Genomic DNA, 45,519 nt, shown 5'->3' with positions numbered 1-45,519 from the left:
CCACCCGCGCGTACCGGCGTGGCATGACTGGATAGGACTCGTGATGCACCCCTCCGCCCGTTCATTGCTGCTGGCCGGCATCACCACCGCCACGCTCGTCACGACCTCGTTGCCCGCCGCCCACGCGACCCCGACCGCTGTCGGCGCGGGGCCGGCCGCCGTCAACCGCGCCGGCCTCGTGGCGGCGCCGCGGATCCCGCCCCAGCAGAGCGTTCCCGAACTCGACGCGCCCGGCGTGGCCCGTACGGTCGTCTTCCCACCGGACAACCGCTCGCGTCCGGGCACCGGCAGGTTCACCGTCACCGCGCCGGACTACACGCGCATCACCGCACTGGGCATGCGGTGCGTGGACAACGGGCGTTGCTCCGTCGCCATCGCCACCGACGGCTCCACCGCCACCGCCACCCTGCCGCCCGGCCGATGGACCTTCAGCAGCCCGGTCGAGGTGACCCTCCAGGCCGGCCCCGACGCCCCGCTGCCCCGCGCCCAGTACAGCGGCACCTTCGCCGCCGGCTCGGAGACCCAGCCCCTGACGGTGATCATCACCGAGGGCGACCAGGGTGCCATCGACCTCACCCGCAAGGACGCCCCCGACAACAGCGGCGCCCTCGTCCTCAGCACCACGCCCGGCAAAGCCGCCGACAACGCGGGCATCCGCGCCGGCGACGTCATCACCTCCTTCAACAACACCCCCGTCTCCACGGCGGAGGATCTGCTCCATGCCCGGATCGGCAAGGTCCGCAAGGGTGCAACCGTCCCCGTCACCTACCGCCGGCCCGACGGCAGCAGCCGAACCGTCCAGGTCACCCTCGACTGAAGCGGCTCCGCCGCCACGCCGGACAAGTCAGGAGTCGAGCGGGAAGGGTGCCGTCCCGCGGCCGAGCCGCCGGGCGGCCCGGTCCTGCTCGATCATCGTGGCCGCACCCGACGCGAGGCGGGCAGTGTGCAACTCCTGGTTGGCCTGCTGCTCGGGCGTGCCGAAGTAGCCGGCCGGGTGCTCGAAATGGAGACAGGTCAGGGAGTGGTCGAGCTGCCAGGCACGGACGGTGGACGCGGTGGCGGAGACCTTGACCAGCAGGTCGTCGTCCTCGGCGCCCCAGCCCATGTAGGCACGGCAGTAGCCACCGACCTCGTGGAACAGCTCACGCTCCAGCAGCAGGCTGCCCCAGTGGAACGGAGTGCGCCACTGGTGGCGTCCACTCAGCGTGGGGTCGATGGCGGCGGCGGGCGGCCAGATGTTGGGGGTCAGGACGCCCAGGGAGCTGATGGCGGGCGACAGCGAGCCGACGCGCTCGTCCTCGTACGCATGGAGGGAACCGTCCGGGGCGGCCTGTGCGAAGCAGAACGGCCCTTCTCCGACGGGGACATGGTCCACCGGGGCGACCTGCCCCAGCGCCGGCGGGCCGCCGAGGAGACGGTGCATCCACGGCTGGCCGAGCACCCGGCCGTCGGCGAGCGCGAAGGCACGACTGAGGTAGTCACGGCCCAGGGGGACCAGGTCGGCGTCGGAGAGATAGAGGTATCGCGATGTCGCCTGCTCGGCGGCCGCGTTGCGCAGCAGGCCAGGCGCCCGTGCGGCCGGGTCGGCCCGGACGACACGCACCCGCGGGTCGAGGTCGGGGAGCGAAGGGACGTCTCCGGCCGTGGCGATCACCACTTCGCAGGGCACATCCTGAGCCAGCCAGGCAGCGGTCACCGCGGGGAGAAAGGCCCGGCCGTGGTGGTTGCCGTAGAGCGGGATGAGAACGCTGACCTCTTCAGGCATATCGGGCTCCCCTCAGTCCGCTCCGGGTGAATTCCAGCAGCAGTGCCTCGTGGTCGGGTGCCAGCCGGGCGCGCTCCGGCGGCGGCAGGCTCGATACGCCGAGCGTGGCCAGTGCGGCCGCCCGGACCTCCGGTGCGGCAGGGATGGTGGGGTGGGCCACCAGCCGGGACTGGCGTCCCAGGAGCAGGCAGTAGATCCAGAATTCCGAGGCGAAGTGTGGTCCGAACGACCGCTCCACGGCCGCTGCCAGATTCCTCGGCCGGTGGGCGCGGACCAGCCGCCGTATCCGGTCGGCGTCGAGCCCCAGGTAGGGCAGGGCGTCCTGCCATGCCGTGTGCCCCCTGGTCCCGAGGATTCCGTCGGGTCCCGCCACCCGGGCATGCGCCCAGCCCCGACGCATGTAGGGAAGGCCGACTGTGCGCTCGAGCACCCAACCGTGCTCGAGTGCGGTGACGGCGGCGGCGCCGGCGTCTACGCAGGGAGAGCGCCGCAGGCCCTGGCTGTCGTTCCCGCACAGGCTGTCCGCTCCGGTGTGTTCGACCAGATTGGGCACGGCCACGAGGCTCATGCGGCCGATGCCCCGCAGATAGTCCGACAGCACCTCGTCGTCCCTCGGGTCGGTGCTGGAGCCGGCGTACGAGCGGAACGTCTCCGCCATGCCGGCCGGTAGGCAGATGGCCTGGGTGGGGGTGAACTCCTCCGGTACGCAACGGACCCAGCTCGCTCCCGACAGTGCGGCAAGGCGCACGGCGGCGCCGTTGCGGGAGTTCCAGTGCGCGTAGAAGGCCAGCGGCTCGGCTGGATGGCGCCGCACCGCCCGGCGGACCAGGTCGAGAAGGTTCTCCGGGCCGTCCACATCGTCCTGGAGTACCAACTGGTGGCTCGCCCCGGGCGTCACAGCGCCCCAGGCGACCAGCGCGGTGCGCATCGCCGAGGGCGAGGAGTCCGGGTCGGGATCCACGACCACTGAATCGAGGCCCAGCTTTTCCGCGAGTCCACGGGCCTGACCAAGCCGACGAGGGTGGGTCATCACCACTGAGCTGAGGCGGATACCGGTCAACTCACGACACCTTTACTTCTCGACATAGCGACGTGGCAATGGTCACTCATCATTTCGGCACCGGGCAGGGCGCGTTCAGAGAAAACGGGCGCATCGCCGTTCGTCGAATGCATCTGATGCGCCCCCTTACCGGCTTGTCGAGAGGGTACGGATGTGTCAGCGTCTCCAGTCGTGGCGCTGCAGGCCAGAGGGGAGGCATATGACCCACGTGAGTGTGATCATTCCGCTCTACGGGGACCATCGGGCACGTCGCGTACTGAGGGCGGTAACGGAGAGCTGGCTGGCCCAAGATATAGCGTGCGAAGTGCTGGTGGTGACAGCCGGAGATATTCCGGTCGTCGTCGCCGACGCTGTCGATGATCAGCGACGGGTGCGGGTGATCAGGGCAGACCCCACCGCCCTGGCTCCCGGGCTGCTGCGCAACGTCGGAGCCGAGTTGGCTCGCGCACCGCTGCTGTATCTGTCCGACGCGGACATCGCCCCGCTCGGGCGGGACTTTCTCACCCGAGCAATCGGACTGGCAGGACAAGGGGTCCTGGCCCAGCCCTGGATGCATCGGCTCACCAACGGCCCGCTGCACACGGCAGCGGTGGAATGCCGGCCTGCCGAGGAGGACTTCCGCTGCTTCGTGGCAGCCACACCGGACGGCGTGCTGCACGGCCGGCCCGACGAGGAGATCCTGTGGAAGGTGCCGTCCGACGGCGCCGTCCGAGGAAAGACTCCGCGGGCCCGGTTGACCCGTGGACTCGGGCCCGGCTGCGACTTTCCCCCCACGAAGTCCCCCGAGGGATCCCGGAGTCCGCAGGTGTGGTGGGCCCCTTACCACTGGGGTTCCATGCTGCTGACACGGGATCTCTTCCACGCGGTCGGCGGCTACTGCCCGCAGTATCAGAGCTGGGGCGCCGAGGACGACGACCTGCTGGTGAAGGTCGCCGCCCGGGCCCCGCTCGTCCGGGGCTGGCAGGCGGATCCCTCGTGGCGCTGTCTGCACTTCGAGCACCCCGCCCCGTACCAAGGCGGCCCCGAGCATCGAGCGAACACCGCGCGCTACAACGTCCGGCGCGCCGCCGGGCCGGAGAGCATGATCGCGCAGGACCTCGGCCTCATTCCGGGCGGAACGCACACGTTGGCTCTCGAGCACAGGCAGGACGAGCACCCATGACGATTGACCGTCTCGACCTCGTGACCAAGCTGTACCAGCCGTCGGTCTGGCCGACGGTGAAGGCGGTGGCGGACGGAGACCGTTCGGCCGGCCCGCTCGTGGTCGATCTCGACCCCACCACCTTCTGCGACCTGGCCTGCCCCGAGTGCATCAGCGGAAAACTGCTCAATCAAGGCCGTTTCACAGCCGAGCGGTTGGAGCGGCTGGCGGAGGAACTGATCAGCATGAAGGTCCGAGCCGCCATTCTGATCGGTGGCGGCGAGCCACTGGCCCACCGGGGTACCCGGACCGTGCTGCGCCTCCTCGGCAAGGCCGGAATCGCCGTCGGCGTCGTGACCAACGGCACGATGATCAGGCAGAACATCGAGGAACTCGCCTGCTACGCCTCATGGGTGCGGGTATCCGTCGACGCGGGGAGCAGCGGGACCTACGGCCTGTTCCGACCCGACCGTAAAGGAGCCAGCGTCTTCGACAGGGTGATCGCGAACATGCGTCTCCTCGCGGAGGCCGGAACCGGGGCCCTGGGCTACTCCTTTCTGGTGATGACCCGGCCCTCGGCGCCGAGCGGCGGGACCGGCCAGGTGAGCAACCATCACGAGGTGCTGAGAGCTGCCGAGTTGGCCCATGACATCGGGTGCGACTACTTCGAGGTCAAGGCGATGTTCGATGAGGCGCACCACGTGGTGGGTATGGCGCCGGAGATCCTGGAATCGGTGAACTCCCAGATGAGCAGGGCAAAACGTCTGGAGAGCCGGTCGTTCAAACTGATCGACTCCTCGACCCTGCGGTCCCTGCGTCAGCACAGCGGTCCGGTGCAGCCGAAGGAGTACCAGCACTGCGGCGTCGCGGAACTCCGCACCCTGGTCACCCCGTCGGGCGTCTACGTCTGCCCCTACCACCGGGGCAATCCGCGGGCCCGGCTCGGGGACGCGGTGACGCAGGAACTGCCCGAGCTGTGGCGCGAATCCGACCGCCGGATCGTGAACCCGTCCGCCGACTGCCGCTTCCACTGCGCGAGGCACGACTCCAACGTCGAGCTGCAACGTATCGCCGCCGGCCTGGGCAGGCCGGTGATGAGCGAAGACCAGGACCCCTTCATCTGAGCCGTCGTCGGCAAGGCTCCGTCCGGATCACTCCGGCCACCCTTCTTCCTTGCGCGGAACCGCACGCGTCCGCAGCACCCGAACCCCCGGGTGTCCCGCGCTGTAGACACGTCGTAGGCGGCGCACCAGATGGTCGGCGTCAGGCTCGGGGCAGATGCCGACCAGCGAGCCGCCCCCGCCCGCCCCGCTGATCTTCAACCGCAAGCCGCTCACGTTCAGTGCGAGCCGGCGGACATCCTCCAGCAGCGGGGTGGACATGCCCTGGCTATCCCGCATCGCGCCGTGTGCCTGCCTCATGGCCGCTTGCAGGGCGGACAGGTCACCGTCGCGGATGGCCTGCCATGCGGCACCCGAGGCATGGTCGGCCGAGGCGAGATAGTCGGACAACCGCGGGTCCCCGGCGGCGACCTGGGCTCGCACCGTGCGGATGTGGTCGGTGGTGGACTTGGCCGTTGCCGAGTCCACCACGACAACCGCCCAGTCCTCGGGGAAGTCCAGCCGCTCGCGGGCCACGGGGAGCCCGGTCGGCATCCCGTCGACCAGGAGCGCGCCGCCCAGGATGACCGAGAGCTGGTCCATCCCGCCGCCGTGACAGATCTCGAACTCGAACTCGTACGTCCACTGGGCGAGTGTGCGTACGGGAACATGGTCCACCACTCGGTCCGAACCATGACCGAGGTACTCCAAGCAGGCCCGGAAGAGTCCGACGATCAGTGCCGTGGATGAGGACAGACCGCTGGCGGCCGGTGCCCGGCTGGTCACCACCGCTGCCGGCGGCGGCCCCATGCCGGCGAGCCGCGCCCGCAGAAACTCCCACACCTTCCCGGCCAGCACACTGATGTCGGTGCCGCGCGGTGCGACCGACGGACCAGGGCCGACCCGCACCGTGGTCGTCAGGTCGAGCGCGAGGCAGACCGCCCGGCCGCCGAGCCAGTCGAGATCCTCACCGGAAAGACAGGCCCGGGTGGGGGTCATCGCGGTGGCGGTCCCCGGCGGCGGTCCGTCGGGCCCCGCGGCGCATTCCTCGGACACCGGTCGATGAGCTGACGTTCCCTCGATCGTCATCACTTCTATCCATCCATCGGCACCTTCGGGGAATGCGGATTCCATTCTTGCAGCCATAACTTCCCCCGGGAAGACGCCAATTCAGCCACTCGTGGGCCACTCACAAGAAGGCCATGACGTGCGTCACGTTGACTGGAATTCTCCTGTTTCACCTCGGATACGGGGCGCAGGGCGTTGTGGCGCGGTTCGAAGTTCGACTTGCGCGCCGCTTGGGCGCTTCCGCGCGCCCCTTGCGACTATTTCGAGAACACCCCTATCGTCGGGCGGACCTCGTCAACTGCGAGCCGGGAGTATGAAGATGAGCGGCGATTCCCAGGTTTTTGCGCGTCACCGGTTGAGTGGTGTGGTGATGACCCATCCGAGCCGCTTGGAATCCGCTCGGCAGATCGTGGCCTCGGCGCCGCCCGGCGCGTTGTCGGTGGTCCTGGACCCGGAACCGGATGGGCCCGCGTCCGCACTGCGGACCGCGCTGGCGGCCTGGTCGGCCGTCCCGGACGACGCCACACACCAGCTGGTGGTGCAGGACGACATGCAACTGTCGGACACGCTCTTCGAACGCGCTCACCGGGCCGTGGCGACCATGCCCGACGCCGCCCTGGCCCTGTTCACCTTCTGGGACTCGCGCAACGGCGGCGGCGTTCGCCTGGGTGCTCTGTCCGGGGCGCGGTGGGTGGGCGCCGTCAACGAGTACACCCCGACGACGGCGCTCATCCTTCCCAGGGCGGTCGCCGCCGGCTTCGTGGAGTACGCGCAGCACCGGCTCTCCACCTGGCCTGACGACATCTTGATGTTCCGGTACCTGCGCGCCACGAAGGTACGCTCCTTCGTCGCCGTGCCGAATCTGGCCGAGCACGGTGATCTTCCCAGTCTGGCCGGAAACTCCTTCCGGGGTCCCCGCAAGTCGGCCTGCTTTCTGGCACACGACCCGAACGCCTCCACTGCCGATGAGAGCCCTGATGCCTGGGCATCAGGGGGACCGCCGATCGTGCCGTTCTTCAAGCAGGGACTGGCCCAGTGCGCGGTTCGAGTGCCGGACTCCGTACCGCCGCGCTGGCTGCACCTGACCTGCGAGCAGTACCTGACGGGGCTCGGCGTCTCCCTCGGCAGGCTCCGGTCGCGTATGGCGGAAAGCGGTCGTGGCCTGGACCCGGACGCGGCCTGGGGTACCTGGCTGACCGCGTATGTCTCGGGCCTGGTCCATCGACGTGCGGCCCACCGCGACGGCTCCGGACGTCCGGCCGATCCGGTGGTCCGCGACCTGGCGCTCGCCACCGTGGGGCCCGGCGGGATCAGCCAGCGCATGGGCCGGCAGTCGATCGATGAACTGCGGGTGAAACTGGCTGAGTTGGCGCACGACGGGGAGGCGGCGGGCATCGCGGACGCCGACGCCGACCGGCCACGCGGCTTGACGTCGAGGCGCGGCCGGATCGCTGTGGCCGGCGGCGGCACCCCGCTGGGCGAGTACATCGTCCGGGGGCTGCGCGACAGAGGCCACCGGGTCGTCTCGTACACGTCCGGCTCGAGCACGATGTCCGACTCCGTTACCGCGGTGGTGGACCTGACACGGCTCCCCTACGACCGTGACCAGCCGGAAGTCGGCTGCTCGACGGCAGAGACGGCGGGAACGGCGGGAACGGCGGGGACGGCGGAGACGTCAGAGGCACCGGGGACGCCGGAGGCACTGGGGACGTCGGAGAGCTCGGGGCGGCGACGGGTCGACCCGTCGGCGCAGGCGCAGTTACGGGTCCGCTTCGCGCCGTTCAAGGCCGACGATCCGCTGTCCGGCCATCAGGCGGTCCTGCATCCCGGCGAGTTGTACGGACCCGGCGTGTCGCGGCACTCGTTGATCGGGCGCATGGTGTCCGCGGCGCTGATCGGCCGGCCGATCGTGCTGGATGCCGACCCCCGGACGCGAGTTCGGCCGGTCCAGGTCACCGAGTTGGTCGAGCGGCTGTCGGAGATGCTCGACCGTTCCCAGGAGCGCCGCCTGACGACGTCGTTCTCCGGGGCGGGGATGACGCTGTGGCAGATCGCGGAGGCAGTGGCGCGGGCCGTCCGGCCGGTGCGGATCGAGGGGCCGCCCACCGGGCCGCAGACGTCACCTCCGGCCGCTGACACCGAGCCTTCGGCGGCCGCGGCAGCCGAACTGGCCCAGGGGCTGCACGCCTTCGCCCAGTGGCTGGCCTATGAGGCGGCCGACTGATCCACATCGGCCACCTCGCCCGCCCGGCCGCTCCATGAACTCCCGCCGCTCTCCGGCACCTCATGCACGATCCACACGCCCGGCTCCCAGTACCGGCCCCGGCCTTCGGGTCCGGTCCCGTGGTCGACCAGGAGCGGTGCCAGCCCGCCGGGAAAGACGTAGCTCCCGTCGTCCGGAAACCGCATGCCGGTCCACGACTCCCATTCCGGAACCGTGCCGGTGATGCGGGACGAACATGCGACGGCGCTTACCACCACGCCACCGAAACCGACATGCGTTCTGATCCATGGGTCGAAGGGCTGCCCGTCGTCCCGCCGCCACCGCGCGTACCGGTCGATCGGTGTCAGCGGGTACCGGTCCTTCCAGGTGGGGCGGATCGGCACGATCAGCTTGCCGACGCCGATCGAGGCGGCCAGTGAGATCATTTCCCGCAGCAGGATCCGGGAGAGCCCTTTTCCCTGGTGTCGCAGCGGAATTTCGATGCCAAGGGCACACAGCGCGTTCGGAGTCACACCTGCTTCGGCCCCGGCGAAAGCCGTCACGACGGCTTCGTCGAATCCCTGCCGCAGACCTCCGGCCGACACGTCCCATGCTCCCGGTACGGTTCGTGCAGAGGCAATGACCTCCTCCTTCTCCTGGTCGTAGAGGACCATCTGAAAACGAGCGAATTCAGCGAAGTAGCGGGGCCAGTAGAGCGGAGCGATGTCGCCGTGCAGGTTGTATTCCGGCCAGACTCCGGCCAGTTCCTCCGGCAGCCTCTTCCAGAGGTCCGGCCGGTCCGCATAGCTCAGAGTGATCATCGGGCCCCCTCCGGTTCCCGTTCCAGTTCCCAGACGATGGCCCAGGGGATTCCCTCCCACGCCGCCAGCGCTGCCTCGCTCACCTTCTCCTCGTAACCACCAGGCGTGAACATGCCGTTGAAGACAGGTTCCGTGCAGCCGCGCACCGCCAACCCGGCCCGGGCGAAGGCTTTCAGATAGTCGCTCACCAGGTGGACGTGGTTCCGGACGAAGGCGAGCCGTCGTCGGCCGCGCGCGAACATCGCCTGGCCGTGCAGGAGAACCAGCATCGGATGCAGGTCCGAGATGATCACGCGGCCGCCCACCCGGACCACCCGCGACAACTCGCCCACTCCCGCCGACAGTTCGGCGAGGTGGGTGAGCGCGAGCCCGCAGACGACGATGTCCGCTCGACCGTCGTCCACCGGCAGCCGCTCCAGTCGCCCCACCCGGAAATCGACCCCCGGCGACTTGCTCCTGGCCACCTCCAGCATTTCGACCGACTGGTCGACTCCGATGACCTGGTAGCCGTGTGCGGCGAGAGCAGCCGCGTGCCTCCCCGTTCCGCAGGCGGCGTCGACCGCGACGGCGCCCGCCGGGTCGTCCTGGAAGAAGCCGTGCACCACCGGCTCCTCCACCTGGATGATCGAATTCGGGAGGGAGTCGTAGGATTCCGCCCATGCTCCGTATCCGGTCGCGGCGTCGACTTCTTCGATGAACGATTGACCTGCCGGCGGTTTGCCCCCTGGTGGCAGGGCGAGCCGCCGCATCTCTTCCACCCTGCGACTCATGAACGAGGCATCCCGGTCGAATGGGCTGCGCAGGATCGCCAATCCCTCGATACCCAGCATCAACTCATGAAAACGGATATGGCGCGCGGTCATGGTACTCCTTCGGATCGGTCTCTTCCGTTGCCTCCCGCCGCACGGCACCGTTAAGGTGCGACGGGCAGCGGGCGGGTCTTCTTCCTTCGGCGTGGATTGCGAGGACAGGTCGTGATCGAGGGTTATCTCAATCGAGAGACCGTGACCACCGGTGGATCGGTTCGGATCCATGTATCGACGGATTCTCCGCTCTTCCGGATCGATTTCTATCGATCAGGTGAAACCATCGATCTGGTGACCACCTCCGAGTGGCGGACCGGAACGCAGGCGCCACCGCCGCCGCACCCCGATGGGCACGGGAACCTCGCCAGCCCGTCCGACGACTGGAACTGGCCGGCGTATGACTTCCCGGTTCCGGACGACTGGCGCCCGGGCATCTACCTCGCCCGGTTCGTCGAGGGCACCGCCCAGGGTCAGGCCGTCGGCCGGCCGACGGTCGCCCGGCAACGGTTGCGTGGCGCGGCAGGCACGGACCGGGAGTTCTTCATCGTCAGGCCGCGTGTGCCCGGCTCGGTCTCCCCCGTCCTGTACAAGAAGTCCACCTTCACCCGGCACGCCTACAACCTCGCCGGCCATCCGTCCCGGGAGGGGGTCGGGAGCCTGTACGAGAATCCGGTCTACCAAAGGACGCCCCTTCCCGCAGGACACAAGATCAGCATGCACCGCCCGGGAGGCGTCGACGACCTCGGCTACTGGGACGCCCCCTTCGTCGGATGGCTGGAGCATGGCGGGTACGAGGTCGAGTACTGCAGTGACCTCGACCTGCACCGAGATCCCCGACTGCTCGACAACTACCGGCTGTTGCTCAGCGTCGGACACGACGAATACTGGTCGCAGGCCATGCGCGACCACACCGAGGACTTCGTCCGGGCCGGCGGCAACGTGGCTTTCCTGAGCGGGAACACCTGCTGGTGGCGTGTTCATGTGACCGATGACGAAACGGCGTTCGTCTCCGACACCGACCATGTAGTGGACGGGGTCCATCCGCATCTGCCCGCCACCGACAACTGGTGGGCTCCCCCGCCGAGCGGCGTCGGTCGACCGGAGAACACCCTGACCGGCGTCAGCTTCCGCAACGGCGGGGAATGGCCGGGAGAGTGGCCCGGCGACCGACCGTGCCCGGGCTTCACCGTCCAGCATTCCGATCACTGGGTGTTCGAAGGCACCGGCATGTCCGACGGTGAGGTGTTCGCCGAAGGCGTTCCGCTGGTCGGGTACGAATGCGACGGTGCGGCCTTCTGCTACGACCGGCATGGCGTGGCCCGGGCAACGGGAGAGGACGGCACACCGGACTCCTTCCTGATCCTGGGCATCGCGCTCCTCCAACCGGTCAACGACCGCCTTCCCGGCATTCCACCGGGGCGCTGGTCCTCCGCATCGCGCGAACCGTCAATCACCAGCCCCCGGGCCGCCACCATGGGGATCCGCACCGAGGTGGGCACCGTGTTCACCGCTGCGACCACCGACTGGCCGAATGTGGTGGGACGGGGGCTCGATGCGACGGCCGACCGGATCACCCGCAACCTCCTGGACCGACTCGGGTTCGACGGTCTTCGGCCCGCCGACGCTGCCGGCGGCGACCAGCCCGGGCAGCTCCCGTAGATCCGAGATCCGCCGCACCGACCCGGACGGCGGATCGGCTGTCCCTCGCACCGCTGGCTCCGTACGTCGAAGATGAACCGCCGCCATGCCTGCCGCCAACGCGCCGTCCACGTCGGTGTGCCAGCTGTCGCCGACGAAGAGCGCCTGTGCCGGCCGCAGCCCGCAGCCGGCCAGCACGGTCCGATAGATCCGCGGGTGGGGTTTGCGCGCCCCTGCCCATGCGGAGCTGACCACGACGTCGAAGGCGCGGGCGAGGCCGACTTCGGCCAGGGCGGGCACCAGGTCCCAGCCCCAGTTCGAGCACACGGCCAGCATCAGGCGCCGGCGCCGCAACTCGGCGAGGACCTCGGTCACTTCCTCGTACGGGTGCAAGACCGCCCGTTCGTCGACGCGGTCCAGGTCGGCCACCAGCGCGTCGATCTTGTCGTCCGGAACTCCGCAGCCGCTGGCTCTGGTCCGTAGCCGGTCCAGCTCCCAGCGCCGGTAGGCGTCCCGGCTGCCCGAATGATCCGCGTGCTCCTCGCCGTCGGCCGGCCCGACGGCCCACTGGGAGCCCCAGGCCGCGTGGTGGGCGGCCAGGCCGTGCCGCGCGAAGACCGCGGCATGGGTCTCGGGGTGGACGGCCGTGTATGCCAGTGTGCCGAAGAAGTCGAAGATCACCGCGTCGACGGCCACGGGCATACCTCAGAACCGGCCGTACCGGCGCGGGAAGTAGTCCTCCAGCACCCCGTCGCGCTCGATGTCGACCGTGGCGCAGTGCAGCCCGCCCCCGAACGGCGCGACCGCACGGAACGGCACCGGGACCACCTCGAACCCGAATCCGGCGAGCTGGTCGGCGAGCCTGACCTCCTCCGCCTCCACGCAGATCGTGCTGGTGTCGAGATTGAACATGTTGACGGCAAGCCACGGAGTGCAGAAGGAAAGCCTCTGCTGGTGCTTCCAACTGATCGGCGGTACGGCCGGGATGACCTGCCAGTCGTTGATCTCGAAGTACTTGACCAGCTCCGGATCGGCCGGCCGCTCGCCGTTGTGCAGGACCAGGCCCGGCCGCAGCGGGACCCAGGTCGAATCGATGTGCAGGGGGTGGGTGTTGGTGAACGTCACCTCGTGCACCCGGTGGTCGGGGAAGTGCCGCCGCAGCCAGTCGTAGCCGCTTCGGTTGGTCACCAACGAGAGCTGTACGAAGAGGTCCTTGCCGAAGCGCGCGATGTCGGCGGCGTCGAACAGCGGCTCGGCCTCGGTCAGCACCAGGTCGTTCTGCCGTACCCGCTCCAGCATCTCCTCCTGCGGTACGCGGTTGTAGGCGTTCCAGAAGCCGGGCTGGTAGGAGCGGTCGGTCAGCCGCGGTTTCGGTGCGGCTTCCCAGCGCATGGCCGGGTCCGCGTCGAAGAGTGCCTGGAGGACCGGCCGGTAGCAGAGGTACTCGAACCACCGGCTGCGGTAGCTCATCGTCGCTTCCAGGATCTCCTGGCCGACGGTGATCAGTACGTCCCGCGGCGGCATGCAGCCGAACATCGAGTCCTGCTGCCACTCCGGGGTGGACACGGCCCGGCTGAAGTCGAGGGGCTCCGGACGGTCGACCCGGACGCCCCGGCTCTCCAGCAGCCGCGCGAAGTTGTCGAGTTGTTCGTTGGCCTCGGCGGTCATCTCCTCGGGAATCGGACCGTAGCTGCCCAGCGGGAAGCCGTCCTCGGGAAAGTCGCGCTGAATGGCCGGTTCAGGGGCCTGCACCATCGTCCCGTCGGCCCGGCCGACGATGGTGTGGCGGAGCGGGTCCCAGCCATTCCACGAATTGACTCGCAGTGTCAACTGTCACGCCTTTCATCCGGCAATCGGGCAATCATCGCCGGGAGACGCTCGGGAACGACAGCGTCCGTAGGGGGCGCGAAGTGGCGTTCGCGGGGCGTGCAAAGTGCGCGGCGCACCGTGTTGCACTCAGGGGCGCGGGCGGCGCAGCGGGTCCGGACCGGTTGACGCCCCACGGTGGCGACGACCCTCCCACTCCGTCCGGCAGCCGGGTCCGGGTGTCCTGCGTGCGGCCGGGCCCCTACTGGAAGTAGCGCGCGTATTCCGTCGCTGCGAAATGCTCCCGCAGTTGCGGGTAGTTGCTGATGGTGGCGGCCAGGGGGCGATTCTCCTGGCGCAGCAGCGGACTGCCCGAGGTCTCCATCGGCGGCACGCCGAGAAACGAGTGGACCGCTTCCAGAACGACCTGGGGGTTCTGCGTCAACTCCTCGTACCAGATCCACAGATACTGCTCGACGGGGAACGTACTCCGTACCCGCTGGTAGAAGTCCTCGGCGGCCTGGAACCGTCGCAGGCACCCTTCGGGAGTGAGGTGGACGACCGGCGGGGGTGGTGCTGGATCCCCGCTGTCCGCGGGCACCGACCAGCGGCCAGTGGCCTTGGCCTGTTGAAGGGAACGATAGGCCGCCAGTTGATTCCGGCGTTCCAGGACCAGCACTTTCATGCCTGGCAGTTGCGACAGGCTCTGCATGGTCCTTTCTCGAAGCGGTTCCTGCAACTGTCTCGAAAGGATCTTGCATCCGACCGCGAGGATGTCCTGTTTCGGCCCTCTGCGGTGGCGGCGGCTGTAGGCCAGGTCGATCAATGCGGCGTCGGTCAGCCGCGTTCGGTCGCCGTGCGGCCACATCGTGTCCTGCGGATTGAGCACCTCCCCGTTGGAGGCGATGCGCGGATGCTCGTCGAGCAGTTCGACCAAGTACCAGGACCCGGACCGGGCCATGGACAGAATCACGAACGGAACCGGGTCGGCGTCATGCGCTTGAGCAGGGTTGTCTGTATTCATCGCACACCTCAACACTGATCGCTTGCGGATCGGCGGAAAGCGGGAAGGAACTGCGTACGCCACGTCGACACGTGCGGACATCGTGTCCATGCTGCCCCCACGAGCGACGGCGCTCCACCACCGGACTTGATGAGGTGATGTCGGTGCCGTTCGCCTGACGGCGGCGGCCTGGCTACGGTAGATCACCGGCAGGCGGTGGAGTTCGCGCTCGAACCCGCCGAGGTCGCCTACGAGGAGTCGGCCATCGACCCGTCGGGCCGGATGACGCCGAAGAGGGACCCCGCCGCACGTGCGAAGACATGCGGATCCTGTGGGCCGAGCAGGAGTTCTTGCAAGATGAAGCCGGGGAGCATGGAGAAGAGCGGACGAGCAGCTTCTTCGGCGTCGAGTTCGGCAGGGAGTGTACCGGCGCGTTGGTGATGGCGCACCAATTCGGCCAGACCGTCGTTGAGTTTCCGGTAGCGGTCGGCCAGGAGCGCGTGGATGTCCGGGTTGCGCAGGGACTCGGCCCAGACCTGGACCGCCAATGCCGGGAGATTCACTCCCTCGATGTTCGTTTTGGCGATGTTCCTGTTCAGGATCTCCTCGATCGCTTGCGGAAGCGACGGAGGCGTATCGCTCGTCAGTATGTTGTCCAGGGCGTCGATCAATCCTTGCAACACCTCTGCGGCGGCGGCGGCCACCAGCTCGTCTTTGCTCCGGAACCACCGGTACATGACGCTCGGTGAGACGTCTGCCTCCGCGATGATGTCATCCATGGTCGCCGCGTGGAATCCGTCGCGGGCGAAACACCGCCACGCCCCTTTGAGGATCTTCGAGCGCCGGCGTTGGATGTATTCGTCACTCACTCTGGGCATGCGTCCAGGATGGGGGCGGGGTCGGCGTCGCCCGGGGACGGATCTGAGCGGGCACCCCGGCTCCCCGACACCGGATGGCACATTTCGCGACAATCCGGGGCACAACTCTTGCCGATGCGGTGCCATGGACACCCCGGCACTGACCAAACATTACCGTACGTTACCGTTAATGCTCACCACCTTGTGGCAGCTCGTCGCCCAAGGAATGTCCAGCATCGAGGAGAGAAACGTTCATGCGCGCCCGGAGTATCGGTGCAGCCGCCGCGACAGCAATGGCGTTGGTGGTCGCACGCGACCTCATCCAGAAGAAGCACGCACTGCTCCGGAACTTCCCGGTGGTCGGGCACGCCCGGTACCTGCTGGAGAGGATCGGGCCGGAGCTGCGCCAGTATGTGGTGACCTCCAACGAGGAGGAGCGCCCGTTCAGTCGTGACCAGCGCACCTGGATCTACGCGTCGGCGAAGGAGGAGAACAACTACTTCGGGTTCGGGACCGACGTCGACATCGAGCACGTCCAGGGGCACGCCTACCTGAAGCAGCGCACGTTCGCCGACACGCTGCCCGACACGGGGAACCCGCAGGCTCCACTGCCTTCGGCCAAGGTACTGGGCGGGCCGCGCGGGCGGGCCAAGGCGTTCCGACCGGCGAGCGTGGTGAACGTCTCGGCGATGAGCTTCGGATCGCTGTCCGGTGCGGCGATCACGGCGCTCAACAAGGGTGCGGCGCTGGCGGGCGCCATGCAGAACACGGGCGAGGGCGGTCTTTCGCCGTACCACCGCAATGGCGGCGACCTCGTCCTTCAGATCGGTACGGCCTACTTCGGCTGCCGCGACGCGGACGGCAGCTTCAACCTCGACAAGCTCAAGGAAGTGGTCGCCGGCGCCCCGGTCAAGGCGATAGAGATCAAGCTCTCCCAGGGCGCCAAGCCGGGGTTGGGCGGGATGTTGCCGGGCGCGAAGGTGACCCCGGAGATCGCCGAGATCCGCGGTATCCCGACCGGCCAGGACTGCATGTCCCCCTCCCGGCACACCGCGTTCAAAGACGTCGACTCGATGCTCGACTTCGTCGAACTGCTCGCCGCCGAGACCGGTCTGCCGGTCGGGGTCAAGAGCGCCGTGGGAGAGATGGACTTCTGGCAGCAACTGGCCATGCTGATGGCGCGTGGTGACCGTGGTGTCGACTTCGTGACCATCGACGGCGGCGAGGGCGGCACCGGGGCGGCTCCGCTGATCTTCACCGACTCGGTGTCGCTGCCGTTCCGGATGGGCTTCTCCCGGGTCTACGGCACCTTCGCCGAGGCGGGGTTGACCGACAGCCTGACCTTCATCGGCTCCGGCAAGCTCGGGCTGCCCGAGAATGCCGCGGTCGCCTTCGCCCTGGGCGCCGACATGATCAACGTGGCCCGCGAGGCGATGCTGTCGATCGGCTGCATCCAGTCGCAGAAGTGCCACACCGACAAGTGCCCCACCGGCATCGCCACCCAGAACCCGTGGCTGGCCCACGGCATCGACCCGACCTCGAAGGCTGCCCGGGCCGCTGTGTACCTGCGCACCCTGCGCAAGGAGCTGATCAAGGTCTCTGCGGCTGTCGGCGTCGCCCACCCGGCACTGATCACAGCCACCGACGTCGAGATCATGAACGGCGACTACGAGGCCCGTACCCTGGCGAGCGTCTACGGCTACAAGGACGGCTGGGGCGAACTCGGCCCGCACCTCGCCGACGAGATCACCTCCCTGCTCGCCACCAAGCCGACCTCCGTCCAGAAGCCGGCGGTCTGACCCCGGCGGCGCGACGAGCAGCCCGCCCTGCTTGCAGGGCGGGCTCTCACATCACGCAGTGATCTGCGGGCAACCCAAGGCATCGGCCAGTGCATCGAAACCGCTGACGAGCACGTCGCATGCGATGGGTGCGGGGTTCTCCGCGACGTGACGCCTCAGCGAGCGCCCAGCGAGGGGACGAGGACGGTCCCCCACCAACCCGTGGGCGAGAAGCCCTCGATCACCGGCTGCCTGCCGGGTCAGAAGCCAGCGCCCGTCGTCCTCGCGACGGAACTCGTCCCGCCAGCGTCCCCAGTGATCCGGCTGGGCCAGATGCGTGTACACCGTGAAGAAGCTGTCGGACTTCGCCGCAGTGGGGCCGGTGAAGTCGATCTGCGTAGAGGTGATGTGGTGCCTGACGAAGGTGGGCTCTTCGTGGCCGTCGACGATGTGGTGGATCTGGCCGGGAGAGAACACCCTGCCGTCATGAAGAATGAACTCGCCATCAGGGACGAAGAGTTCACCCATCGCGGCCCAATCCGCCTCCTCCACCGCCAGGTTCGCGTAGCGGTGCAGAACTTCGGTGATCTCAGAGCGTGCCACGCTCCGTTCGATCGCGGCACTGCCGTACTCCTTGACGAACGGCGGCGCCGTCGCGGACTCACTGCCCGTCACACCGGCGCCCGCCCCGCCGAAGAATCCGACGATCGCGTCCCGGCCGCGGAAGACGCCCATGTGGCCGTGGTCCAACACGGCGTCGGCCGTGAACAGGTCGGCTGCATCCTCTTCCCATTCGTTGCTGTTGATCAGCTCGTGGTACCGGTTGCGCAACCGGTGCAACTCCTCGATGTCCTCGAGGAGCGCGAGCCGGCGCTCGATGTCCGCGAGGCGTGCCGCTGCCGAGTCGTTCATGATGTCCCTTCCTCTGCTCTCCGAGATCTTTGACAGCCCCGTCGCCTCGTTCTGGTGCTCCCACCGCACTCGGCGGTTCGACGCAGTCCGGAGCGGGCACGTCGGGCCGAAGAAGACTGACGTCCCGTCAGGTACGCGCGACGCCGACCTGCCGAATCGCGAACTGCCCGGGCCATCACCGTCCGGAGACCGCCGCACCGTTCCTGACCTGCGTTGAAGCGGCCGGTGCGGTTACGCCCTCAGCTCGCGGGCGCGAACTGGGGAAGGCGCGCCATGACGGCCTGGATCTCCTTCTCGTCGGAGACGCCCTGGAAGTCGTAGCGCGGGGTGTAGGGCGCTTCCAGCTCGCGGATCTCCTCCTCGCTCAGCGCGATCTCCAGCGAGCCGACCGCGTCGTCGATCTGCTGGGTGGTGCTCGCGCCGACGAGCGGGGCGGTGACGGCGGGCCTGCTGTGCAGCCAGGCGAGCGCGACCTGCGCGCGCTTGACGCTGTGGGCTTCCGCGACGCGGCCGACGGCATCGACGATTTCCCGGTCCGACGCCTCGGTCGCCGGGGTGTACAGCATGTCGGCGAACCCGTCATTGCTGCTGCGCGCGGTCGACTTCGCGTCCGACCAGGCGCGGGCGAGGCGGCCGCGGGCCAACGGGCTCCAGACGATCGTGCCGACGCCCTCGTCCAGACACAGCGGGATCATCTCGCGCTCTTCCTCACGGGCCAGCAGGTTGTAGTGGTCCTGCATCGACACGAAGCGGGCCCAGCCGTGCTCGCGCTGCAGGTGCCGCGCCTTCGCGAACTCCCAGGCCGGCATGGACGACGCGCCCAGGTAGCGCACCTTGCCTGCCTTGACCAGATCGTGCAGCGCCTCGAGGGTCTCCTCCAGGGGGGTCGCGTGGTCGTTGCGGTGGACCTGGTACAAGTCGATGTGGTCCGTGCCGAGGCGTTGCAGGGAATGGTCGACCTCGGTCACGATCGCCTTGCGGCTCAGGCCCCTTCCGTTCGGGCCTGAACGCGTCGGGTTGCGCAGCTTGGTCGCGATCACGACGGCGTCGCGATCGGCGAAGTCCCGCAGCGCTCGGCCGAGGATCTCCTCGCTGGAACCCTGCGAGTAGACATTGGCCGTGTCGAAGAAGTTGATGCCCTGCTCGAGCGCGTACTTGACGAGCAGGCGACTGTCGTCCTCGCCCAGCGACCAGACCGGGTGCCCGCGGCCGGGCTCGCCGTAGGTCATCGCACCGATCGCGATCGGCGAGACATCAAGTCCCGTGTTTCCCAGCTTGACGTACTCCACGATGGTCCTCTCGATTCGAGGTGGGGATGCGAATGCGGCGCTCAGATGCGCACGGTCGTCTTGCCGCGTGCGCCGCCGGCCATGTTCCGGGCCAGCTCCCGCGGAACCTGTTCCAGCGTGATGTCCTGCCGGATCGGGACGCTGATCCTGCCGGACGCAGCCTCGGCGGTGATGCGGGCGAGCAGGTCCGGCTTGTCCCGCATCATGAAGTTGCTCACGGCGATCCGCTCCGAGGCCAGCAGTTCCGGCGACGCGGTCAGCGTCGCGGACACCGCCGCGCCCCGGTCCCGTACCAGCCCCGCGTACCGCGCGAAGCGGGCCGTGTCCCGAGTGAGGTCGAGTACGGAGTCCACCCCGTCCGGGTGGTCCGCACGGACCTGCTCGACCACGTCGACGGCGGTGTAGTCGATCGTCCGGGCGGCGCCGAGTTCGTGGAGCCACTGGTCGGCGTCGGCCCGGGCGGTGGCGATCACCTGCGCTCCCCGCTCGGCCGCCAACTGGACGGCGAACACACCCACCCCGCCGGTGGCGCCCACGATCAGGATCGACTGCCCGGCCTCGATGCCGATGGAGTCGAGCGCGCCGAGCGCGGTCATGCCGGCGGTCGGCAGCGCCGCGGCGACCTGGGCGGACATCCCGTCCGGCACACGTTGCAGCGCGCCGCTCGCCGGGAACTGCGAGACCACCACGTACTCGGCGAACGTGCCGCTGCCCAGCGGTGCGCGCAGGAACTGTCCGTGCACCGCATCGCCGGGCTCGAGCCCGCTCACCCCCTCGCCCGCTTTCGTCACGCGGCCCGCACCGTCCACGCCCAGTACGAGAGGGAAGGTGGCGGGCATGGGCATCCGGCCCTCGGCGATGCCCGCGTCGATCGGGTTGAGCGACGCCGCCTCCAGCTTGACCAGAATCTCTCCCGGCCCCGGGCACGGTACGGCCAGGTCCATCAGTTCGGGCGTGTCACCGGTCTTCCGTACCGCGACTGCTCGCATGGCGCGTCTCTCCTGTTCGGTCGGCTCTCCTTGCGTGGCACTCACCACTCAAGCCGAGCCGACGGCGGACCTGAAGGACCGATCCGATACCGGGCGATACCCTGGAGGTATGAATGAGCTGGAGACGCGGCAACTGCGGTATTTCATCGCGGTGGCGGAAGAGCTCAACTTCGGACGCGCGGCCGAGCGGCTCGGCATGGCGCAGCCGCCGCTCTCGCGCGCGATCAAGGAAATCGAGCGCCGGCTCGGCGTGCAACTGTTCAAGCGCACTACGCGCCAGGTCACGTTGACGCACGCCGGCGAGGTCCTGCTGTGGGACGCACGAACGGCACTTGACGCGGTCAGCGCCGCCGGCCGGCGGGCCCGGCACGCCGGCGAACCTACGCCGAAGCTGCGGCTCGCGCTCAAGGCCGACGTCGACGGCGGCCTGCTGCCTGCCATCCTCCACGAGTACGCCCGCGAGGAGGAGGCCCTACCGGTCGCGCTGGTACTCGGCCGCTACGGCGAGCAGGCTCAGGCGGTGCGCGACGGCCGCGCGGACGCCGCGGTGCTGCTCGGCCCCTTCGACGAACGCGGGCTGGACTCCGAGCAGTTGGTCACCGAGCCGTTCCTGATCGCCGTCGCGGCCGACGCCCCGCTGGCCGCCCGTACGTCCATTCGCCTGGCCGACCTGGCAGGCTGGGACCTGCCCGACGGGTCCCCTGCGGACCAGGGCCCGGTCGCCGCCCACGGCGGGCTCGGCGAGGCACGCACCCGCCCATCCGGCCCGGTCCAGGGCCAGGGCCAGGACCAGGACCAACCGTCCGCGGCGGCGCAGGACTCCTCGGACCTGCCGCAGATCTTCAAACTCATCGAACTCGGCAGCATCGTCTGCTTCTTCCCCGCCTCTCTCACCCGGCGCTATCCACGCCCCGAGATCGCCTACCGGCCGGTCGAGGACCATGCGCCGGCCGCCCTGGCCGTGGCCTGGCCGGAGCGCTCCCGTTGCCCGGCCGTCGCCGCGTTCGTCCGGGCGGCCACCAGGGTGGCGGAGGCCGCCCGGCCGGAGCCGGGTACGCCGCGGGCCGCCAACTGACAGGACACCGCTTCCGGTGACCGGCCGCAGCGGTGCGCCCGCCGCTTTGCCATCGATCGGCGCGCCGTCCGGCGCATCCCGAGCCGACGAGTGTGTGGGCCGCACGGCGGAGGTTGGCGGTGAAGTGCTCGCTGGTGCCGGCCGGCCGGCCGCATGATGGGGACACTGGATCGTTCATCCGCCTGCCGGCAGCTCAGGTCACGTCGGTTCAGGTCACGTCAGGTCAGGTCCGGTCACGTCAGGTCAGGTCAGGTCAGGTCACGTCAGGTCACGTCAGATCAGTCGCAGCAGTTGTTCTGCGGTGCCGTGCGCGAGCTTCTCCAGGTCCGCGGGGCTCAGCGGAGCGCTGGTGAGGAAGTCGACTGCCTGGGTGGTGGATTCGTAGGGGTAGTCGATGGCGAACATGATGTTGTCGATGCCGACCGAGAGGACGGCGCCGAGCAGGGCGCCGTGCGCCATCACGCCGCTGGTGGTGATCCAGAAGTTCTCGGTGAAGTACTCGGAGGGCTTCTTGGCGAGCTTCACCTCGGTCTCGACGTAGGGCAGCCGGGTGTCGAGCCGGGAGAGGTGGAAGGGCAGCAACTCCCCCATGTGGCCGAGGATCACCTTGGCGGTGGGGAAGGTGTCGAAGAGGCCGCTGGTGATCAGGCGCAGCGCGTGCGCACCGGTCTCGGCGGCCCAGGCGTAGGTCGGCCCCAGCAGTTCGGGGCGGCCCTGGAGGACCGGCCACTCGATCGACGCCGCGCCGGGGTGCAGGTAGAGCGGCACGTCGTGCCCGGTCAACGCCTCCCAGACGGGGTGGAACCGCGGCTCGTCGAGGTAGTGGCCGAGGGTGTGGCCGTTGGTCAGGACCCCGGACAGGCCGAGCTGGTCGACGGCGCGGTCGAGTTCGCGTACCGCGGCGGCCGGGTCCTGGAAGGGCAGCACGGCGAGCCCGGCGAAGCGGGTCGGGTGCTCTCGGACGACCTCGGCCAGCACGTCGTTGGCCAGTTTCGCGTCGGAGACGGCGATCGCGGGGTCGGGCTGCATCTCCAGGCCCTGGTTGTTGGTGAGCGAGAGCACCTGCATGTCGACGCCGTGCTCGTCCATGTCCTGCAACCGCAGTTCGGTGAAATCGGGCAGCCGGCGGGCCATGTCCGCCAGGGCGGACTCCCGGAACCTCTGCTGCTGCTTCATGACGATTCCGCGGGTGGTCATGGCCGGTACGGTGAACGCTTCTTCCATCGCGATGATCTTCATGGCGCACTCCCTTGTACTCGACGTTGCACTCGCCGATGCTCGCTCAGCCGCACCTTCAACACCTGCGCGACACCACCGACGACAGCACCTCACTGACCGCCCTTGACGGGGACGACGTCATCCACGTCTGCTGCATCGCGGTGCCGGTGATCGACGGCACGGCCGTCGTCGGCGCCGTCGGCTACGGGATGTCCTGCTCCTCCCGGCGGCCGGATTCCGCACCGGGATCCGCGGCGCAGCGGAAGCCGAGGTTGCCGGCGGTGGAGTCAGGGGTGTTGGCGGAGCGGGCGGCGACCCGGTAGCGGTGGCAGTACGAGTCGTGGCACAGGTAGGAGCCGCCCCGCATCACGCGGCCCTGTCCGTAGCGCGGGCCCTGGGGGTCCTCGTCGGGTGAGCGGCGGTAGTAGTACGGCGAGAACCAGTCCGCGCACCACTCCCAGGTGTTGCCGGACATGTTCCGCAGCCCGAAGCCGTTGGGCGGGAAGGAGGCGGCGGGTGCGGTGGTCAGATACCCGTCGGCGAGGGTGTTGACGGTGGGGAAGACGCCGTTCCAGATGTTGCACCGGTGGTCGCCGCCCGGGGTGAGTTCGTCGCCCCACGCGAAGCGGCGGCCCGCGAGACCGCCGCGGGCTGCGTACTCCCACTCGGCCTCGGTCGGCAGCCGCTTGCCCGCCCAGTGGCAGTAGGCGAGTGCGTCGCGGTGGGAGACGTGGACGACGGGGTGGTCCAGCAGGTCCTTGATACCGGAGTCCGGTCCACCGGGATGCGCCCAGTCCGCGCCGCGCACGCTCACCCACCACGGGGTCGCCTGCACGCGGCCGAGCACCGCGTTCGCCGGCGCGGCGACCGCCAGGTGGAACACCGCGGACAGGCCGTAGCGTTCGGCGTCCGTCACGTGGTCGGTGGCGTCCACGAAGGCGGCGAACTCGGAGTTGGTGACCGCGGTCGGGTCGAGGGCGAAGGGGCGCAGGCGCACCCGGTGCACCGGGGTCTCGCCGTCGGCGGCGTATCCCTCGTCGAAGGCGTCCCCCATGGCGAACTCGCCGCCGGGCAACGGCACCGGTGACTGTAGTCCCGCCCGCGGGCCGGCCGTCCGCCCCACCGGTGGCGGCGGAGCGGACGTCACCGGCGCAGCGGGCGGCACCAGCGGGCCGGGGCGTCGCGGCGCGCAGCAGGGTCGAGGGCCGGCTGCCTCGCCGGAACCGTCGGCCGGTCCGGTGCCGTGCGCGGACTCGGGTGCCTCGGCGTCATTCATGTGGGGTCCTGTGGTGCGGGCCGCCCCGTCGGGCGCGGCCTGGTGGGCTGCGGCGCGGGCCGGGCTCCGCCGGCGTCGCGCGGTCAGGTCGTCAGGTCGTCAGGGTGCAGGTGAAGCTGGTCAGTTCGGTGCCCTCGCTGCTGAAGGCCACCACGATCGAGCGGTCCCCGGTCGTCGGCGCCGGCCCGGCGTCGAGCCTGAGCGGCACGGAGCCCTGCCGTTCGCCGTGCGCCTCCAGTACACCCGAGGTGCGGTCGGCGGTGACGCCCGCCGGCAGGGTCAACTGCCACCGGACCCGATGCCCGTGGTAGTCCACGTCCTGGGCGTGGAGGGTGAGTACGGCGCTGCCGCCCGCGGGCAGGGCCAGCCGGGACGGGTCCGCGTAGCCCCAGGCCGGCGAGCGGTACTCGTGGGCGATCGCGACCCGGTCACGGTCCTCGCCGTAGCGGTCCGACACGTAGGAGCAGTCCAACTGGATGCCGTCGAAGCGGTGTTCCAGGGTCAGCTGGCGGTAGCGGTCGGCCGCCTCGGTGCTGTCCGCGGTCCCGGAACCGGCGAGGGAGATGGCGACGTCGGCCAGCGAGATTTCGGCGGCCTGGGCCAGGCGGTCCAGTACGAGTCGCTGCGGGCTGCCCGCAGGTGTGGCGCTGCGCGCGCTGTCCAGGTCGGCGCGGGCGGCCGTGCAGTTGTCGTGGAAGGCCGCCGCCGCGGAGCCGAGTTGGTCGGGGTCGGCGGTCGTCCGGGCGAAGTAGTCGGCCATGGCGGCGGCCGATGCGCCGAACCGGGCCGGGAGGTAGGCGCCGAGGAACTGCCCGTCGTCCAGCGCCGGGTTCCAGGCGCTCTGCGCCGCGAAGAGGTGGACGGCCTCGGCGGACAGCCAGTTGGCGGGCTCGGCGTAGCAGCCGATCCCGCTCAGGCCGAGCGAGCGGTACACGGCGGCGTCACGGGCCAGCACCGGCAGGATGTTGGCCGGCAGCTGCCGCCAGCGGTAGCGGCGCGAGTAGTCGTATATGGCGAGCGGCCCGTCGTGGGCGTCGCGCCACTGGCGCAGCAGGGCGAGGTAGCCCGCGTTGGTCGTGGAGGAGGGGTCGTCGATGGAGGTGGAGTAGGTGCGGCTGTAGGGGGCGAAGTCGACGATGACGTCCGGGTCGAAGGAGTGGTTGCCGGTGGGCGGGTCGATGGCGGCGCCGTAGGCGATCCGCTCCACCCGCACGCCGGGGGCCGCGTCGCGCAGCGCGGCGACGACCGCGTTGACGACCACGGTCTCGGCGTTGCCGGCGGTCTCGTATTCGTCGAGCGCGGCCTTCGGCCAGACGGCGCCGTCCGGCGGCCAGCAGTCGAAGACGGCGATCTCCGGCCGGGCGGTCAGGTAGTCGAGCACGTTGCGCACGTACTGGTCGACGGCCGCGTCGTTCTGCACGTCGAAGACGTTGGTGCCGGAGGTGTAGTACTGCGGGTACGTCGACTGCGGCAGGAACGACTGGTAGCCGTGCCCGCCCACCTCCAACTGCAGTCCCCGCCGGGCGATCTGCGGGGCGAGGGCGGTGCGGAAGTCGTCGTAGCGGGTGGCGCCGAAGCCGCCGTAGTCGTAGGGGAAGACCAGGGTGTTCAGGCCCTGCTTGGCCATCCAGTCGACCAGCGCGACGAGGGCGTCGGCGTTGATGCTCCAGCCCTCCTCCACGTACTTGCGCCGCAGCGGCCACTGCGGCGACTGGTGCGTGGTGCCGGCGTCGAGGACGAGGTCGGGCGAGCGGGGCACCGACTCGGCCGCTCCCTGGTAGAAGGCGAAGGCCGGGGCGAAGAACTCGACACCGGCCTGGCGCAGCAGCCCGTACGCGGCGAACAGGCAGGCCCGCTCGCCGACTCCGGTGAGCACCGAGAATCCCGTGCCGGTGGTGACGGTCCAGCTGTCCTCGGGCTGGGAACCCATGGCCTCGGCGTCACGGGAGGCGGCTGCCAGGACGTCCGCGGTGGAGGTCTGCCGGCGGACGAAGGCGAGGCCGTACGTTGCCGTGCCGGAGGGCTTCTCAAGTCGGGCCACCGGGATGCTCCCCCCGGTGATGCGGCCCAGGTAGCGCGCCAGCTCGGCCGCGGCGAAGGCCACCGGGGAACCGTCGGTCTCCGCCCACCACACGACGCGCCCCTGCGCGCGGCCGCCGCGCCCGACCTGGCAGCCCGCTGCGGCCGAACGCGCCGAAGCCGACGCAGAAGCCGCCGACGCCGCGGACGCGTTGAGAAGTTGTGCGGCGAGTGTGCCACTCGCGGCGAGGGCCGCGGACATGCCGACGACACTGCGGCGGCTCGGATGTGGACGGTGCATGCGAGGTCTCCTCGAATCCGGAACGGTTGGGTGGTTGTCGAGGTGGCGGCGGCGCGGACGGCCGTTTCAGCGGACGGCCGTTTCAGTCGGTCTGCCAGCGACCGCCCCGGGTCCAGAAGCCCTCCACCTCGTCGAGGGTGCGGCCTCGGGTCTCGGGGGCGAAGCGCAGCGCGAAGGCGGCCGCTGCCAGGCACAGCGCAAGGAAGAGCCCGAAGGCCGCGACGCCGCCGAGCGAGGTGAGCACCGACAGGAAGGTGAGCGTGATGATGAGGTTGGTCAGCAGGTCGACGGTGAGCAGCAGGGACGCGCCGGTGGAGCGCAGCCGCGCGGGCAGCGCCTCCGAGGCGTAGACCCAGACCATGGCGCCGAAGCCGGCCGAGTAGCCGATCCGGAACAGGACCACGCCCGTCACCGCGATCACCATCGTCGTGCCGCGGCCCACCCCCATGGCGAAGGCGCCGACCAGGACCGCGTTGGCCACTGCCATCAGGGCGATGCCGGTCAGCAGGGTGGGGCGGCGGCCGAGCCGCTCCACCAGGACCAGCGCCAGCACTTCGCCGAGCATCGCCGCGAGTTGCACCATCGCGGTGACCCTGATCGCGGCGTGGTCGCTGGTGAAGCCGACCTTCTTGTAGATGATCGGGCTGTAGGCGACGATCGCGGCGATCCCGGTGACCTGGACGAAGAAGCCGAGCCCGATCACGAACAGGCCCGCGCGCCGGAAGGGCGGGCGCAGCAACTCGCGTATGGTGCCGGGCTTCCCGGTGGCCAGCGAGGCGCGTATCCGCTCCATCTCCGCCGGCATCTCATCGGCGCTGCACGTACGCGCGAGGGACGCCGCGGCCTCCTCGGTGCGGCCGTGCATCAGGTACCAGTGGCCGGTCTCCGGCAGGCGGGCCACCAGGACGGTGACGACCGCGGCGGGCAGCGCCGAGATGCCCAGCATCCATCGCCAGTCGCTGCGGCCGCCGTTCGCCAGCCCGAGGTCGGCGAAGTACGACGCGGCGATGCCCACGGTGGTGGCGAGTTGGTAGCAGACCAGCAACCGGCCGCGCAGGTGCAGGGGGGACGACTCGCCGACGAACACGGGCGCCGCGACCACGGAGCCGCCGATGGCGACACCGAGCAGCAGACGGGCCACGAGCAGGGTGGCCAGGTCGGGTGCGATCCCGGACAGCGCGGAGAAGACCACGTATCCGAGGCAGACCGCGTACATGGTGCGGCGCCGCCCGAGCCGGTCGCAGGCCGACTTCGCCAGTACCGCGCCGATGACGGAGCCGGCCCCGACCGCGGACGTGACGGTCTCCTGCATGTGGGTACTCAGACCGAAGTCGCGCTTCAGGGAGAGCAGGGCGCCGGAGAGGGCACCCGTGTCGTACCCGTAGATGAGCCCCACGGCGCTGCCGGCGAGCGCGACCGCGAGGACACCCGACCGAGCCGGCACCGCCCGCTCGGCAGTGCCCTTCCCGGCCCCGCTGTCCGTCTCAATGACCATGACCCGCCCCTCGCCTGCTCGGTGGTGCGCCGTGCCGAACAGCGTGCGGGACCGGAGTTTTTCTGTCTATAACTTAGACATAATTAGTTCCACCGTTGATCCCGAACCTTGCGCTTCCTGGGCTTCTGTGTACGGTGAGATCCGCCCTGTCCCCCGGATTATGTCGAGGAGATTGACGGAATATGAAGGGATCCGTGCGGGGCCTGCACACCGAGCAGGTCCTCGCCCTGCTGCGTTCGGGGCCGACCAGCCGGGCCGCGCTCATCGCGCGCACGGGTCTGTCGCGCGCCACCGTCTCCAGCATCGTCTCCGAACTCATCGCCGACGGGGTGGTCGTGGACCGGCCCGCGGCCGAGGAGCGCCGGGCCGGGCCCGGCCGCCCCACCCGGCTCGTCGTCCTGTCCCAGGGCAGCGTCCGCTCCATCGGCGTGGCCTTCCAGATCGCGTCCACCGCGGTCGCCGTCGCCGACGCGCAGCAGCAGATCGTCGGCACCGCGGTACGCGGCCACCGGCCGGCGCTCAACTGGCTCGACCGGGCGCGGATCGCCATCGAGGAGGTGCGGCGCCTGTACCAGGACCACGGCGTCGAACCCACCCGCCTCACCGGCATCGGGATGGGTGTCGCGGGACCGGTGGGGCAGTCCGCCCACGACGCCGCCTGGCGGGTGGCGGCCGACCGCCTCACCGCGGAGTTCGACGCACCGGTGCATGTCGACAACAACCTGCGCCTGGCCGCGCTCGCCGAGACCGGCTGGGGCACCGACCTCGCCACCGGCTCCCTGCTGTACTTCCACCTCGGCGAGGGCGTCGGCGCGGGCATCGTGATCGGCGGCCGCCTCTACCGCGGCGCGACCGGCGCGGCCGGCGAACTCGGCCACGTACGCCTCGACCCGGAAGGACCCCGCTGCCGCTGCGGCGCCCGGGGCTGCCTGGAGACGTACACCGCGCTGCCGGTGCTCCTGCGCCGCGCCCGCGTCAAGCGGGCCGGACGGTCCTTCGCCGAACTGGCCGCGGACCCCGCGCTCGCCGAGGAACTGACCCGGGCCGCCGAACTGTGCGGCCGCGCCGTCGGCGCCGCCGTGACGACCATGGACATTTCCCGCATCGTTCTCGGCGGGATGCTGGCGCACGCCCCGCTGGAGACGGAACGGGCCTTCACCGCGGCCCTCAACGCCCACCTTCTGCCGGCCATGCGCGAGGCCGTGCGGGTGAGCCGCGCCCGGGCCGGCGACACCGCCGCCGTCACCGGCGCGATCGCCCTCGTCTACCACAACTCGCCGGTCCTCGAGGGCTACCACCCCTACCGCACCGCACCCCGCGACGACGCCGGGGACCGCATGACACCCCTGGAGCACTGATGGACACGCCCCGACAGGCCCGCAACATCCTCTTCCTGATGACGGATCAGCACCGCATCGACACCATCGGCGCCTACGGAAACCCGCACGCGCACACCCCGAACCTGGACCGTCTCGCCGCCGGCGGCACCCGCTTCACCCATGCCTTCACCCCCACCGCCATCTGCACCCCGGCGCGCGCCAGCCTGCTGACGGGCAAATCACCCTTCCGGCATGGCCTGTTGGCCAACGACGAGTGGAACATCGGCTACCGCACCGACCTCGCCGAGGGCGAGTTCACCTTCTCGCAGGCGCTGCGCGACGCGGGCTACCAGGTCGGCCAGGTCGGCAAGTGGCACGTCGGAGAGACGCGCCGGCCCGCCGACTTCGGGTTCGACGGGCCGTACCTGCCCGGTGCCATCAACCCGGTGCTGAACCGCGAGTACCAGGAGTGGCTCGCCGTACGAGGTCTGCCCCCGGTGCGCATCCGCGACCGTATACGCGGCACCCTGCCGGGCGACCGCCCCGGCCACCTCATCGCCGCCCGCCTCGACCAGCCGGTGGAGGCGACCTTCGAACGCTTCCTCGCCGACCGCGCCATCGAGATGCTGCGCGGCTACGCCGCCACCGACCGCCCCTTCCACCTCTCCCTGCACTTCTACGGCCCTCACCTGCCGTACCTCATCCCCGACGAGTACTACGACCTGATCGACCCTTCCGTGGTCGAACTGCCGGACTCCTTCGCGGAGAGCTTCCAGGGCAAGCCGCCGGTCCAGCAGCAGTACAGCACCTACTGGTCGGCGGACAGCTTCTCCCCCGACGAGTGGCGCAAGCTGATCGCGGTGTACTGGGGTTACGTCTCGATGATCGACGCCGAGATCGGCCGGGTACTGGACGTCCTCGACGAGCTCGACCGGACCGACACCACGGCCGTCTTCTTCACCGCCGACCACGGCGAGTTCACCGGTGCCCACCGCCTCAACGACAAGGGCCCGGCGATGTACGACGACATCTACCGCATCCCCGGCCTGCTCCGCGTCCCCGGGGCCCCCGCCGGCCGGGTCGACGACCACTTCACCACCCTGACCGACTGCACCGCCACGATTCTCGACCTGGCCGGGCTCGATCCCTCGGCCGCCGTCGACGGCAGCAGCCTGCTGCCGCTGGTGCACGGGCAGGAGGCCGCGGACTGGCGCACCGACCTGGTGGCGGAGTTCCACGGCCACCACTTCCACTACCAGCAGCGCATGTTGCGCACCCCGGATTTCAAACTGGTGGTCAATCCCGAGTCCGTCAACGAACTCTACGACCTGCGCAGGGACCCGGACGAACTGACCAACGTGCACGACGTGCCCGTCTACGACCGGACGCGCCGCGAACTGAGCCTGCGCCTGTACGAGGCGCTCATCGCCCGCGGTGACACCGTCTTCGCCAAATGGATGGCCGCCACCACCCGCTTCGACGTACCCCTGTCGAACACCTCCAAGAGCGACTACGACGCCGTCGACGCCGCACCCGACGACACCCGCGCCACCGGTGCCATCGGTGCCTGAGCCACTCGGGTAGCCCCCTTTTCGCGCGGGTCCCCACAGCCCGCGCCGCCTCGTGGCCACTGACGGAGAGCCGGGCCTCGGTGAACAAGCCCAGGATGTCCAAGGCCCGGTCGGCCGTCGAGGCCACGCTCGCGGCGCGGCCGGTGGTACTCGCTGACGGCGATGCGGCTGATACGTGGACCGCCCGCGCCAGGCGGCAGGCATAGGGATTTCCCCAATGCTCGACGGCACCGGCCGCGGCCAGAGTGGGGCCGTTCGCGAGCCGGGCGTCCGGCTCCGTCAGCCGGGCGTTGGGAGTGGGTTCTCTTGCTCACATTTTCTCTGCGGGACGTGGTGCGCTCCGTGCTCACCGCGCTGGACGAGCAGGACTGGCAGGTCGAGGAGGACGGCGTCTGGTGCCGGGTGACCCCTCTGAAGCACGAGCCCCGGGTGCAGGGGTGGAAGCTGCACATCTCGGCGACCCGGCTGTCCGCGCCGGAGGTCCTGCACCGGGCCGCCGGGGTCCTGGTCCGAGCCGGATGCGCCTTCAAGACGGCCCGGGACCTGGGAACCGTCGAGGAGATGACCTCCGGCAACTACGACCGCGCCCAGTGCGGCAAGATCATCACCGCGTATCCCCGGGACGACGACCAACTGCGGCAGCTCGCCGCCCGGTTGGACGACGCGACCGCCGGGCTGCCCGGCCCGGCCATCCTCTCCGACCGCCCCTACCGCAAGGGCAGCCTGGTCCACTACCGCTACGGCGGCTTCCACGGCGTACGGGTGCTGGGCAACGACGGCTCCTTCGACGTACGCCTGCGGGCCCCGGACGGGACGCTGGTGGACGACCACCGCAAGGCGTGGTTCAGCCCCCCGCCCTGGGCGGAGTTGCCGTTCCCCGGCGACCCGGGACGTCCGGCCACCGCGCAGAGCGCCAAACCGGTGCTGCTGGCGGACCGGTTCGTCGTGCGGGAGGCGATCCGGCACTCGGCCCGCGGCGGGGTGTACCGGGCACTCGACCAGCACACCGGGGCCGAGGTCATCGTCAAGCAGGCCCGCGCGCACGTGGCGGTGAACGTGACCGGCGAGGACGCCCGGGCCTGCCTGCGCCGGGAGGCGGCCAACCTCGTGCCGCTCACCGGGCTGTGCACCGAGTTGGTGGCCTCCTTCGAGGAGGACGGCCACGCCTTCCTGGTGCAGAGCCTGGTGCCCGGGCAGGCGCTCGCCTCCTGGGTCACCGAGCGGCGGGCCGAGCCCGGGTTCATCCCCGTCCCGCAGGTGCTGGCGCTGGCGGAGAAGCTGCGTTCGCTGCTCGACGAGGTGCACCGGCGCGGCATCGTCTACCAGGACTACACGCCGAACAACATCATGGTCACGCCCGAGGGCCGGCTGGTGCTGATCGACGCCGAGTGGGCCACCACCCCCGGCAGCCGCATCCTGCGCGTCTACACCCCCGGGTTCGGTTCGCCCGAGCAGACCGCGGAGCCGCGGGTCGGGCCCGCGTTCGGGACGGAGGTCGACCGCTACGCCCTCGGTGGAGTGCTGTACTTCCTGGCCACCGGGATACCGCCGTCCTTCGCCCCGGACGGCCGGCACGACCCGCACACCCCGCACCCGACGGACGGCCCGCATCCGACGGACGGCCCGCACGCGCCGGACGCGCCGGACGCGCTGGACGCCCCGCACGCCTCCGGCGTCGCGCAGCCCGCGACCGCCCCCGCCGACCGCACGGCCGGGGAGCGCATCGCCCTGGTGCTCTCCCTGCTCGGCGAGGAGCGTCCGGCCGCCCGGCTGCTCACCCCGGCGATCCTCGGCCTGATGGCGGAACGCCCGGAGGACCGCTGGACGTTGGCCCGACTGGCCGGGTTCCTCGCGGACGCGGCAGCCGAGATCGCCAGGACAGCCGGGACAACCAAGGCAGCGGAGGCAGCCGCTGGTGCGGCGGCTGACGCCGGGGCGGCCGCCGCGGAGACAGCGGAAAGCGCGCAGACAGCGGGAGACGCGGCCGAGACGGACACCGTGCCGGTCCCGGTCTGGCTCTCCGGCGGCCGCCCCGGCCGCCCCGCCGCCGGCCGGGAGATCCGGGCCGGGCTGGTGGACGACGGCCTCACCCACCTGCTGAGAGGCATGGCCGATCCCGACGGCCCCGCCCAACGCCTCTGGTCCGGCAGCGCGTTCGGGGACGGCACCGACCCCTGCAACGTGCAGTACGGCGCGGCCGGCGTGCTGGGCCTGCTGGTACGGGCCGACCGGACGCTGGAGCGTCCGGAGCTGCGGGTCGCCGTCCGGCGCGTCGCGGCCTGGATCGACCGGCGCCGCACGGCCGTGCCGCAACTGCTGCCCGGCCTCTACTTCGGCCGCGCCGGCACCGCCTGGGCGCTGTACGACGCCGCCCGGCACCTCGGCGACGACACGCTCGCCACGCACGCCGCCGACCTGGCGCTCTCGCTCCCGGTGGTGTGGCCCAACCCGGACATCTGCCACGGGGCCGCGGGCTCCGGGCTCGCACACCTCAAGTTCTGGCAGGCCACCGGGCGGCGGGAGTTCCTGGAGCGGGTCGCGCAGTGCGCCGACGCGCTGGTCGCGGCCGCCGACCGCACCGCGGACCGGGTGACCTGGCAGATCCCCCCGGACTTCGACTCCAAACTGGCGGGCATCCGGCACCTCGGGTTCGCGCACGGCGTCGCCGGGATCGGCGCGTTCCTGCTGGCCGCGGCCGACGCGACCGGCCGGCAGTCCGCCCTGGACCTGGCGGTGACGGCCGGGGACACCTTGGCGGCCGAGGCCGAACGCGGTCAGGTCGGCGCCCGCTGGCGCTCCGACATGGACGAGAAGCCCGGCACCGGGCTGATCTACCACTGGTGCAGTGGCTCCTCCGGCGTCGGCACCTTCCTGCTGCGGCTGTGGCAGGCCACCGGCACGGAACGCCATCTCCGACTCGCGCAGGAAGCGGCCCAGGCAGTCCGCGCCGCCGCATGGACCTCCCCCACCGCCGTCTGCCACGGCCTCGCCGGAGACGGCGAGTTCCTGCTCGACCTCGCGGCGGCCCGGCCCGACGGCCCCTACCGCGCCTGGGCCGAGGACCTGGCCACGGTGCTGTACGCACGGCACTCGGTCGTGGGGGGCCTGCGCCTGGTCCCGGACGAGGGCGCCACCGCCTTCACCGCCGGCTACCAGACCGGAACCGCCGGCGTCATCAGCTTCCTCCTGCGGCTCGACCACGGCGGCCCGCGCCCCTGGATGGCGGACCGCCCCTGACCGCGGAGGGAAACCCGCCCGCGCGCCCGCAACGGCGCGTGGCCGCCCCGCACTTCACGACACCCCGAGAGGAGGAATCCATGGACATCGACCTCGACGCCCTCCAGGCCCTGCCGGCCGAGCAGGAGCCGACCACGCAGATGATGTGCACCGTCACCTGCGGCTACGGCCACACCTGTGGCGCGGAGACCTGTACCTCCACCAACTGAGCACGTCGACCGAGAAGGAGAAAACCATGAGCTCCGACATCGAAGCGCTGGAACTGCTCCCCGGTGGTGACGGCACCACCGAGATGGAGTGCACCTGGACCTGCAGCACCTACTCCTGCCCCGCCACCTGCACCCTCACCGAGTAGTCCGGAGAACCCGATGGAACTCGACCTCGACGCCCTGCAGACCCTGCCCGGCGACCAGGACACCAACGAGATGCAGTGCACCTGGACCTGTACCGGCAACACCTGCAAGGACACCTGCACCGTCACCGGCTGACGGCCCCGAGCGCATCACAGAAAGGAGCCACCGGATGGAACTCGACTTGGACGCCCTCCAAGTGCTACCGGCCGACAGGGAGAACACGTCCCTGCTGAGCACGGAGACCTGCGGCGGACCCACCTGCGGCACGGGCAGCACCTGTGGCGGGGAGACCTGCACGGTCTCCAACTAGTGGGTGCGGGAGGGGTGCCGGACCTGTACTGGCGCCCCTCCCGCGTACCCGGGGGGACGTCCGTGCGGCGAGGGGAAGAGAGGCGATCGCGTGACGAGGAACGAACCGGGGCCGGGGAGCGGTCACCACCCGCAGGGCGCGGGTCGGCTGCTGGCCGGGGCCGTCCGGCACACCGGCGGACAACTGTCCCTGCTGGTCGCCCTGATGGTGCTGCGCACCGCCGCCTCGCTGGCCCTGCCCGCCTTGCTGGCCGCCGCGGTGAACGCGGTGCTGCACGGCCGGAGCGGTACCGGCCCGGCGCTGGCCTGGGGCGCGGTGATGGCGGGCGGCGCGGTCTGCGACACGCTGATGGCACCGCTCGGCGTCTCCTGCGCCGCGTTCGGGACCCGCTGGCTGCAACTGCGTACGGTCAGGCATCTGCTCGGCCTGGGCGGGCGCTCGCCGGTACCGACCGGCGAGGCGGTCACCCAGGTCACCCAGGCCGCCCAGCAGGCCGGGGCGCTGCCCGTCGCGGTGGCCGACTGGGGTGTGACGGTGGCCGGTTCGGCCGCGGCACTGGCCGCCCTGTGGTGGCTGGACTGGCGCTGCGGGCTCGCGTTCCTGCTGGGCGTCCCCCTGACGGTGCTGATCGCCCGTCGCTTCGTGGGCCGGGTGACGCGGGTCCAGGGCGACTATCTGGCCGCCCAGTCACGCATCGCCGTCCGGCTGCTGGCCGCGCTCTCCGGCGCCCGGACCATCCGGGCCTCCGGCACGCTCGACCGCGAGGCGGACCGGGTGCTCGCACCCCTGCGGGAGGTGTCCACGGCCGGGTACCGGATATGGCGGCTGCAGAAGGGCACCGTCTGGCAGTTCGGCCTGCTGATCTCGCTGACCGAGGCGCTGGTGCTCGCCGTGGCGGGCCTGGGCGTCGTGGACGGGCGGCTCTCGCCCGGGGAGTTGGTGGCGGTGGCCGGCTACCTCCAACTCGCCTTCCCGGCGGTGCAGCAGATCGACGTGTTCTTCACGCTCGCCCAGGCGCGCGCCGCCGCGGGCCGCCTCGCCGGAACCTTCGCGCACGCGGGTGTCCGGTACGGGACCGAGGCCCCCGGTCCGGGGGCGGGCGCGGTGTCCTTCCGTGGGGTCACCGTCCGGGCCGCCGGGGCAGCGGGTTCCAACCAGCCGACCGCGGCGGCGGGTTCCGAGAAGCCGGCCGGGGCGGCGGTGCTGGACCGGATCGACCTGGACATCCCGGCCGGCGCCTGCGTGGCGTTCGTCGGCCGCACGGCCTCGGGCAAGAGCGTGCTCGCCGGGCTCCCCGGCCGGCTCGCGGACCCGGACGAGGGCGAGGTGCTGCTCGACGGCCGCCCCGTGCGGGAGTTGGCTGAGGAGCACCTGCGGGGCGCGGTCACGTACGCCTTCGAACGGCCCGCCCTGCTCGGCGGCACCGTGCGCGAGGCCATCGGCTACGGACGACCCGGGCTGCCCAGGGCCGGCGTGCACGAGGCCGCGCGGGCCGCCGCCGCGGACGGCTTCATCCGGAAGCTGCCCGACGGCTACGACACCCCGTTGGAGCGGGTGCCCCTGTCGGGCGGCGAACGCCAACGGCTCGGCCTGGCCCGCACCCTGGCCCGCTCGGCCCGGGTCTATGTGCTGGACGACGCCACCTCCGGCCTGGACACCGTCACCGAGTCCGAGGTCAGCACGGCGGTCACCGGCGCGCTCGCCGGGCGCACCCGGATCGTGGTGGCCCACCGGGTGGCCACGGCCGCCCGCTGCGACCAGGTGGTCTGGTTGGACGGCGGCCGGGTCCGGGCCCGCGGAACGCACGCCGAGCTGTGGCGCGACCCGGCGTACCGGGCGGTGGTCGCCGCGGACGGAGCCGAAGACGGCTCCCGAAGGACCGATGACGCCGTGCACGACGACGTGGGCGACGAGACGCGCGACGAGACGGGCAGGGGGCAGTATGCCGGACATCGTGAGGTCTGACCCGGGGCTGCGGCTGCTGAAGGAGTCAACAGCCGGCTCCCGGCGGTCGCTTGTCCGGGCGCTGGGCGGGTCGGCCGTCCAGGCGGCGCCCGCGCTGGCCTCCGGCCGCATGCTGGCCACGGCTCTCGACCACGGCTTCCTGGCCGGTCGGCCGATGGCCGGGATCCTCTGGCTGACCGGGATCGCCGCACTGTACTGCGTGCGCGCGGCGGCCCAACGGGCGGTGTTCGACCCGCTGGCCGCGATCGTCGAGCCGATGCGGGACGAGCTGGTGCGCCGGGTGGTGCGCGGGGCGCTGCGCCGGGCGGTGTACGAGGGACTGCCCGGGGCCGGCCCCGACGCCGCCGGGGTGACCCGGTTGAGCAGCCAGGTGGACGCGGTGCGCGGCACGGTCTCCGCGCTGCTGCGAACGGCGCTGCCGCTCGCGGTGAACCTGCTGGCCGCGCTGCTCGGCCTGGCCTCCCTCGACCTGCGGATGGCGCTCGTGGTCGCGGTGCCGCTGCTGGTGGCCGTGGCGGCCTTCGTCCCGGCGATGCGCGCCCTCACCCGGCGCCGGGCCGCCTTCCTGCTCGCGGAGGAGCGGGTGGCCGCCGCCACCGGCGCGGTGGTCGGGGCGGCGCGCGATGTGGCCGCCCTCGGGGCTCGCCGCGAGGCCCTGGCCGAGGTGCACCGGGCGGCCGACGACGCCGCCCGGGCAGCGACCACCGTGGCCTGGGCGAACGCGCTCCGCGTCCCGGTGATCCTGATCGGCGGCCAGCTCCCGGTACTGGGTCTGCTGCTCGCCGGGCCGTCCCTGGTGCGCCAGGGGGTGGTGTCGCCGGGGGCGGTGATCGGCGCGGTCAGCTACGTCACCGCGTACCTGATCCCGGCCCTCCAGCAGATGACCGGGTCGGTGGCCGGCTACTGGAGCCAACTCCGCGTGCTGGCCGCCCGGCTGGCGGCCACCTCCGCCCGGCCCGAACCGCCCGCGCCGACCGAGGGTCCCACCCGCACCGCCGGCGCGGATCTCGCCGTACACGGGCTCACCTTCGCCTACGGTCCGCACTCCGCACCCGTCCTGCGCGACGTGTCCTTCACCATCCCCGCGGCCGGCCACCTCGCCCTGGTCGGACCCAGCGGCGTGGGCAAGTCGACGCTCGCCGGGCTGCTGGCCGGGATCGGGCGGCCGGACACGGGCCGGGTCGTACTGGGCGGGCGGGCGATCGCCGGGCTGCCCGAGGCCGAACGCGCGGCTGCGGTCGCCCTGGTGCCGCAGGAGGCGTACGTCTTCCCAGGCACCCTGCGGGAGAACATGGCCTACCTGGCGCCGGACGCCTCCGACGACGCGTTGGACCGGGCCGCCGCGGCGGTCGGCATGGGCCCGCTGCTGGCCCGGCTCGGCGGCCACGGCGCCGAACTCACGGACCCGGCCGGCACGCTGTCCAGCGGGGAGCGCCAACTGATCGCGCTGGCCCGGGTGTACGCCTCGGCCGCCCGGCTGGTGATCCTGGACGAGGCCACCTGCCACCTCGACCCCGCGGCCGAGGCCGCCGTGGAGTCGGCCTTCGCCCGCCGCCCGGGCACGCTGGTCGTGGTCGCCCACCGGTTGAGCAGCGCCGCCCGGGCCGGCCGGGTGCTGATCCTGGACGCGGACGGTCACGCGTTCGGCAGCCACACCGAACTACTCGCCACGCACCCGGGGTACGCCGCCCTCGTCGGCCACTGGGACGCCCCCCTCCCGGCCACGGCCACGGCCCCGGTCCCCTGAGCCGGCGTACGGCCCCGGCGGCCGGTGCGGTGGCCGGGAGGGCCGCCGTACCATCCGGGCGCCGCGGGGAGCCGACGAAGCGCGCCGACCCCGCTCGCCGCCGGATGGAGTCACACCTGAACCGGCCGTACGGTGGCGAAGGCGGCCACCAGGGAGGACCGTGAACGGGCGCCCGTCTTGCGGAAGATCCTGGTCAGATGCGCCTCGACAGTCTTGACGGAGACGAACAGCGCACCGGCCACCTCCCTGTTGGACATTCCCTGGCAGACCATGTCGAAGATCTGCTCCTCCCGCACCGACAGCACCTCCCCCACCGGACCGCGGGGACCCTGCGGCGCGGATGTCCGGCGCGGCCGGCAGGCCCCGATCCTGCGCTGGAGGTCGACGGCAGATCCGCGCAGCCAGCGGGCGCTCATCCGATCGGCCCGCTCCTTCGCCCGGCCCACCTCGGTGGCGGCGTCCTCCAGCCGGCCCACCGCGACCAGCCGCTGGGCCAGTTCGAGCCGGACCCGGCACTCCAGGACCGCCAGGCCGGCCACGGCCGACAGCTCCACCGCGGCGCAGAGCAACCGTACGGCGGCCTCGTCCGGCGTGTGCCGGGCCTGCGCGCGCAGGGCCTCGGCGCGAACTCCCGCGGTCGGAAAGGCGGTTGCTCCGTCCGCGGCCTGGGCGGAGTACTCCCGGGCGGCCGCGGCCCCGCCCGTCTCCGACGCCGCCGCGGCCGCCGCCGACCACCACAGCACCCGCGCTCCGGCCACCGGCGGCCGAGCCGTACTCCGGGCAGCCGGCAGCACCAGCTCAAGACATTCCTCGGGACGCCCCTGGGCCAGCCGGACCCACCCCAGCACGCCGGCCGCCGTCTCCCCCAGCGCCCCAGGACCCGGATGCTGCCGCAGCACATGATCGGCGAGCTCCGCCGCGCCGTCCGGGCCGTCGCACCACAGGGTGGTCCAGGCGCGCAACAACCGTGCCCAGCAGGCACGTTCACCGTCGCCGAGCGCAAGTGCGGTCTCTTCCGCCTCACGGGTGTCGCGCAGTGCGGCGGGCAGGCTGCCGAGCGCGGCATGCCCGTAGCCGCGGCCGAGCAGCAGCGGCGGCAACGCGGCAACGCGCCCCGTACGGCGCGCGATTGCCAGCGCCCGGGTGAACAGCCGTAGCGCGTCACCGTACCGCTCCGCCAGGTTGAGGACCCAGCCCAGGCGGGCAACGGCATCCCGCCTGGCGGCCAGTTCGAAGTCGCCCAGCGCGTCGGCCGGCCGGCCGGCCTCCAGGGTCCCGTCGGCGTCGACGGCCCCGGCCCGGGCGGACCGGTCAGCTGGGTACGCCGGAGGTGTCGGGTCGGGACGGCGAACAGGTCCGGGCAACTCCGGCGCGCCGCCGGTCATCGCCTTCGCCAGGGCGAGCGTGGCCGCGGCATCCATGCGCAGCACGTCGGAAGCGCGGGGGGCGTGCCGAAGTGCCTGGTACACGTGGCCGCGGGTGGTCGGCAGGTCACCCTCGACCGCGGCCATCGCGGCCATCCGCAGGCGCAGGATGCGCTCGCCGTGGGCGCCGGGCGGCGGAGTGGCCGCCAACTCGGCGTCCACCAGCGCCCGTGCGAGACGGCGACGCCCCAGGCCGGATTCCAGCCGGGTGTGCAGGTCCACGATCAGAGCCCTGTCCAGCAGACCCCCGGAACAGGTCGCGGAGGTGGCTTCGTTCCCCGGGGCCGCCAGCAAGGCGGGCAGGAGGCGCCGGCACTCGGCGTACTGGCCGGTGCGTTCGGCCGCGTGATACAGCAGCGCCGCGATGCGGAAGCGCTCGGTGGGCCTGATGTCGTCGGGGGCTTCGGGGTCTTCGGGGTCGCCGGGGGCTTCGGGCAGGATGTGCAGGGCGGCTCGCAGCCATGACGCCGCGGTGGCCGGCCGGGTGTCCAGCACGTTGCGCGCTGCGCGGGCCAGCAGGCCCGCGCTCTGCCGGTCGCCCTGCTCGGCGGACCGCGCCAGATGCGGTGCGCGCTGCACGACGGGTGCGCCGACCCGCTCCAGCGCTTCCGCGGCTCTCGTATGTGCGGTGATGCGCCGCCCCGGGGGCGTTCTGGCGTACAGCAGCGTGCGCAGCAACGGATGGCGGAAGCGAAACAGCGGTGCTCCACCGTCGACCGGGCGGATCAGGTCGCGTGCCACCAGTTCGTCGAGCACGGTCAGTACCGCTCGCGTCTCGCGGTCGGCGACGGCTGCCACCAGTGAAGGGGCGAACGGATCTCCGAGCACGGCCGCGCAGCGGGCCACCTCGATCTGCTCCGGGGCGAGTCCGCCCAGTTCGCGCAGCGGAGGACAGTTGGCGGGCAGCGGGATGGTGCCCGGTGTGCGGTCGGTGGCCGCCAGCTCTCGTAACTGATGGGACGTCAGATTGCTCAACAGGTCGAGCCAGCCCGGGACGCCGCCGCTCAGCTCATACAGCAGACCCTCACGCATCGGCCCGGTGTCAGGCGGCAGTTGGGCGGCAAAAGCCGCCGGGGTCAGCGGCCCGACCGGGATCCGGTGGGTCCGGTAGGTCTCGCTGGCTCCGGCGAGACAGGACACCAGCCAGATCGGCATCTGGCCGGTCGACACCGTGTACGTGATCACGGTCGGCACGGAGGGGGGCTCGGCCAGCACTCGCTGTAGCGGTTGCGCCATCTCGGCGCCGGCCCGATCCAGATCGTCCAGACATCGCAGCACGCCGCGGCCCGGCGATGTCGCCGCCTGGAGGCCGTACGCCACGAACAGCCCGCCCCGACGCGCGTCGGCGGCGAGTTCACCGAGCAACCGGGTCCTGCCGCTGCCGGGTTCGCCGGCGATCTCCACCAGCAGGGACGCGCCGTCGAGGCAGGCGCCGACCAACTCCTCGACGCTCAACGGGATATGAGGTGCTGTACGTCTCATCTGGGGTAGCGCGATCCTCTCCGGGTACGGCCTGTTCCCCGGCGGCATTGCCACATCAGCCGATCCAGGCACGGTCATGGCACGGTCATGGCCGACGGCAGCGCGGCGGCGCGAGCGGTGGTCACCCGCGCGCGCCGACCGGCTCCCTCGGCCCCTGGGCGAGGAGCGCGGCCAGTTCCCGGCGGTTGGCGGCCTGTGTCTTCTCCAGGAGGTTGGCCACGTGCCGTTCGACCGTGCGGTGCGACAGATGGAGTTCGGCCGCGATCTCACGGTTCGTGTGGCGGCGGCCGAGCCGGGTGAGCACCTCGAACTCGCGTACTGTCACGCCGAGGTGCCACAGCCGTTCGGGCACGTCGGCGCTGCCGTGCCGGCGCTGCCGCACCGGCTCGCCCAGGTCGCGCAGCTGACTTCGGCAGTGTCGTGCGGCGGGGTGGATGCCCTGCGCCGCATAGAACAGTTCGGCCTCCTGGAGCCAGCGGATCGGCTCGCCCCAGCCATCACGGGCAGCCGTGCGGGCGACCAGCCCCAGGCCGAGGTGGCGAGCCGGCGGATAGCTCGCCGCGGCCACCAGCGCCTGCCCGAGTGCGGTCTCGGCGGCGGGCGAATCGCCTTCGCGGCCGGCCAGCACGGCGTCGGCGAGGTGGACGAAGAACGCGTTCCACGGCAGTCGGCCGGCGGGGTGGGCGAAGATCGCCGCATGGTCGCCCCGGCCCGCCGAGCCGTCCACGCAGTCCAGCAGAAGGGTGAGGCCGTACGGGCCGCACAGGTGGTGGGTGTCGGAGCGGTCGCCGCTTCCGGCGCGCCCGCCGCTCCCCGCACGGTCACCGCTTCCGGCACGCCCGCCGCTCCCCGCACGGTCGCCACTCCCCGCACGGTCACCGTTTCCGGCGTGCAGCCGGTGCAGGCGTGCCCGTGCGGCTTCGCCGGCGCCGTGCAACAACTCGCAGACCGCGTGGCCGAGCCCCTCCACGATCGGGACCTCGTCCTCGCGGTCCCCGCGCCAGTCGTCGAATCGCACCGAGGCATCGGCCAGCGCGTCCCGGTGACCCTGGTGGGCGTGGATCACTGCCTTCACGGCCAGCGCATAGCTTCCGAGGCCGAGCAGCCGCAGCCGGTCGATGTCCTCCCACGCCGTATCCACCAGCGCGGCCGCCTCGGCGAAGCTGCCGCGGAACACGGCGTCCACCGCCAGCAGGAGTTGCCTGCGGGGGGCCTCGATCACCGCTGCGACGGCGCTCGCCTCGGCGACCGCGGCCTCCAGGCGCGCCGCGTCGGTTTCCTGCATCGGGTGGTGTCCACCGAGCAGCAGCGCCGCCTCCAGCCGGGCCCGCTCCCGTGCTCCCGACGTCCCGTGCCGGAAGGCGCGCTGATAGGCCAGGACCGTCCGGTGCGGCCGCTGCCGGGCGAGTCTTCGGCTCGCGGCGCGGGCGGCCGGGGACCGGCGGGCGAGAGCGCGCGCGGCCGGGCCGGCCGGCCCGGCGCCGCGCCCCGTGGCGCCGGGCCGGAAGTCGTCGTCCGCGGGGACAGCGGTGAACTCCCGGCTCGGCACGGGGGTTTGAACGGTGTCGGGGCTCGGCGCCGGCTGCTCGACGGCTTGGTCATCGCTCATGGCGTGCCTCCACGAAGTTCGTGTACGTGCCGAAGACCACGGCGTCAGGGCTGCCGGCTGGGACACATGCGCGGGCGGTCACGTACATTGCGCACATCCCAGGCGTCACCTCGATCCGGTATCCCGCTCTCGGAGGTCCGCAGGAGCCCTGCGAGACCCGCACCGCCGCCGTCCAGGCACTGCCGCAGCCGCGTCGGCACGGGTGCGGCGTCGAATGCGGCCGGACCGGAAACCTGTCCGGCCACACCCTCGGTGCTCGGCCACGCCGAGACCGTCGTCGTGATGGATCGAGCGTCGCCTGCCGGATACCGGCTTCCTATGGGGACCGTCCCCCGCATTCCCCCGCGCCGGCCGGCCGCGGCCACCACCCGCACCGGAATATGGGGGCCGTCCCCCATAGGACGTACGGGCCGTCGGTGGCAGGATCGCGGGCGTGATCGATCCACAGACGTGGTGGGTCGGCGGCGTGGCCTTGGCCGAGCGGCTGCCGCCACCCCCGAAGTCCACCAACACCACCGGCCTGACGGAGAGTTGGCAGTCCGACCACTCTTCGCCCGCGCTGCTGCGCACGCGGCTGGCGGATATGGGGCTGGACGAGGACGGTCTGTGCGCCTTGCTCGCCGAGGAGCCCGCGGCCCTGGCCGGCCGGATCGACGAGCCCGCCTGGGTCACCACGGTCGCGCACGCGCTGGACTGCGCTCCACTCGAGCCGCCGCTGCCCGCCGACTGCTCGTGGTCGGCGGGCTTTGCCACGGTGCTCGCGCCGTTCACCGAGACGGCGGCCACGCGGCTGCTGAGTGCCGTCGATCGGTGCGGTCTTGGGGGGCTGACCGACCCGAAGGCCGTCCGAGGCTGCTTCACCGACCAGTTGAGCAGGGCGCTCGTACAGCTTGCCCGGCGGACCCTGGTGCTCGAACTCAACGTGCTCAGAGTGCGCGAGCAGTTGCGCGGCAGCACTCCGGAAGACCGGTTCCGCGACTTCGTCCGGCAGAGCTCGGCACGGCCCGGACTGCACGCCCTGGTCACCGAGTATCCGGTCCTGGCAAGGCTGTTGGCACAGTGCTGCGATCAGGCCGTGGAGGCATGGACCGAGTTGCTGCGGCGGTTCGCCGCCGACCGGACCGAACTGATCGACGGTCTCCTCGCCGGCGTCGACCCCGGTCTGCTGGTTCGGGTGCACACGGGCGCCGGCGACCGCCACCAGGGCGGCCGGGCGGTCGCCGTGCTGTCCTTCGAACACGGCGCCTGTGTGGTGTTCAAGCCCCGCCCGGTCACCGTGCACGGGCACTTCAACGACACCGTCCGCTGGCTCAACTCCCGCCTGGCCGGCTTGGATCTGCGCGATCTGGCCGTGCTCGAACGATCGGGCTACGGCTGGGTCGAGTACGCCGCGGCCGCACCGTGCACGGGCCCGGCCGAGGTGGGCCGGTTCTACTGGCGGCTCGGCGCCCTGCTGGCGCTGATCCACGCACTCGGCGCCACCGACATGCACTTCGAGAACCTGATCGCCTGTGCGGACCAGCCCGTCCTGGTGGACCTGGAGACGCTCTTCCATCCTGACCTGCACCAACCCACCAACGGCGACCCGGCGCAGGCGGTGCTGACGGCATCGGTCGCACGGACCGCTCTGCTGCCGTTCTTCCTGGTCGGCGAGCACGGCGTACTGGACGTCTCCGGCCTCGGCGGCGACCGGGACACCCCGCTGCCCGAGGAGGTGACCGGCTGGTCGGCGCCCGGGACGGACGAGATGCAACTGATCCGGACCGTGGGGGTGTTCCGCGGCTCGGCCAATCGGCCGCGGCTTCGCGACGCCGAAGCCGACCCCGCCGTGCACGTGGAGTCCCTCCTTGCCGGCTTCCGGGCAGGCTACGACGTGATCGCCGGCCACCGCACGGAACTCACCGGCCCCGACGGCCTGTTGTCCCGCTTCACGCACGACGTGACGCGGGCGGTGCTCCGTCCCACCCGCTGGTACGCGAGCCTGCTGGACGAGTCCACCCATCCCGACGTGCTGCGCGACGCACTCGACCGGGACCGGCTCTTCGACGTGCTGTGGCGCGACTCGGCAGATGACCCGGGGTTGCGTGCGCTGGCGAGCGCCGAGGTGGCCGAACTGTGGGCGGGCGACATCCCCGTGGCCGCCTGCTCCCCCGGGACGACGTTCCTGGCGGTCGGCCCGCTGAAAGTCGACGGCCTGGTCACCGAGTGCGGCCTGGCCCGGGCCGGGCGCCGGATCGCGGCGATGGGCGAGACGGACCGCTTCGACCAGGAATGGATGATCCGCGCGACGCTCGCGACCCGGCGCCGCGCCGACGCACCCCGCACCGCCGTCGCCCCGACCGGCTTGCCGGCCGCCACCGTGCCCGACGCCGAGCGGCTGCTGGCCGCCGCCTGCGGAATAGCCGACCGCATCCTGGCCAGCGCGCAGGATGACGGCCGACGAGTCAACTGGCTGGGTCTGGAACCCCTGGACGATCGGATCTGGGCGGTCCAGCCGCAGGGCGCCGGACTGCCGCACGGCTACTGCGGCACGGCGCTCTTCCTGGCCCAACTCGCCGACCTCACCGGCACCGAGCGGTACACCTCGGTCGCGCGGCGCGCGCTGGCCCCACTGCCCGGCCTGCTCACCGCACTGGGCGACCGGCCGGCCGACCTGCCCGCCATCGGCGCGGGTTTCGCGGGCCTCGGCGGGATCGCCTATGCACTCAGCCGGCTCGCCGCCCTGCTGGACGACACGGAGATCGCCCGGTGGGCGACTGCGGCGGTCGACCTGGCCGCGGCCGCGGCCGGTGCGAGCCCGCAACCCGGGGTGCTCGACGGCGACGCGGGCTGCCTGGCGGCGATGCTCGCCGTGGAGCGGGCCACGGGGTCGGCAGCAGCAC

The 45,519-nt window shown here is 71.4% G+C and carries 33 protein-coding genes and 1 pseudogene; 16 read left to right on the top strand and 18 right to left on the bottom strand.

The window, feature by feature from the left end:
* Nucleotides 1–817 (top strand): PDZ domain-containing protein (locus tag AC13HU_RS01195; RefSeq protein ID WP_483039785.1); only part of this gene is annotated, 817 nt, incomplete at its 5' end.
* Nucleotides 818–844: 27 nt separating this feature from the next.
* On the opposite strand, the gene AC13HU_RS01190 is transcribed toward AC13HU_RS01195, so the two are convergent.
* The gene (locus tag AC13HU_RS01190; protein ID WP_483039784.1) at nt 845–1,765 is read right to left on the bottom strand and encodes a galactosyltransferase-related protein; all 921 of its coding nucleotides are present in this window, start codon (nt 1,763–1,765) and stop codon (nt 845–847) included.
* Entirely contained in the window at nt 1,758–2,726 is a 969-nt protein-coding gene (locus AC13HU_RS01185; protein ID WP_483039783.1) for a hypothetical protein, read from the bottom strand. Before AC13HU_RS01185 ends, AC13HU_RS01190 begins: the two co-directional genes overlap by 8 nt.
* A gap of 298 nt (nt 2,727–3,024) precedes the next feature.
* On the opposite strand from AC13HU_RS01185, the gene AC13HU_RS01180 reads away from it, so the two are divergent.
* A complete protein-coding gene (locus tag AC13HU_RS01180; protein WP_483039782.1) occupies nt 3,025–3,987 on the top strand; it encodes a galactosyltransferase-related protein in 963 nt (320 codons plus the stop codon).
* Nucleotides 3,984–5,090 (top strand): radical SAM protein, encoded by a 1,107-nt coding sequence (locus tag AC13HU_RS01175; RefSeq protein WP_483039781.1) that lies wholly within the window; start codon nt 3,984–3,986, stop codon nt 5,088–5,090. The genes AC13HU_RS01180 and AC13HU_RS01175 overlap by 4 nt, the downstream gene beginning before the upstream one ends.
* Before the next feature lie 27 nt (nt 5,091–5,117).
* Here AC13HU_RS01175 and AC13HU_RS01170 read toward each other — a convergent pair whose 3' ends face one another.
* Complete coding sequence (locus tag AC13HU_RS01170; RefSeq protein ID WP_483039780.1) at nt 5,118–6,155, bottom strand: mevalonate kinase family protein; 1,038 nt, start codon at nt 6,153–6,155, stop codon at nt 5,118–5,120.
* A 349-nt stretch (nt 6,156–6,504) separates the two neighbouring features.
* Between AC13HU_RS01170 and AC13HU_RS01165 the strand changes: the two genes are divergently transcribed.
* Entirely contained in the window at nt 6,505–8,358 is a 1,854-nt protein-coding gene (locus AC13HU_RS01165; RefSeq protein ID WP_483039779.1) for a hypothetical protein, read from the top strand.
* On the opposite strand, the gene AC13HU_RS01160 is transcribed toward AC13HU_RS01165, so the two are convergent.
* Nucleotides 8,340–9,158 (bottom strand): GNAT family N-acetyltransferase, encoded by an 819-nt coding sequence (locus AC13HU_RS01160; protein WP_483039778.1) that lies wholly within the window; start codon nt 9,156–9,158, stop codon nt 8,340–8,342. The genes AC13HU_RS01165 and AC13HU_RS01160 overlap by 19 nt on opposite strands.
* The gene (locus AC13HU_RS01155) at nt 9,155–10,021 is read right to left on the bottom strand and encodes a class I SAM-dependent methyltransferase (protein WP_483039777.1); all 867 of its coding nucleotides are present in this window, start codon (nt 10,019–10,021) and stop codon (nt 9,155–9,157) included. Before AC13HU_RS01155 ends, AC13HU_RS01160 begins: the two co-directional genes overlap by 4 nt.
* 234 nt (nt 10,022–10,255) lie before the next feature.
* On the opposite strand from AC13HU_RS01155, the gene AC13HU_RS01150 reads away from it, so the two are divergent.
* Nucleotides 10,256–11,623: a N,N-dimethylformamidase beta subunit family domain-containing protein gene (locus AC13HU_RS01150; protein ID WP_483039776.1), complete on the top strand. Its 1,368-nt coding sequence runs from the start codon at nt 10,256–10,258 to the stop codon at nt 11,621–11,623.
* Between the two features lie 84 nt (nt 11,624–11,707).
* Here the strand turns inward: AC13HU_RS01150 and AC13HU_RS01145 are convergent.
* The 4 genes and pseudogenes from AC13HU_RS01145 to AC13HU_RS01130 form a co-directional block, all read right to left on the bottom strand.
* Nucleotides 11,708–12,304 (bottom strand): annotated as a pseudogene (locus AC13HU_RS01145) (HAD family hydrolase); the annotation flags it as partial.
* Between the two features lie 3 nt (nt 12,305–12,307).
* On the bottom strand, nt 12,308–13,432 hold the full coding sequence (locus AC13HU_RS01140) for a serine/threonine protein kinase (RefSeq protein WP_483039775.1): 1,125 nt from the start codon (nt 13,430–13,432) through the stop codon (nt 12,308–12,310).
* Between the two features lie 238 nt (nt 13,433–13,670).
* Nucleotides 13,671–14,432 (bottom strand): sulfotransferase, encoded by a 762-nt coding sequence (locus AC13HU_RS01135; protein ID WP_483039774.1) that lies wholly within the window; start codon nt 14,430–14,432, stop codon nt 13,671–13,673.
* A gap of 227 nt (nt 14,433–14,659) precedes the next feature.
* Nucleotides 14,660–15,280, bottom strand: coding sequence for a TetR/AcrR family transcriptional regulator (locus AC13HU_RS01130; RefSeq protein ID WP_483039773.1), 621 nt, complete (start codon nt 15,278–15,280; stop codon nt 14,660–14,662).
* A gap of 242 nt (nt 15,281–15,522) precedes the next feature.
* Here AC13HU_RS01130 and AC13HU_RS01125 point away from each other — a divergent pair, with 242 nt between their 5' ends.
* Nucleotides 15,523–17,067 (top strand): FMN-binding glutamate synthase family protein, encoded by a 1,545-nt coding sequence (locus AC13HU_RS01125; protein ID WP_483039772.1) that lies wholly within the window; start codon nt 15,523–15,525, stop codon nt 17,065–17,067.
* 51 nt (nt 17,068–17,118) lie between these two features.
* Here AC13HU_RS01125 and AC13HU_RS01120 read toward each other — a convergent pair whose 3' ends face one another.
* The 3 genes from AC13HU_RS01120 to AC13HU_RS01110 form a co-directional block, all read right to left on the bottom strand.
* Complete coding sequence (locus AC13HU_RS01120) at nt 17,119–17,958, bottom strand: nuclear transport factor 2 family protein (RefSeq protein WP_483039771.1); 840 nt, start codon at nt 17,956–17,958, stop codon at nt 17,119–17,121.
* Between the two features lie 239 nt (nt 17,959–18,197).
* The gene (locus AC13HU_RS01115) at nt 18,198–19,247 is read right to left on the bottom strand and encodes an aldo/keto reductase (RefSeq protein WP_483039770.1); all 1,050 of its coding nucleotides are present in this window, start codon (nt 19,245–19,247) and stop codon (nt 18,198–18,200) included.
* Between the two features lie 41 nt (nt 19,248–19,288).
* Nucleotides 19,289–20,236 (bottom strand): NADP-dependent oxidoreductase, encoded by a 948-nt coding sequence (locus AC13HU_RS01110; RefSeq protein ID WP_483039769.1) that lies wholly within the window; start codon nt 20,234–20,236, stop codon nt 19,289–19,291.
* 109 nt (nt 20,237–20,345) lie between these two features.
* Here AC13HU_RS01110 and AC13HU_RS01105 point away from each other — a divergent pair, with 109 nt between their 5' ends.
* The gene (locus AC13HU_RS01105; RefSeq protein ID WP_483039768.1) at nt 20,346–21,311 is read left to right on the top strand and encodes a LysR family transcriptional regulator; all 966 of its coding nucleotides are present in this window, start codon (nt 20,346–20,348) and stop codon (nt 21,309–21,311) included.
* Nucleotides 21,312–21,584: 273 nt separating this feature from the next.
* On the opposite strand, the gene AC13HU_RS01100 is transcribed toward AC13HU_RS01105, so the two are convergent.
* The 4 genes from AC13HU_RS01100 to AC13HU_RS01085 all read right to left on the bottom strand — a co-directional run bounded on the left by AC13HU_RS01100 (nt 21,585) and on the right by AC13HU_RS01085 (nt 27,620).
* A complete protein-coding gene (locus AC13HU_RS01100) occupies nt 21,585–22,550 on the bottom strand; it encodes an amidohydrolase family protein (protein ID WP_483039767.1) in 966 nt (321 codons plus the stop codon).
* 181 nt (nt 22,551–22,731) lie between these two features.
* Entirely contained in the window at nt 22,732–23,805 is a 1,074-nt protein-coding gene (locus tag AC13HU_RS01095; protein WP_483039766.1) for a formylglycine-generating enzyme family protein, read from the bottom strand.
* 91 nt (nt 23,806–23,896) lie between these two features.
* Nucleotides 23,897–26,125 carry a DUF4838 domain-containing protein gene (locus tag AC13HU_RS01090; RefSeq protein WP_483039765.1) on the bottom strand — a complete coding sequence of 743 codons (2,229 nt, stop codon included), beginning with the start codon at nt 26,123–26,125 and terminating at the stop codon, nt 23,897–23,899.
* 82 nt (nt 26,126–26,207) lie between these two features.
* Nucleotides 26,208–27,620: a sugar porter family MFS transporter gene (locus AC13HU_RS01085; RefSeq protein ID WP_483039764.1), complete on the bottom strand. Its 1,413-nt coding sequence runs from the start codon at nt 27,618–27,620 to the stop codon at nt 26,208–26,210.
* 182 nt (nt 27,621–27,802) lie between these two features.
* Between AC13HU_RS01085 and AC13HU_RS01080 the strand changes: the two genes are divergently transcribed.
* The 8 genes from AC13HU_RS01080 to AC13HU_RS01045 all read left to right on the top strand — a co-directional run bounded on the left by AC13HU_RS01080 (nt 27,803) and on the right by AC13HU_RS01045 (nt 38,122).
* The gene (locus tag AC13HU_RS01080) at nt 27,803–28,978 is read left to right on the top strand and encodes an ROK family transcriptional regulator (protein WP_483039763.1); all 1,176 of its coding nucleotides are present in this window, start codon (nt 27,803–27,805) and stop codon (nt 28,976–28,978) included.
* The gene (locus AC13HU_RS01075) at nt 28,978–30,510 is read left to right on the top strand and encodes a sulfatase family protein (RefSeq protein WP_483039762.1); all 1,533 of its coding nucleotides are present in this window, start codon (nt 28,978–28,980) and stop codon (nt 30,508–30,510) included. The genes AC13HU_RS01080 and AC13HU_RS01075 overlap by 1 nt, the downstream gene beginning before the upstream one ends.
* A 306-nt stretch (nt 30,511–30,816) precedes the next feature.
* Entirely contained in the window at nt 30,817–33,747 is a 2,931-nt protein-coding gene (locus AC13HU_RS01070) for a class III lanthionine synthetase LanKC N-terminal domain-containing protein (protein ID WP_483039761.1), read from the top strand.
* Nucleotides 33,748–33,827: 80 nt separating this feature from the next.
* Complete coding sequence (locus AC13HU_RS01065) at nt 33,828–33,956, top strand: ALQxL family class IV lanthipeptide (protein ID WP_483039760.1); 129 nt, start codon at nt 33,828–33,830, stop codon at nt 33,954–33,956.
* 159 nt (nt 33,957–34,115) lie between these two features.
* Nucleotides 34,116–34,235, top strand: a complete 120-nt coding sequence (locus tag AC13HU_RS01060) for an ALQxL family class IV lanthipeptide (protein ID WP_483039759.1) — start codon at nt 34,116–34,118, stop codon at nt 34,233–34,235.
* A 34-nt stretch (nt 34,236–34,269) separates the two neighbouring features.
* The gene (locus AC13HU_RS01055; protein WP_483039758.1) at nt 34,270–34,410 is read left to right on the top strand and encodes an ALQxL family class IV lanthipeptide; all 141 of its coding nucleotides are present in this window, start codon (nt 34,270–34,272) and stop codon (nt 34,408–34,410) included.
* 90 nt (nt 34,411–34,500) lie between these two features.
* Nucleotides 34,501–36,375, top strand: a complete 1,875-nt coding sequence (locus AC13HU_RS01050; protein ID WP_483039757.1) for an ABC transporter ATP-binding protein — start codon at nt 34,501–34,503, stop codon at nt 36,373–36,375.
* Entirely contained in the window at nt 36,365–38,122 is a 1,758-nt protein-coding gene (locus AC13HU_RS01045; protein WP_483039756.1) for an ATP-binding cassette domain-containing protein, read from the top strand. Before AC13HU_RS01050 ends, AC13HU_RS01045 begins: the two co-directional genes overlap by 11 nt.
* Nucleotides 38,123–38,232: 110 nt before the next feature.
* Here AC13HU_RS01045 and AC13HU_RS01040 read toward each other — a convergent pair whose 3' ends face one another.
* On the bottom strand, nt 38,233–41,028 hold the full coding sequence (locus AC13HU_RS01040; RefSeq protein WP_483039755.1) for a helix-turn-helix transcriptional regulator: 2,796 nt from the start codon (nt 41,026–41,028) through the stop codon (nt 38,233–38,235).
* A 121-nt stretch (nt 41,029–41,149) separates the two neighbouring features.
* A complete protein-coding gene (locus AC13HU_RS01035; protein WP_483039754.1) occupies nt 41,150–42,637 on the bottom strand; it encodes a LuxR C-terminal-related transcriptional regulator in 1,488 nt (495 codons plus the stop codon).
* Nucleotides 42,638–43,070: 433 nt separating this feature from the next.
* Between AC13HU_RS01035 and AC13HU_RS01030 the strand changes: the two genes are divergently transcribed.
* Nucleotides 43,071–45,519 (top strand): type 2 lanthipeptide synthetase LanM family protein (locus tag AC13HU_RS01030; RefSeq protein ID WP_483039753.1); only part of this gene is annotated, 2,449 nt, incomplete at its 3' end.

It is taken from the genome of Streptomyces sp. NH27 (genome assembly GCF_056859195.1).
Note: the sequence above shows the minus strand (reverse complement) of the source record. Positions and strands in the feature narration are given on the sequence as shown.

Coding starts and splice junctions, on each gene's coding strand:
- AC13HU_RS01085 (WP_483039764.1), bottom strand. CDS start 27,620: ATGGTCATTGAGACGGACAGCGGGGCCGGGAAGGGCACTGCCGAGCGG.
- AC13HU_RS01060 (WP_483039759.1), top strand. CDS start 34,116: ATGGAACTCGACCTCGACGCCCTGCAGACCCTGCCCGGCGACCAGGAC.
- AC13HU_RS01160 (WP_483039778.1), bottom strand. CDS start 9,158: ATGATCACTCTGAGCTATGCGGACCGGCCGGACCTCTGGAAGAGGCTG.
- AC13HU_RS01120 (WP_483039771.1), bottom strand. CDS start 17,958: ATGAACGACTCGGCAGCGGCACGCCTCGCGGACATCGAGCGCCGGCTC.
- AC13HU_RS01180 (WP_483039782.1), top strand. CDS start 3,025: ATGACCCACGTGAGTGTGATCATTCCGCTCTACGGGGACCATCGGGCA.
- AC13HU_RS01040 (WP_483039755.1), bottom strand. CDS start 41,028: ATGAGACGTACAGCACCTCATATCCCGTTGAGCGTCGAGGAGTTGGTC.
- AC13HU_RS01110 (WP_483039769.1), bottom strand. CDS start 20,236: ATGCGAGCAGTCGCGGTACGGAAGACCGGTGACACGCCCGAACTGATG.
- AC13HU_RS01170 (WP_483039780.1), bottom strand. CDS start 6,155: ATGACGATCGAGGGAACGTCAGCTCATCGACCGGTGTCCGAGGAATGC.
- AC13HU_RS01065 (WP_483039760.1), top strand. CDS start 33,828: ATGGACATCGACCTCGACGCCCTCCAGGCCCTGCCGGCCGAGCAGGAG.
- AC13HU_RS01175 (WP_483039781.1), top strand. CDS start 3,984: ATGACGATTGACCGTCTCGACCTCGTGACCAAGCTGTACCAGCCGTCG.
- AC13HU_RS01075 (WP_483039762.1), top strand. CDS start 28,978: ATGGACACGCCCCGACAGGCCCGCAACATCCTCTTCCTGATGACGGAT.
- AC13HU_RS01105 (WP_483039768.1), top strand. CDS start 20,346: ATGAATGAGCTGGAGACGCGGCAACTGCGGTATTTCATCGCGGTGGCG.
- AC13HU_RS01125 (WP_483039772.1), top strand. CDS start 15,523: ATGCGCGCCCGGAGTATCGGTGCAGCCGCCGCGACAGCAATGGCGTTG.
- AC13HU_RS01055 (WP_483039758.1), top strand. CDS start 34,270: ATGGAACTCGACTTGGACGCCCTCCAAGTGCTACCGGCCGACAGGGAG.
- AC13HU_RS01165 (WP_483039779.1), top strand. CDS start 6,505: ATGACCCATCCGAGCCGCTTGGAATCCGCTCGGCAGATCGTGGCCTCG.
- AC13HU_RS01190 (WP_483039784.1), bottom strand. CDS start 1,765: ATGCCTGAAGAGGTCAGCGTTCTCATCCCGCTCTACGGCAACCACCAC.
- AC13HU_RS01100 (WP_483039767.1), bottom strand. CDS start 22,550: ATGAAGATCATCGCGATGGAAGAAGCGTTCACCGTACCGGCCATGACC.
- AC13HU_RS01090 (WP_483039765.1), bottom strand. CDS start 26,125: ATGCACCGTCCACATCCGAGCCGCCGCAGTGTCGTCGGCATGTCCGCG.
- AC13HU_RS01135 (WP_483039774.1), bottom strand. CDS start 14,432: ATGAATACAGACAACCCTGCTCAAGCGCATGACGCCGACCCGGTTCCG.
- AC13HU_RS01095 (WP_483039766.1), bottom strand. CDS start 23,805: ATGAATGACGCCGAGGCACCCGAGTCCGCGCACGGCACCGGACCGGCC.
- AC13HU_RS01155 (WP_483039777.1), bottom strand. CDS start 10,021: ATGACCGCGCGCCATATCCGTTTTCATGAGTTGATGCTGGGTATCGAG.
- AC13HU_RS01080 (WP_483039763.1), top strand. CDS start 27,803: ATGAAGGGATCCGTGCGGGGCCTGCACACCGAGCAGGTCCTCGCCCTG.
- AC13HU_RS01035 (WP_483039754.1), bottom strand. CDS start 42,637: ATGAGCGATGACCAAGCCGTCGAGCAGCCGGCGCCGAGCCCCGACACC.